General features: G+C 67.6%; 39 protein-coding genes and 3 tRNA genes. 23 read left to right on the plus strand and 19 right to left on the minus strand.

The window, feature by feature from the left end:
* Nucleotides 1–80 precede the first annotated feature (80 nt).
* Nucleotides 81–785, plus strand: coding sequence for a LysR substrate-binding domain-containing protein (locus GGQ61_RS20835; RefSeq protein WP_281372769.1), 705 nt, complete (start codon nt 81–83; stop codon nt 783–785).
* 93 nt (nt 786–878) lie between these two features.
* Nucleotides 879–3296, plus strand: coding sequence for an ATP-binding protein (locus GGQ61_RS20840; RefSeq protein ID WP_183776993.1), 2418 nt, complete (start codon nt 879–881; stop codon nt 3294–3296).
* A gap of 63 nt (nt 3297–3359) precedes the next feature.
* Here GGQ61_RS20840 and GGQ61_RS20845 read toward each other — a convergent pair whose 3' ends face one another.
* Entirely contained in the window at nt 3360–4817 is a 1458-nt protein-coding gene (locus GGQ61_RS20845) for a flavin-containing monooxygenase (RefSeq protein WP_183776994.1), read from the minus strand.
* A gap of 202 nt (nt 4818–5019) precedes the next feature.
* Here GGQ61_RS20845 and GGQ61_RS20850 point away from each other — a divergent pair, with 202 nt between their 5' ends.
* From GGQ61_RS20850 to GGQ61_RS20860, 3 genes are all read left to right on the plus strand, one after another.
* Nucleotides 5020–5610: a TetR/AcrR family transcriptional regulator gene (locus tag GGQ61_RS20850; protein ID WP_183776995.1), complete on the plus strand. Its 591-nt coding sequence runs from the start codon at nt 5020–5022 to the stop codon at nt 5608–5610.
* A 235-nt stretch (nt 5611–5845) separates the two neighbouring features.
* Nucleotides 5846–6883, plus strand: coding sequence for an NAD(P)/FAD-dependent oxidoreductase (locus GGQ61_RS20855; RefSeq protein ID WP_183776996.1), 1038 nt, complete (start codon nt 5846–5848; stop codon nt 6881–6883).
* A 10-nt stretch (nt 6884–6893) separates the two neighbouring features.
* The gene (locus GGQ61_RS20860; RefSeq protein ID WP_183776997.1) at nt 6894–8063 is read left to right on the plus strand and encodes an acyl-CoA dehydrogenase family protein; all 1170 of its coding nucleotides are present in this window, start codon (nt 6894–6896) and stop codon (nt 8061–8063) included.
* Between the two features lie 16 nt (nt 8064–8079).
* Here the strand turns inward: GGQ61_RS20860 and GGQ61_RS20865 are convergent, their stop codons facing one another.
* Nucleotides 8080–8760 (minus strand): energy transducer TonB, encoded by a 681-nt coding sequence (locus tag GGQ61_RS20865; RefSeq protein WP_183776998.1) that lies wholly within the window; start codon nt 8758–8760, stop codon nt 8080–8082.
* A 130-nt stretch (nt 8761–8890) separates the two neighbouring features.
* Nucleotides 8891–9712 (minus strand): aldo/keto reductase, encoded by an 822-nt coding sequence (locus GGQ61_RS20870; protein WP_183776999.1) that lies wholly within the window; start codon nt 9710–9712, stop codon nt 8891–8893.
* A gap of 119 nt (nt 9713–9831) precedes the next feature.
* Here GGQ61_RS20870 and GGQ61_RS20875 point away from each other — a divergent pair, with 119 nt between their 5' ends.
* Entirely contained in the window at nt 9832–10656 is an 825-nt protein-coding gene (locus GGQ61_RS20875) for a transglycosylase SLT domain-containing protein (protein ID WP_183777000.1), read from the plus strand.
* Here the strand turns inward: GGQ61_RS20875 and GGQ61_RS20880 are convergent.
* A complete protein-coding gene (locus tag GGQ61_RS20880) occupies nt 10653–11849 on the minus strand; it encodes a CaiB/BaiF CoA transferase family protein (RefSeq protein WP_343056245.1) in 1197 nt (398 codons plus the stop codon). The two genes, GGQ61_RS20875 and GGQ61_RS20880, sit on opposite strands and share 4 nt — an antisense overlap.
* A gap of 90 nt (nt 11850–11939) precedes the next feature.
* Nucleotides 11940–13745, minus strand: coding sequence for a hybrid sensor histidine kinase/response regulator (locus tag GGQ61_RS20885; protein ID WP_183777001.1), 1806 nt, complete (start codon nt 13743–13745; stop codon nt 11940–11942).
* Nucleotides 13746–13905: 160 nt separating this feature from the next.
* On the opposite strand from GGQ61_RS20885, the gene spbR reads away from it, so the two are divergent.
* Together spbR and GGQ61_RS20895 are read left to right on the plus strand one after the other, a co-directional pair.
* Nucleotides 13906–15069, plus strand: a complete 1164-nt coding sequence (gene spbR / locus GGQ61_RS20890) for a SpbR family protein (protein WP_183777002.1) — start codon at nt 13906–13908, stop codon at nt 15067–15069.
* 46 nt (nt 15070–15115) lie between these two features.
* Nucleotides 15116–15898, plus strand: coding sequence for an NUDIX hydrolase (locus tag GGQ61_RS20895; protein WP_425501027.1), 783 nt, complete (start codon nt 15116–15118; stop codon nt 15896–15898).
* A 3-nt stretch (nt 15899–15901) separates the two neighbouring features.
* Here the strand turns inward: GGQ61_RS20895 and GGQ61_RS20900 are convergent, their stop codons facing one another.
* The 3 genes from GGQ61_RS20900 to GGQ61_RS20910 all read right to left on the minus strand — a co-directional run bounded on the left by GGQ61_RS20900 (nt 15902) and on the right by GGQ61_RS20910 (nt 18383).
* Nucleotides 15902–16372 (minus strand): Hpt domain-containing protein, encoded by a 471-nt coding sequence (locus tag GGQ61_RS20900; RefSeq protein ID WP_183777004.1) that lies wholly within the window; start codon nt 16370–16372, stop codon nt 15902–15904.
* Between the two features lie 76 nt (nt 16373–16448).
* The gene (locus tag GGQ61_RS20905; RefSeq protein ID WP_183777005.1) at nt 16449–17231 is read right to left on the minus strand and encodes an NAD kinase; all 783 of its coding nucleotides are present in this window, start codon (nt 17229–17231) and stop codon (nt 16449–16451) included.
* Nucleotides 17232–17264: 33 nt separating this feature from the next.
* Nucleotides 17265–18383, minus strand: coding sequence for a DUF2336 domain-containing protein (locus GGQ61_RS20910; RefSeq protein ID WP_343056246.1), 1119 nt, complete (start codon nt 18381–18383; stop codon nt 17265–17267).
* A gap of 113 nt (nt 18384–18496) precedes the next feature.
* Between GGQ61_RS20910 and glpK the strand changes: the two genes are divergently transcribed.
* Complete coding sequence (gene glpK, locus GGQ61_RS20915) at nt 18497–19996, plus strand: glycerol kinase GlpK (protein ID WP_183777028.1); 1500 nt, start codon at nt 18497–18499, stop codon at nt 19994–19996.
* A gap of 4 nt (nt 19997–20000) precedes the next feature.
* Here the strand turns inward: glpK and GGQ61_RS20920 are convergent, their stop codons facing one another.
* Nucleotides 20001–20555, minus strand: coding sequence for a CHRD domain-containing protein (locus GGQ61_RS20920; RefSeq protein ID WP_183777006.1), 555 nt, complete (start codon nt 20553–20555; stop codon nt 20001–20003).
* A 263-nt stretch (nt 20556–20818) separates the two neighbouring features.
* Here GGQ61_RS20920 and GGQ61_RS20925 point away from each other — a divergent pair, with 263 nt between their 5' ends.
* The 3 genes from GGQ61_RS20925 to GGQ61_RS20935 all read left to right on the plus strand — a co-directional run bounded on the left by GGQ61_RS20925 (nt 20819) and on the right by GGQ61_RS20935 (nt 26176).
* Nucleotides 20819–21589 carry a class II aldolase/adducin family protein gene (locus tag GGQ61_RS20925; RefSeq protein WP_183777007.1) on the plus strand — a complete coding sequence of 257 codons (771 nt, stop codon included), beginning with the start codon at nt 20819–20821 and terminating at the stop codon, nt 21587–21589.
* Between the two features lie 253 nt (nt 21590–21842).
* Entirely contained in the window at nt 21843–23021 is a 1179-nt protein-coding gene (locus GGQ61_RS20930) for an efflux RND transporter periplasmic adaptor subunit (RefSeq protein WP_246371148.1), read from the plus strand.
* On the plus strand, nt 23021–26176 hold the full coding sequence (locus GGQ61_RS20935; protein WP_183777029.1) for an efflux RND transporter permease subunit: 3156 nt from the start codon (nt 23021–23023) through the stop codon (nt 26174–26176). Before GGQ61_RS20930 ends, GGQ61_RS20935 begins: the two co-directional genes overlap by 1 nt.
* Before the next feature lie 206 nt (nt 26177–26382).
* Here GGQ61_RS20935 and GGQ61_RS20940 read toward each other — a convergent pair whose 3' ends face one another.
* Together GGQ61_RS20940 and GGQ61_RS20945 are read right to left on the minus strand one after the other, a co-directional pair.
* Nucleotides 26383–26877, minus strand: a complete 495-nt coding sequence (locus tag GGQ61_RS20940; protein WP_183777009.1) for a c-type cytochrome — start codon at nt 26875–26877, stop codon at nt 26383–26385.
* Between the two features lie 38 nt (nt 26878–26915).
* Nucleotides 26916–27401 (minus strand): YaiI/YqxD family protein, encoded by a 486-nt coding sequence (locus tag GGQ61_RS20945; protein ID WP_183777010.1) that lies wholly within the window; start codon nt 27399–27401, stop codon nt 26916–26918.
* A gap of 169 nt (nt 27402–27570) precedes the next feature.
* Here GGQ61_RS20945 and GGQ61_RS20950 point away from each other — a divergent pair.
* The 5 genes from GGQ61_RS20950 (at nt 27571) to GGQ61_RS20970 (ending at nt 31576) form a co-directional block, all read left to right on the plus strand.
* Nucleotides 27571–27646, plus strand: a tRNA-Thr gene (locus GGQ61_RS20950).
* Between the two features lie 129 nt (nt 27647–27775).
* Nucleotides 27776–28096, plus strand: a complete 321-nt coding sequence (sugE, locus tag GGQ61_RS20955) for a quaternary ammonium compound efflux SMR transporter SugE (RefSeq protein ID WP_183777011.1) — start codon at nt 27776–27778, stop codon at nt 28094–28096.
* A 118-nt stretch (nt 28097–28214) separates the two neighbouring features.
* On the plus strand, nt 28215–29507 hold the full coding sequence (locus GGQ61_RS20960; protein ID WP_183777012.1) for an MFS transporter: 1293 nt from the start codon (nt 28215–28217) through the stop codon (nt 29505–29507).
* A gap of 57 nt (nt 29508–29564) precedes the next feature.
* Complete coding sequence (locus GGQ61_RS20965) at nt 29565–30089, plus strand: hemerythrin domain-containing protein (protein WP_183777013.1); 525 nt, start codon at nt 29565–29567, stop codon at nt 30087–30089.
* A gap of 74 nt (nt 30090–30163) precedes the next feature.
* Nucleotides 30164–31576, plus strand: a complete 1413-nt coding sequence (locus GGQ61_RS20970) for an amidase (RefSeq protein WP_183777014.1) — start codon at nt 30164–30166, stop codon at nt 31574–31576.
* A gap of 143 nt (nt 31577–31719) precedes the next feature.
* On the opposite strand, the gene GGQ61_RS20975 is transcribed toward GGQ61_RS20970, so the two are convergent.
* The 4 genes from GGQ61_RS20975 to GGQ61_RS20990 are packed head-to-tail and all read right to left on the minus strand — an operon-like array spanning nt 31720 to nt 35682.
* Nucleotides 31720–32508 (minus strand): ABC transporter permease, encoded by a 789-nt coding sequence (locus tag GGQ61_RS20975; protein WP_183777015.1) that lies wholly within the window; start codon nt 32506–32508, stop codon nt 31720–31722.
* On the minus strand, nt 32505–33404 hold the full coding sequence (locus GGQ61_RS20980; RefSeq protein WP_343056250.1) for an ABC transporter permease: 900 nt from the start codon (nt 33402–33404) through the stop codon (nt 32505–32507). Before GGQ61_RS20980 ends, GGQ61_RS20975 begins: the two co-directional genes overlap by 4 nt.
* A complete protein-coding gene (locus tag GGQ61_RS20985; RefSeq protein WP_183777016.1) occupies nt 33401–34564 on the minus strand; it encodes an ABC transporter ATP-binding protein in 1164 nt (387 codons plus the stop codon). Before GGQ61_RS20985 ends, GGQ61_RS20980 begins: the two co-directional genes overlap by 4 nt.
* A gap of 11 nt (nt 34565–34575) precedes the next feature.
* Nucleotides 34576–35682, minus strand: a complete 1107-nt coding sequence (locus tag GGQ61_RS20990; protein WP_183777017.1) for a polyamine ABC transporter substrate-binding protein — start codon at nt 35680–35682, stop codon at nt 34576–34578.
* Between the two features lie 83 nt (nt 35683–35765).
* On the opposite strand from GGQ61_RS20990, the gene GGQ61_RS20995 reads away from it, so the two are divergent.
* Both GGQ61_RS20995 and metG read left to right on the plus strand, forming a co-directional pair.
* The gene (locus GGQ61_RS20995; RefSeq protein ID WP_183777018.1) at nt 35766–36119 is read left to right on the plus strand and encodes a DMT family protein; all 354 of its coding nucleotides are present in this window, start codon (nt 35766–35768) and stop codon (nt 36117–36119) included.
* Nucleotides 36120–36181: 62 nt separating this feature from the next.
* On the plus strand, nt 36182–37996 hold the full coding sequence (metG, locus tag GGQ61_RS21000; protein ID WP_183777019.1) for a methionine--tRNA ligase: 1815 nt from the start codon (nt 36182–36184) through the stop codon (nt 37994–37996).
* A gap of 4 nt (nt 37997–38000) precedes the next feature.
* Here the strand turns inward: metG and GGQ61_RS21005 are convergent, their stop codons facing one another.
* Both GGQ61_RS21005 and GGQ61_RS21010 read right to left on the minus strand, forming a co-directional pair.
* On the minus strand, nt 38001–38918 hold the full coding sequence (locus tag GGQ61_RS21005) for a DMT family transporter (RefSeq protein WP_183777020.1): 918 nt from the start codon (nt 38916–38918) through the stop codon (nt 38001–38003).
* Complete coding sequence (locus GGQ61_RS21010; RefSeq protein WP_183777021.1) at nt 38918–39784, minus strand: PhzF family phenazine biosynthesis protein; 867 nt, start codon at nt 39782–39784, stop codon at nt 38918–38920. The genes GGQ61_RS21005 and GGQ61_RS21010 overlap by 1 nt, the downstream gene beginning before the upstream one ends.
* A 66-nt stretch (nt 39785–39850) precedes the next feature.
* Here GGQ61_RS21010 and GGQ61_RS21015 point away from each other — a divergent pair, with 66 nt between their 5' ends.
* On the plus strand, nt 39851–40153 hold the full coding sequence (locus tag GGQ61_RS21015; protein WP_183777022.1) for an ArsR/SmtB family transcription factor: 303 nt from the start codon (nt 39851–39853) through the stop codon (nt 40151–40153).
* 63 nt (nt 40154–40216) lie between these two features.
* Here the strand turns inward: GGQ61_RS21015 and GGQ61_RS21020 are convergent, their stop codons facing one another.
* Both GGQ61_RS21020 and rlmB read right to left on the minus strand, forming a co-directional pair.
* Nucleotides 40217–40945, minus strand: coding sequence for a TerC family protein (locus GGQ61_RS21020; protein WP_183777023.1), 729 nt, complete (start codon nt 40943–40945; stop codon nt 40217–40219).
* A gap of 82 nt (nt 40946–41027) precedes the next feature.
* On the minus strand, nt 41028–41825 hold the full coding sequence (gene rlmB, locus GGQ61_RS21025) for a 23S rRNA (guanosine(2251)-2'-O)-methyltransferase RlmB (RefSeq protein WP_183777024.1): 798 nt from the start codon (nt 41823–41825) through the stop codon (nt 41028–41030).
* Nucleotides 41826–41915: 90 nt separating this feature from the next.
* Here rlmB and GGQ61_RS21030 point away from each other — a divergent pair.
* The 3 genes from GGQ61_RS21030 to GGQ61_RS21040 all read left to right on the plus strand — a co-directional run.
* Nucleotides 41916–42001, plus strand: a tRNA-Tyr gene (locus GGQ61_RS21030).
* A 55-nt stretch (nt 42002–42056) separates the two neighbouring features.
* Nucleotides 42057–42130, plus strand: a tRNA-Gly gene (locus tag GGQ61_RS21035).
* Nucleotides 42131–42162: 32 nt separating this feature from the next.
* The coding region (locus GGQ61_RS21040; RefSeq protein WP_183777025.1) for a GTP-binding protein at nt 42163–42266 on the plus strand (104 nt) is incomplete at its 3' end.

The following is a 42266-nucleotide window of genomic DNA, read 5'->3' on the forward strand; positions in this document are numbered from 1 at the left end:
CTCTCCAATCCGCCGCCTCCTCACACCAAGGAGACGCCTGCAGAGTCCGCTTCGAACTAAAATTTCGACTCCACCGCCATATGCGATTCCCCTGCGACGCGGGGGAGGTGACGGTGGCCATGCCCGAGGGCATCGGCGGCTACGTGACCGGCCTGGAGGTCGCCGATTTCGTCCGCGAGAACCCCAGCATCAAGCTTGGCCTGGACTGCGGATTCTATCCTGAGAACCCTGTCGACAGTCAGGTCGACCTCTCGATTCAGCTTATGGACGCCAGCGGCGTGCCGGAATTGACCGCTTCTCCCCTGGCGACGCTGCATTATGCGCTGTTCGCTTCGCGTGAGTATCTCGACACGTATGGGGCCCCCACGCGGATCGAGGCGGCGGTGGGCCACAGGTTCATCTATCACTCCGCCCAGGTCAGCAAACGTGGGCGCTGGGGGGCGAAAACCTCCGCATTCATGGAGCTCGCCGAGCCGGCGATGGTCGTTAATTCATCGACTGTGATGCTGCACGCCATTCAGCGCGGCGCAGGCATCGGGGCCATTCCGACCGCGATCGTGGCGGTGGCGCCGGACCTGGTGATGCTGGACATCCCTCCGCTGGCCAGTTCCACGGTCTGGCTCTGCCATCACCGCGAGGCGGCCAAGACCGGGCGCGTAGCGCGGGTCGCCGAATGGCTGGGCTCGATCTTCGACGCCCGCGAACGCCCCTGGTTCCGCCCCGAGTTCATCCATCCGCGTGAGTTTCGCGACTGGGCTTGGCCGGCGGCGACCGCGCGCGGTTGAGCACCGCTCTCGCCACAACCTCTTCAATCGAGCCTTAACTTTAGTCGCTCACGCTCATCCCGCTGATATCAAAAATGAAACGGGGGGATCAGCATGGCGGACGGCACGGCCGAGTCGCGTCCGTTTGGCCTGGAGATCTCCCAGGCTGTGTGCGACCGCGCCACGCGGCTCGCCAAAACCATGTTCTGCGCGCTCGAAGCGCAGATCATCTTCCTGAGGGACGGCGAGGTCTGGCGCAGCCGCGACCCTGACTCCAAAATCGTGCGTCAGCGCGACAAGGCCGCCGAACTGGTGCAGGCCAGCGGCGAGCTGCTGTGGATCGAAGACGCGCACCTTGATCCTCGCTTTGCCGACAGCCCGTCCGTCGTCGGTCCGCCTTATCTGAGATCCTATGTCGGCGTTCCGATCCGGTTGGCCGACGGCTCGACGCCCGGCGTGCTGGCGGTGTTCGGCGACTCCCCGCGCACCTTCGACAGCGCCCTGGCCGGGCGGCTCGGTGATCTGGCCGAATTCGTCGCCGACGAATGGGTGCGCGCCCAGGCCAGCCGTGCCCGCGAGCAGAGCCGCCGAGAGCGCGACGCGATGCAATCGACTCTGGCCGCGATCGTCGAGGCGATGCCGGTCGCCCTGGTGCTGACCGACCGCGAGATGCGGGTGATCGGGGCCAGCCCGCGCTGGATCCGCACGCTCGAACTTCACCAGCAGATCGTGTACGGCCGCACCGTCCAGGAACTGGCTCCGCACATTTATGTGCGCTGGCAGGAAGCCTACGACCGCGTGCTTTGCGGCGAGAGCATCAAGGCCGACCGTCTCCAGGTGATAGAGCCTAGCGGCGCGGTTCGCTGGCATCGGGCCGAGCTGGCGCCGTGGTACGCGGCCGACGGCGGAGTCGGGGGGCTTATCATCGCGAGCTACGACATCACCGATATGGTCGAGGCGCTGGAGGCGACCGAGCGCTCCGAGCAACGGCTGATGCTGGCGATGGAGATCGCCGACATCCACGTCTTCGAGATGGATTACCAGCGCCGCGAGCTGATCAAGGCCGGCGCCGAGGACACCTTCTTCACCGAGCCGAAGACCTACGACGAACTACATCGCGACATCTTCGGCACCATCGACCCGCGCGACCGAGTGCGTGTCGAAGAGGCGTGGCGCGAGCACCTGCGCACCGGAGAACCCTACAGCCCCGAGTACCGGCTCGTCCGCCACGACGACCGTGAGGTCTGGGCGATGGGTTCGACACGGCTGATCTCGGACGAGCGCGGCCGGCCGCTGCGGGTGATCGGGGCGCTTCAGAATATCAGCGAACGCAAGGCCGCCGAGCGCGCACTGGTCCAGGCCAAGGAAGACGCGGAGGCCGCGAACCGAGCCAAGTCGACCTTCCTGGCGACCATGAGCCATGAGATTCGCACGCCGCTCAACGGGGTGCTGGGCATGGCCCAGGCGATGGCCGCCGAGAATGGGCTGTCGGAGATACAGCGCGAGCGGCTGGACGTGATCCGCCAGTCGGGCGAGACGCTGCTGGCGATCCTCAACGACGTGCTCGATCTATCGAAGATCGAGGCCGGCAAACTGGAGCTGGAGGAGGCGGACTTCGACGTCGCCGCCCTGGCGCGTGGGGCGCATGCTGCGTTCACGGCCATCGCCAACAAAAAGGGCCTGTCATTCGCCCTGAGCATCGAGCCGGCGGCGCTGGGCGTCTATCGCGGGGATTCCACCCGCGTGCGCCAGATCCTCTACAATCTCGTCTCCAACGCTCTGAAGTTCACCGAGCAGGGGGAGGTGCGGGTCACCGTCGATCGAGACGCCGAGGGCTTGCGGCTCAGTGTATCCGACACTGGGATCGGCATTCCGGCGCATCGCCTGACGGCGTTGTTCCAGAAGTTCGAGCAGGCTGACGCCTCGACCACCCGTCGCTATGGCGGCACGGGCCTGGGCCTAGCCATCTGCCGCGAGCTGGCCGGGCTGATGGGCGGGGCCATCGAGGCGCGCAGCGAGGTCGGGGCGGGAACGACCTTCCTGGTGACGCTGCCGCTGATATGGGTGGGGGCCAGCGCAGCGCTGCCGACGCCGCCGAGCGCAGAGGCCCAGCAGATAGAATCCTGCGCCTGTTCGGCACTGCGGGTGCTGGCTGCCGAGGACAACACTGTAAATCAACTGGTCCTGAAGACTCTGCTGCATCAGATCGGCGTCGATCCCCACATCGTCGAGAACGGCGTGGAAGCGGTGCGGGCCTGGGAAAGCGGCGAGTGGGACGTAATCCTGATGGATGTGCAGATGCCGGTCATGGACGGACCGAGCGCCTGCGCCCTGATCCGCGGCCGCGAGGCCCTGGAGGGGCGCGAGCGAACCCCGATCATCGCCCTGACCGCCAACGCCATGGCCCATCAGGTCGCCGAGTACATGGCCGCCGGCATGGACGGGTTCGTCCCCAAGCCGATCGAGGTGGGCCGGCTGTTCGAGGCCCTGCAGAGGGTGCTGGACGACGCCGCGGCGGTCCGCGCGGCCTGACCAGTTACGCGGCTGGCGGGGCCAAGTCGGCGTTAAGCGCGGCCGACGTCGTCTTCGGCTGACCTATTCGGCCGGCTCGGCGGCGCGGGCGGGTTCGTAGGCGGCCGCGTCGAAACGGCCGACCGCCTCGGCGTAGGCCTGGGCCGAGCCTGGCCAGTTGTTGAGGATCTTGCCTTCTGGGGTCTTGTACCAGCTGGTGCAGCTTCCAGCCCACGGGGTGCGGGCGAGCTCGGCCTGGATCTGCTCGTTGTAGGCGCTCTGCGCCGCGGGGCGGACGGCAAGCGGGCGAGCCTGCGCCAGGGCTTCCAGCACATAGCCGACCTGAGCCTCGATCATGTAGATGATCGAGTTGTGGCCGAGGTTCGTGTTCGGTCCGTAAAGCATGAAAAGAATGGGAAAGCCGGCGACTGTGATGCCGAGATAGGCCTCGGGGCCCGATTTCCACGCCTGGGCCAGGGTGACGCCGCCGAGCCCGCTGATCGCCGTCTCGCCGGCGAACGACTTGGTCTCGAAGCCGGTGGCGTAGATCACCACGTCGGCCTCGTGAAGGCGGCCGGTGGCGTCGACGACGCCCTGCGGCGTCATGCGGGCGATGGCGTCGACGACCAGTTCGACGTTCGGGCGGGTCAGGGCCGGGTAGAAATCATTGGAGATCAGCACCCGCTTGCAGCCGACCTCGTAGTCCGGCGTCAGCTTGGCGCGCAACTCCGGATCGGCGACCTGGGCGTGCAGGTGGGCGAGCGGGATCGGAACCTCTTCGACCGGCGCGGTCCCGTTGCGTCTGGCGATCAAGCGGTCCTCGGCCATGTGGAAGATCTCGTGCCGAACCATTTGCATAAGCTCTGGCCGGGCGCGGAATTGGGCCTTCTCCTCGTGGCTGTAGGGCCGGTTCATTCGCGGCACGATCCAGTTCGGCGAGCGCTGGAAGAGAGTCAGCCGGCCGGCGACCTTGGCCACTTCCGGCACGAACTGGATGGCGCTCGCGCCATTGCCGATCACCGCCACCCGCTTGCCGGCCAGATCGACCGCGGCGTCCCAGCGCGCAGAATGGAAGGCCGGGCCCGCAAAGCTGTCGCGCCCCTCGATCGGCGGCAGCTTCGGGCGATTGAGCTGGCCCCAGGCGGTGACGAAGGCGTCAGCCGTCAGGCTCGAGCCGTCGGCAAGTGCGATCGACCAGAGGCCGGCGGCCTCATTCCACGCCGCGCCCGTCACCTCGGCGCCAAACCGGATGTGCGGGGCCAACCGGTGGCGGTCAACCACGCCCTCGATGTAGCCGAGAATGTCGGGTTGGGCGGAGTAGACTTCGGGCCAATCGGGGTTCGGCGCAAAGGAGTAGGAATAGAGATGGCTGGGGATGTCGCAGCCGGCGCCCGGATAGACGTTTTCCCGCCATGTGCCGCCGACCCGATCCGCCTTTTCGAGGATTAGGAATGACGACTCGCCCTGCGCCTTGAGCCGCAGGCCCATGCAGAGTCCGGCGAAGCCAGCGCCCAGAACCGCGACCTTCACGTCGGCGGACATCGTCTACTCCCCACGAAAATTCTTGTATGCGTGACGCTAGCGGGGGGCGGCTGGGTGATCAACGCTCACTTTGTCGCCCGCACGCCAACCGCGGCCTCGACAAGCCGGGACGGGCTTGAGAACATCGTTTGGATAGGGAGAACGCCATGCCACGCCGCGCCAGCGCGCATTCGACTTCTTACGCCGGTACGGGAGCGGCGTGATGGCCTGGACCGATCAAGGCGTCCGCCGCCGTCCGTACCACGTCGGCAACCTGCGCACGCTGCTGCTGGACGAAGCGCGCGCGCTGCTGGAGGCCGGCGGCCGCTCGGAGCTGAACCTGCGGGCGCTTGCGGGCCGCGCGGGGATCGCTGCGGGCTCCGTCTATCACCACTATGCTTCCAAGGCCGCGCTGCTGGCCGGCTTGGCGGCGATGGGTTTCCGCGAACTGGAAGCGAGCCTGCGCGAAGCCGGGGCCCATGCCGAGACGACGCCGATCCGCACGACGGCGTTGGCCTATTTCGACTTCGCCCGAGCCCAGCCGGCGCTCTACGAGCTGATGTTCGACGCGACGCTGATCGCCGAAGGCGATGTGGCGGAGGCCCGCGACAGCGCCTTCGCCGTACTGGAAGAGGTGATCGCCGGCGCGCCCAGCCAGCAGGGCGTCGATCCGGCCATCATCCACAAGGTCGCGCTGGCGGTCTGGGCTTGCGGCCATGGAGCGGCCTCGCTGACCCAGGCGGACGGGAACGGGGAGTCGCCGCTGATGGAGGACGTGATCCAAGGCCTCGAGGCGCTGTTCCGTCCACGTTAGTTGCGCTGCGCGAAAGCTACCCCGGATCGATCCACCAAGGGCTGGTGAAGGTCGCGGCCTACACGATCCTGCTGGCGGCATGCGGGTGCTGGCGCCGGCGAGATGCTGCGTGGTCGGCTCGGCGCTGGGCTACGGCGCCTTGGCGGCGGGCCTGTTCCACCTCGGTCTGCGGCGCTATCGGCGCGGCGCGTCGCCCGGGACTTGATTTTGGACGCGAAGCCCGCTCGTTAGGCCCATGAGCAATGGCCCCAAGATCACCGTGGCCGGGGCCGGCGCGCTGGGCCTGACCACCGCCCTGGCGCTGGCGGACGCAGGGGCGCGCGTCACCGTGTTCGATCCCACCCAGCCGAGCGACAACGCCTCGGGCGTTGCCGCGGGGATGCTGGCGCCGGCGTTCGAGGCCGTCCTCGACGCTAGCGCCACCGCGCACTTTCCGCTGCTGATGGCGGCCCGCAACCTGTGGCCGGCGCTGGAGGCGCGCATCGGCGTGACCGCCGACCGGGCCGGGGCCGTGGCGGTCGGCGACGAGGATTTTTTGGCGCGCATCGACGCCTCGCTGCGTGGCCTTGGCCTGCATCCGACCGACCTGGAGCGTGGGGGGCTGGCGGACATGGCCCCCGACCTTGACGAGAGCTGGCGGCGCGGGCTGCTGGTCCGCGAGGACTGGCGGATCGAGGCGGGCACGGCGCTGGCGGCGCTGCGGCGGGCGGCGGTCGATGTTGGCGTGGAGTTTCGCCAGCAGGCGGCGAGCGGCTTCGAGGGCGGCGAACGGCTAGTGATCGCCACCGGGGCCGGCCACGACTTGGCGGTTGTGGCGCCCGAGCTGGCGCACCTGTCTCCCATCAAGGGGCATATCCTGCGCACCCGAGAGCGGGCTTATCGCGGCGTGGTGGTGCGCGGGCAGGGGGCCTATGTCACCGGCGCGCCGGGCGGGCTGACGATCGGGGCGACGATGGAGGCGGGCCTGGGCGACAGGGCGGTGGAGCCGGCCAAGGTCGAGCCGCTGAAGGCGGCGGGCGTTCGGCTGTTCCCGCATCTGGCCGGCGCCCGCTTCGAGGCCGAGACCGGGGTGCGCGGGGCGACGCCCGACGGCCTGCCGATGGTCGGGCGCGGCCGGCATCAGGACGTGCTGCTGGCGGTGGGCGCGCGGCGCAACGGATGGCTGCTGGCGCCGCTGGTCGCCCGGCTGATCGTGGCTTGCGTGACGGAAGGGGAAGCTGGTCCCTTTGCCGAAGCCATGAGTCCGGCGAGGTTCGACGCGTCGGCGAAGTAGGGAGAGATCGATGAGCGGCTTCTGGTTGAACGAGGAACAGGAAGCCATCGTCGAAAGCGTAAGCCGGCTGTGCGCTCAGTTCGACGCCGACTACTGGCGCAGGACAGACGAAACCGGCGACTTCCCTGAGGAATTCGTGGCCGCGATGGCCGCGGGCGGCTGGCTGGGGACGGCGATGCCGGCCGAGCTGGGCGGGGCGGGCCTGGGGCTGATCGAGGCGGCGCTGGTTATGCAGGCGGTGACGCAGTCCGGCGCGGGCTTTTCCGGCGCCAGCGCCATGCACCTGAACATATTCGGACCCATGCCTATCGTCAGGTATGGCAGCGAGGATCTCAGGAACCGGGCGATACCGCGGTTGATGTCGGGCGAGGACAAGATCTGCATCGGCATCACCGAGCCGGATTCCGGCCTCGACACCACCAGCCTGACCACGCGGGCGACACGCACCAACGACGGCTATGTCATCTCGGGTCGCAAGGTCTGGACCACCATGGCCCAGCGCGCCAACAAGATGCTGATCATCGCGCGGACCACGCCCAAGGATCAGGTGAACAAGGCGACCGAGGGCCTCAGCCTGTTCTACACCGACTTCGACCGGGCGAAGATCAGCGCCACCGTGATCCCCAAGATGGGCCGCAAGGCGGTCGAGTCGAACAGCGTCTTCATCGACAATCTGGAGGTTCCGGCCGGCGACCTGATCGGCGAGGAGGGACGCGGGTTCTACTACCTGCTCGACGGCCTCAATCCCGAACGGGTCCTGTTCGCGGCCGAGGCCGTGGGGCTGGGCCGCGCGGCGCTGGCGCGGGCGGCGACCTACGCCAAGGAGCGGGTCGTGTTCGGCCGGCCGATCGGCCAGAACCAGGGCGTCGCCCATCCGCTGGCCAAGTCCTGGGCCGAGTTGGAGGCCGCCAACCTGATGGCGTTCAAGGCCGCGGCGCTGTTCGATGCCGGCCGCGAGTGCGGGGCCGAGGCCAACGCCGCCAAGTATTTGGGCGGCGAGGCGGGCTTCCATGCCTGCGAGGCCGCGGTGCTGGTCCATGGCGGCATGGGCTACGCCAAGGAGTTCGACGTCGAGCGCTACTTCCGCGAGGCGATGATCGCCCGCATCGCGCCGATCAGCCGGGAAATGGTGATGAACTACATCGCCGAGCGGGTGCTCGGCCTGCCCAAGAGCTACTGAGCAGGCCGAGGCCTGATCAGCCGAGGTTGAAGCGGATCGGGATCTGCACCGTGCCGCCTTCGACCGGCTGGCCGTCGCGGGTCATCGGACTCATCCGGAAGTAGGGGGCGAGCTTGAGAGCCGCGCGCCCGAAGCCTTCGTCGGCCGGACTTTCGCGGACCACTGAACAGCCACTAAGCGAGCCGGCGGCGCTCACCTGGCAGGAGATCGTCGCCGTTCCGCCCACGCCGCGCCGCTGGGCGGAGTCCGGATAGAAGCGGGCGAATTCGGAAGCCCCGGGTCGCTTGAGCCAGTTTGGAGCCACGATCACGGCGGGGGCGGGCGTCGGCGGCGACGGCGGGGCGAGGGTCGTGACCGGTTCGGTCGGCGGGGGCGCCGGGGTCGGGGGCATCGGGATCGGAGCCGGCGTCGTGAAGGGCAGGTCGAGGGTCACCGGCGGACGCGGCGAGGCGGCGCGCTCGGGTTGTGTCGCCATCGGCTTGGGCGGCGGCGGCGGCGTCCAGGTCTGGACGTTGATGATCGGACCTTCCGGCAGAGCTTCCGGCTCGGGCGGCGTCCAGGTCTTGACGGCGAGATAGGCGGCCAGGCCGCCGTGGACGATGACTGACAGGGCGATGGCCGCCGTAACGGCCGGAGATCGGCCGGAACGAGGCTTCGACGGGCCGAGCACGACCGGCATGAACTGACGGATGACCATTGGCGACCTCCCTTTGTTTTTCGTCGCTGAAACAAAGGGTCGCGCCGCGATCGTGACCGAAGCTTGGCCGTGGAGAAGCGCAACGGTGGCGGGGCGGTGACCAAGTGGCGCCGCCCCGCTGCAGCCCGCGTCAGCCGAACTTCAGAGGGTCCGGACCGATGCGGCCGTCCGGGCTGTCGAGGGTGGCGAAAGCGGCCATGTCCTCGGCGTCGAGGGCGAAGTCGAAGACGTCGAAGTTCTGACGCAGGCGGCCGGGATTGGCCGACTTCGGGATCACCAAGAAGCCGCTGTCGAGGTGCCAGCGAATGATCGTCTGGGCCGGGGTCTTGCCGTGCTTGGCGGCGATCTTGCCGATCACCGGATCCTCCAGGACCTTGCCCTGGCCGAGCGGGCTCCAGCACTCGGTGACGACGCCCAGTTCCTGGTGGGCGGTGCGCAGGGCGGCCTGCTGGAAGCGGGGGTGCAGCTCGATCTGGTTGACGGCCGGCGCGACGCCGGTCTCGCCGACGATGCGGCGCAGATTGTCGGCGGTGAAGTTTGAGACGCCGATCGACTTCGTGCGGCCTTCTTCCTTCAGGCGGACCAGCGCCTTCCAGCTTTCGACATAGAGGTCCTGGGTCGGGCAGGGCCAGTGGATCAGGTAGAGGTCGACGCTGTCGCGGCCGAGGCGCTGGAGCGACTTGTCAAACGCCTTGAGGGCGCGGTCGTAGCCCTGGCTCTCGTTCCATAGCTTGGTGGTCAGCGCCACCTCGCCGCCGGCCGCGGCGCGCTTGAGGCCTTCGCCTACGCCCTTTTCGTTCTGGTAGATGGCGGCGGTGTCGACGTGGCGGTAGCCAGCGTCCACCGCGGCCTGGACGATGACGGCCGCTTCGTCGTCGGGCACCTGCCAAACGCCAAGACCGAGTTGGGGCAGGGCCGCCCCGTCGTTGAAGGTGAGCAGCGGCTGGGTCATCGGCGGTCCTCGCGAAGATGGGAAGCGCAAGATCGGGAGCCGCATGGCCTGACACAAGCGCTCCCGGCCAAAGAACATGGTTAGCGGCGCGTTAACCATGTCGGGGCACATCTGGCCCCATGGCGATCGAGGGAATCAGAGGAGTTGTGGAGGCCGCGATCCAGCGCGCCTCGAACGCCACTGGCGTCGACTTCACGTTCCTTATGAAGACCGCCGCTCGCGAGAGCGGTTACAACCCACGCGCCAAGGCCCCGACGTCGTCGGCGGCCGGCCTGTTCCAGTTCGTCGAGCAGACCTGGCTGGCTACTCTCAAGCAGCACGGGGCCAAATACGGCTACGCCCGCTATTCGGAGCTGATCTCCAAGGGGGCGGACGGCCGCTATCGGGTGGCGGGGGCCGAGGCGCGCAAGGCGGTGATGGACCTACGAATGGATCCGCACGCGGCCTCGCTGATGGCCGGGGAACTGACCTCCGATCACGCCTCCTACCTGAAGGGCAGGGTCGGTCGCGCGCCGACCGCCGGCGAACTCTACGCCGCGCATTTCCTGGGGCCGCAGGGCTCAGCGCGGTTGATCGAGGCGGTGCGCACGCAGCCGGGCGCGAGCGCGGCGGCCATGTTTCCCGATGCGGCCGGCGCCAACCGCTCGATCTTCTATCGCGACGGCCGCCCGGCGACGGTGTCCGAAGTCTATGCGAACCTGACCAAGGGCGCGCACGGCCCGGCCCCGACCAGCCCGCGCCAGGCCGCGCCCGACACCAATTTCGTGCAGTACGCCTCGGCGCGTCAGCAGCAGCTGCAGGCGAGCCAGGACGCGATGGTCGACCTGATCCTGCGCGGGACCAAGTCCGACGACGACGCCAGCGCCGGCCAGCGGATGACCGGGTCGCTGTTCACCAGCGAAATGCTGCGGGTGCTGTCCGAGGCCCGCGACAAGGCCAGCTAGGCTGCAGCGCCGGCGCTGAGCATGGCGTCGATCTGCGCACCGGAATAGCCGAGCTCGGCGAGGACCTCGCGGGTGTGCTGTCCCAAGCCCGGAGCCGGCGGGCGGCGGTCGAGATCTGCTCCCGGGAAGCGGGCCGGCGCGGCGGGCGAGCGATAGGTCCCGCCCTGACCATCCTCCAGATCGATGAAGGCCCCGGCGGCCGCGGCCTGCGGATCGGCGGCGACCTCAGCAGGCGTCTGCACAGGCGCCCAGACCAGGTCGGCTGCGTCGAGGCGGCGGGCGATCTCCTCGAAGTCGAGCTGGCTGAAGGCGGCGTCGAACTGCTCGACCAGCGCGGCGCTGTTCTGGCGGCGCACGCGGCCGGAGGCGAAGCGTTCGTCGGTCGGGAGATCAGGCCGATCGAAGGTCTTGCAGAGCAGCTGCCAGTCGTTGCTGGCCCCGCGGGGGTTGAGCACGAACCAGTGGCCGTCGCGGCTGCGGTAGAAGTTGGCCAGCGGGTCGAACGGCGCGCTGCGCGGACGGTTGGAGGCGAGCTTGCCGAACGCCAGCTGGACGGCGAGGTCCGAGCTGACGGCGTAGATGCCCGTGGCCAGCAGCGAGGTCTGGACGACGCGTCCGACGCCGGTGCGCTGGCGCTCGACGACCGCCGCCAGGATTGCCGAAACGGTGGCCAGCGAGGTCATGTGGTCGCCGACGCCGGTGCGAAGGATGAACGGATCTGTGCCCTTGGGCGCGTGCATGTGGGCGACGCCCGCGCGCGACCAGAAGGCGGTGACGTCGAAGCCCGGCTTGGCCGCGTCGGGGCCTTCCAAGCCGTAGCCGGTGACCATGGTGTAAATCAGCCGCGGATTGCTCTCCCGCAGCGTGGCCTCGTCGAGGCCGGCGCGCTTGAGGGCGGCGGGACGGACATTGGTCAAGAAGACGTCGGCCTGGGCGGCCAGACGTGCGAGCGCGTCCCGCCCCTCGGGCTTGGAGATGTCCAGCACCACGGCGCGCTTGCCGCGGTTGTCGAGGCCGAAGGTCGGATTGCCCGAAATGTCGCTCTTGGCGTCGCCGAACACGTGGCGCATCGGGTCGCCCTCGGGGCGCTCGACCTTGATCACCTCCGCGCCCCAGTCGGCGAGAATGCCGGCGGCGCCGGGGGCGGCGATATAGGAGGCGAACTCGACGACCTTCAGACCCTGCAGCAGCACGCGCGCCTCCCTTGTTGTTGGGGGCATCTTGGCGGGGGGCGGGCTCAGTCTCAAGGGGCGCCCAGGCGTCACCCCGGAGCGCTCGACGCGCTAGGCGACGGACCGTGCGGGTTGTGAGACGCGGTCTATGGAGACGGCGTCGGCCACGGCGCGGGCCACCGCCGCGACGCTGACCGGCTTGCGCAACACGACGTCGGCGCCGGCCTGCGAGCATTCCTGCGCCTCGTCGGCGTCGCCGCCGATGACTGCGACGATCGGCGTCCCGGCATTGTGGCCCTGAAGCTCGCGGATCGCGGAGATCGCTGCGGGCCCGTCGAGGTTGGGCATGCGGCCGTCGATCATCAGCAGGTCGAACTCGCAGACCCGCGCCAGGTCGAGGGCCCGCTGACCGTCGACGGCGTGGACGACCTGGTGGCCGAGTTGCTCGATCACTGCGCGAAGCATGGCGGCATTGAGGGCGTCGTCCTCGGCGATGAGCACGCGCATCCTTTGGCGGGCCTCGGGCAGGACGGCGGCCAGCTCAACCGGCGCTTCCAGCTCGCGCTCAGGCAGGGCGCTGGCGTCGAACGGCAGCTCAAGGCGGAAGCAGGAGCCGACGCCGACGGCGCTGTGGGCCGACAGCTCGCCCCCCATCAGGCGGGCGAGCTGGCGCGAGAGCGAGAGGCCGAGCCCGGCGCCCGAGGTGCCGGCGCTGGTGCGGGCGATGCGATTGAATGGCTCGAAAGCCTGTTCGAGCTCTTCCTTGGCCAAGCCCGGGCCGGTGTCGGCGATCTCGATCGAGAGGCGTCCGGGGCCGGCGAGCTCGACGCGGGCCTCGACGCGGCCACGGACCGTGAATTTCAGGGCGTTGCCGAGCAGGTTGGCGAGGATCTGGCGGGCGCGGTGAGCGTCGGCGACGGTGGCGCCGCTCTCCATTCCCGCGAGGTCGGAGGCGACGTGCAGCGACAGTTCCAGACCGCGGGCTGCGGCGTTGGGACGGTTGAGGATCACCAGATCGCGGATCAGAGCCACCGCGTCGAAGGCGTGGGTGTCGACTTCCAGGCGGCCGGCCTCCGCGGTCTCGGAATCGAGCGTGGTGTTGAGCACCGAGATCAAATCGTTGGCGGCGTCGAGGGCCGCCGACAGCTGCTCGCGCGACGGCGCGCTGCGACCATTTTGGCCAACGGCCGAGGCGAGCACGTGGGCCACGCCGGTCAGGCCGTTGCGGATCTCGTGGCTGAGGGTCGCGACGAGGTCGGATTTCGACTGGGCGAGCTGGCGGGCCTGGTCCATGCGCAGGTCGCGGTCTTCGATCAGGACTTCGCGCTCTGCGGCCAGCGCGAACTGGCGGCGCAGGATGCGGTTGAGGATCAGCGCCAGCGCCAGGGCGAGGGCGATCCCGCCCCAGGCCAGGTTCGCCATCGTGCGGTCGGCCGGATCGCGCAGAAGAAAGTAGAGCGGTCCGGCGGCGGTGGCCGAGCCTACGATCAACAGGCTGGGCAGCCACGGCGCGGTGAAGAAGATCACGATGACGGCGGCGGCCACCGAGATGAGCATCAGTTCGCCGCGAACCGGCCCGGCGCCGTCGCCGAACGCGGCCATCTGGGCCACGGCGGCGGCCCAGATCAGGCCGCAGAAGATATGAATCTGCCCGCGTTTGCGCAGGTCGTTAAGCGCCTGCGGCTCTTTCAGCCAATTCACGGCGGCGTAGAACACGCCCCAGGCGATGGCGAAGATCGCGAAGGTGCCGGTCATCCAGACTGCGTTGCTGGCATAGGAGCCGGCCCACACCAGCAGCGGCAGGCTGACCGCGAACACGGCCAGGGCGTAGGGCAGAAGGGATGTCTGGGTTTCGAGGGCCTGCTGGGTGACCGATGACCCGCCTCGGGTCTTGGTTTTATCGGTCTCGACCAGCATGGATCAGGTTCCTCGGCGACAGGTGGAAACCATATCGCCGCAGGGTTCGCGATCAGTTACGGGGCAGGGTAAATCCACAGCCAGGCGGGCAACAGTTCGTTAAGCTTAACCTTAGATTATCCTTTTGGCGGGGGCCAAGGCCTCCATCGGGGGCAGGGTTATGGCGACGACGCGGGCGGCGCTGACGGACGAAGACATCCGCACGCTGATTAAGGGCGCGACGCCGGACGAGCGCGCTTTTGCAGCCCGCAAAATCTGCCGCCGGCTCGACGTGGCGGTGCTTAGCGACGAAGATCGCGCGCACGCCCAGGAAATCCTGCGGGTGATGGCGCATGACGCCGCCGAGATGGTGCGCGAGGCGTTGTCGGTCACCTTAAAGAGTTCGCCGCTTGTGCCTCATGACGTGGCCGTGCAGCTGGCGCAGGACGTGGAGCGGATCTGCGTGCCGATCCTGGGCGCCTCGCCGGTGTTCACGGACGCCGACCTGGTTGAGATCGTGCGGATCGGCGGGCCGCTGCGACAGGTGGTGGTGGCCAAGCGGCCACAGGTGTCGAAGGCTGTGACCAGGGCGATCGTCGAGCATGGCGAGGAGGAGGCGGTCGAGGCCGCCTGCGCCAACGACAACGCCGAGTTCGCCGACGAGACGCTGGACGCTGCGGTGACCCGCTTCGAGCGCTCTGAACGGGTGTTAGCGGCGATGGTCTATCGCGACGCCCTGCCGTTGGCGGTCACCGAAAAGCTGGTCGGGCTGGTCGGCGAGCAGGTGCGCGATCGCCTGCTGAACCGGCACGAAATCTCGGCCGAACTGGCGCTCGAGATCGCCATGGGCGCTCAGGAGCGCGCGACGGTGGACCTCGTCGACCAGGCGGGCCGCACGAGCGACGTAAAGGCCTTTGTCAGTCATCTGCGCCAGCACGACCGGTTGACGGCATCGCTGTTGCTGCGGGCCCTGGCCCAGGGGCACATGACCTTCCTGGAATGGGGGCTGGCCGAACTGGCCAGCGTGCCGCATCACCGGACTTGGCTGATGATCCATGACGCCGGGCCGCTGGGGCTGAAGGCGATCTACGACAGGGCTGGACTGCCGGCGCGGCTCTACGGCGCGTTCCGGGCTGGCGTCGACACCTATCACTCGATGGAGTTCGACGGCGGCGCGCGCGATCGCGAACGCTTCCAGGAGCGGATGCTGCAGCGCTTCCTGACCCAGGTCGACATCGCCAGCCGCGAGGATTCCGACTACCTGCTCGACAAGATGGACAAGCTCTCGGCGGACGCCCGGGCGGCGTATCGCGCCGACGCGCACGCACGCCAGGCCAGCGCCTGAGGCTGCCCTAGGGTCACACTTGCACGCCGGGGGCGAGCCTCTCAAGCTGGCGTCCATGACATCGCCAGACATCAAGCCGGCCGCGACGATTCTGCTGCTGCGTGACGCGCCGACGTTCGAAGTGCTGATGGTCAAACGCCATCACCAGATCGATTTTGCGTCCGGAGCGCTGGTGTTTCCAGGCGGCAAGAGCCACGCCGGCGACCATGACGACGCCTGGGCCGAGCGGGCGCTGGGCTGGGGGGATTTCGACGCCGAACAGCGCGGGCTGCGCATCGCGGCCATCCGCGAGGTGTTCGAGGAGGCCGGCGTGCTGCTCGGCCGGCGGGCCGATGGCGCGCCGATCGGCGGGGAAGCCGCGCCGCTGGACGTGCGGCTGAAGGTGGATCGCGGGGAGTTGGCGTTTCTTGATGTCGTGCGTGAGCGAGACATCGTCATCGACTTGAACGCGTTAACGATTTTCGCGCGCTGGATCACGCCGCCGCTCACTCCGAAGCGGTTCGACACCTGGTTCTATGTGGTGGATGCGCCGGACGACCAAGTGGCCGCCTGCGACGGGCGCGAGACGGTGGACGCCGAGTGGATCGCGCCGAGCGAGGTGTTGCGGCTGGCTCAGGCCGGCGAGCGCAAGGTGATCTTCCCGACCCGCATGAACGTGCAGCTGCTGGCCGAGGCCTCGAGCGCCGAGGACTGCGTGGCGCGGGCCAAGGGGCGGAGCCTCGTGACGGTCGAGCCGCAGATCCAAGACCGCCCGGGCGGCAAGGTGCTGGTGTTGCCGCCGGACGCCGGCTACGGCGTGGTCGAGGAGCCGCTGGCGAACGTGATGTAGCGCTTAGGCCGCCGCGGCGACCTTGCGTTCCAACTCCTCAATCAGGATGCGGCCGACGGGATGGTCGTCGGTCTTGATGCTGTCGCGGACCGCGGCCTTGATGGCGTCGATGTGAGCGTCGACGAGCGGCAGCGAGACGGTCAGACGCTTGTCCTTGTCGTCGATCAGTCGGCACAGCGAGGCGCCGATGCGGGTGATCAGGGGGAACTCATAGGTGGCGCCCAGGCCTTTGAGGTCATGGGCGCGCAGGTAGAGCGTCTCCATGGTCTCGGCGGTGACGCCGTCGTCGTGGACGAGCTGGCGCGCGGCGTCGAGCTTGATGACCTCTTCCGAAAGCCACTGGGCGAAGTTGCCGGACAGGCTCTTCAGGGCCGCTTCGGCCTTGGCGATGGCGCTCGGATCGATCGCGCCGAACCGACCGCCGACCTTCAGACGAAGGCTGGGGGGTTGGATGACCGGGTTCTGCTGGCTCACTACGCGCCTCCTAGGACAACGTGCGCCACCCTAGAGGACAGGCGTTAACAACGGATGAGCCGGGAACCGGCGGTAATTACACGGAAAACTGTTCGGCGAGGACGCGTTCCTCGAGGCTGCGGCCGGCGTCGAACAGCATGCGCAGGGCGACGTCGCGGTTCTCGGCGATCTGGACGGCCACGACGTCTCGGACCTCGAAATTGTCGGCCACGGCGCTGACCGGGCGTTTGTCGGCCTCGAGGATCTCGAACGTGACCTGGGCGGTGTGCGGCAGCAGTGCGCCGCGCCAGCGCCGCGGGCGGAACGCGCTGATCGGCGTCAGGGCCAGAATCTTGGCGTCGAGCGGAATAATCGGGCCGTGGGCGGAGAGGTTGTAGGCGGTGGAGCCGGCGGGAGTGGCGACCAGGGCGCCGTCGCAGGAGAGCTCGCCCAGCCGCACCTTGCCGTCGATGGAGATGCGCAGCTTGGCGGTCTGGCGGGTCTGGCGCAGCAGCGAAACTTCGTTGATGGCCAGCGCCTCGTGGCGACGGCCGGCGGCGTCGATGGCGACCATGGACAGCGGATGGATGACAGCCCGCTCGGCGGCGTTGATCCGCTCCAGCAGCGCGTCTTCGCTGTACTCGTTCATCAGGAAACCGACTGAGCCGCGGTTCATTCCGTAGATCGGCCGGCCGTTCTTGAGGTTCTCGTGCAGGGTTTCGAGCATGAAGCCGTCGCCGCCCAGAGCGACGATGACCTGGGCGTCGTCGTCGCTCGCCTCGCCGTAGCGGGCGACCAGCGCGTTGCGCGCCTCCTGCGCCTCAGGGCGGTCGCTGGCCGCGAAGGCGAGACGGGTCACGAAGGGCTCAGGCTTGAACATGGCCCGGCAAAAGTCCGTGAAACGGGCGATCCGTCAACCGGGGTTCACCGCGCGGCGGAACGCAGCGCCGGCGATGTGGGCGTCGAACGGTCCGAAGGCGCCGCCTGCGCGGCGCGCGCCCTCCTGCCCGCCGCCGGGGAGGCCGCAGTTGAGGTCGCGGACCATCTCCAGGATGGTCGGAAAAACGCTGCGGTCGATGCCGACGGCGGCGCAGGCGAGGGCCAGCAGCTCGGGGCGGTCGGAGTTCACCGCGCGGCGCACGTGGTTCTGATCGAACCGGCCGAGGGTCGCCAGGCTGGCGAGGAACAGGGTGAGGCGTCGCTCTTTGAGGGCCCGGATCAGATAGCCCGGTCGCAACTGGCCGGCCGCATCGAGCTTGGCGACCAGCCGCCGCTCCATTTCTTCGCGTTCGCCGTCGCGCTCCGGCGGTGCGGGGGCGACGGGCGCTGCGCCGCCGTGGGCCTCGCGCACGGATGCGGCGAGGGCCGCGTCCAGTTCGGTCGCATCAAGGCGGAAGCGGTCGACCAGCGAATGACGCAGGGCCTGGCCGACCCAGACGTAGAGCTGACGGGCCAGGCCTCCGGTCAGGCCAGGGTGACGCGCCAAGGGTGAGCGCATGGCGGCGACGCGCTCGGCCGCCGTAACGAGGATGGCGAGTTCGTGCTCGCCTACGGCGGCGGTCGGATTGTCGGCAAGCGCTGTCAGCACGGCCGGCTCGCTCTGCTGCAGGATGGCGGCGACAACGGGCGGGCCGATGTTCGGGCGGCGAGCGACCTCGATCTGGTGTTCGATGGTCGCCTCGACGAGAAGGCGGACGAGGTCGTGGTCCTTCAGCACAGGGCTGCTGGCGATGACCGGGCGCGCGATCTCGATATCGCCGAGCGCCAGCACGTTGACCAGGGCCGAGGGCGCCCAGTCGGCCTGGGCCAGCTTCTCCGACAGACGGCGGCGGATGTCGCGCTCGGCCTCGACGACGAGGGACATGAAGATCGAATTGAGCAGCGCCTGGATCGGCTTGGAGGTCATCAACCCTGCGGCGCTCTCGCCGGCGTCGCAGAGCTCGACGATGGCCAGCAACAGGCGCTCGCGATCAGCCGGCGCACGGCTGCGGGCCAGATTCAGCAGTTCATCGGTCTTGGCGGCCACACTCACTCTGGCGTCCCCGGCGATCGCTTCGAATCTGCTCGGAGCGGATGAAAACATGGTTACAACCTGTTGACCATGCAGGCGGCGAATCGCCCGCCAGACGAGCAAAGGGCTGGATGATGCCGGAACCTCTGATCCTGGCGCTGGACCAGGGCACCACCTCGACGCGTGCCATCGTCTTCGACGCCAAGGGCGCGCCGCTTGCCGAAGCCGGCCGGCCGCTCGAGCAGTTCTATCCGAACGACGGCTGGGTCGAGCACGACGCCGAGGAGATCTTCGCCGCGTCTGTGGCGGTGCTGCGCGAGGCGCTGGCCAAGTCCGGTCGGGCGATCGAGGACGTCGCCGCCATCGGCATCACCAACCAACGCGAGACAGTGGTGATCTGGGACAAGGCGAGCGGCAAGCCGATCCACCGCGCCATCGTCTGGCAGGACCGTCGCACGGCCCCGACCTGCGAGCGGCTGCGGGCGGCGGGACGCGAAGCGCAGGTCACGGACATCACCGGACTGCTTCTCGATCCATACTTCTCGGGGACCAAGATCGCGTGGATCCTGGGACAGGTGGAGGGCGCGCGGGCGCGGGCCGAGGCCGGCGAACTTCTGGCCGGGACCATGGACAGCTGGGTCATCTGGAACCTGACCGGGGGCAAGGTTCACGCCACCGACGCGACCAACGCCTCGCGCACCATGCTGTTCGACCTCAAGGCCCAGGCCTGGTCGGACGAGATGCTTGAGATGCTGGACGTGCCGCGCGCGCTTTTGCCCACGGTGCTGGACTGCGCCGGCGACTACGGGCGGACCGCGCCTGAGCTGCTGGGCAGGGCGATTCCGATCCGCGGCGTGGCCGGGGATCAGCAGGCGGCGCTGATGGGGCAGGGCTGCATCCGCGCCGGCGAGATGAAGGCCACCTATGGCACCGGCTGCTTCATGCTGGTCAACACCGGCGAGCACTTGGCCCCGTCGCGCTCGCGGCTGCTGACGACTGTCGCGGCCCGGCTGGGCGGGCGGGCCACCTACGCGCTGGAGGGGTCGATCTTCATCGCGGGCGCGGCGCTGCAATGGGTCAACGAAGGCCTGGGCGTGCCCGGCGGTGGCGCGGGCGTGGAGAAGCTCGCACAGACCGCACGCGAAGATCACGGCGTGGTGCTGGTGCCGGCGTTCACCGGGCTCGGCGCGCCATGGTGGGACGCGAACGCCCGGGGCGGCCTGTTCGGCATGACCCGCGACACCGGCCTCGCGGAAATCGCTCACGCGGCGTTCGACGCCTGCGCGCTGCAGACCCGCGACCTCATCGAGGCGATGCGGGCCGATGCGCCGGGCGCCTTCGGCCGCGACGTCGAGCTGCGCATCGACGGGGGCATGTCGCGCAGCGCCTGGTTCAGCCAGCGGCTGGCCGATCTGACCGGCGTCGCGGTCGGGCGGGCGACCTACATGGAAACCACCGCGCTCGGCGCGGCGCTGTTCGCCGGCCTTGGGGCGGGCGTCTACGCCAGCGTCGAGGAGGCGGCGGCCGCGCGACCGTCGACCGAACGGATGGAGCCGGCCTTGTCGAGCCATGGGCGGGAGGCCGCCTACGCCCGATGGCTGGACGCCGTGGCGCGGGTGAAGACCACGGCCTGACCGATCAGGTTTTGAAAACCGAACGTCGCCAGCGGATCGCCGCGCCGGCGATGCCGAAGCCGGAGATCATCAGCGCCCAACTGGCCGGTTCCGGGATTAGCGCGACCTGCCCGCGGATCTCTCCGCCCCGCGCAAACGTCGTGTGGACGTTAAAGTAGGCTTGGCCGCCGTTCGCCGCTACGAACGCGGCGTTGTAGGCGGCGGGCGCATTGAGGTCGAAGCCCTGGTTGTAACTCCCGCTGGCGCCGCCGGTCGGAAAACCCGGGAAGCTGGGCGTCTGTGTGGCGACGCCTGCATTGGCCGGCGCGGCGGCGCAGCAGCGGCCGTGAGCGGCGGCGACATCGCCGATGAGGTTGCTGATCGTCGAGGCCGCGAGCAAATCGCCATCGATGGTGAGGAAGGCGACGCCGCCGCCTGGCGAGGCGACCGGCGGGTTCTCGTCGGCCCCGAGCAGGGTCGCCTTGTAGAACGAAGCAGCCGTCGCCGGGCCGTCGAGCGACGGGCCTGTCAAAGCCAAGCTTGCCGCGATCGCAGCAAGCTTGAACGTGGGGTAAGACACTACGACCTCCGCATCCGAGCTTTGGGACGTCGAATTTTACTAAGGGCCCGCCATCCCCAGCCTAGGAACATACGGGCCGACAAGCGTGGTTCGTGATGCGCGGGCAGATCTTGTCGTTAACAGATTCTTCCGCCCAACCGGTCGAGCTGTCAACGGCAGTTAGCCGAGCAGATTCAACGCCGCAGGCTATGCTTGACGCTTGCGGTCGACAGCGCGACTCTGCCGTTCAACGATCAGACAAAGACATGCACAGGGAGGCCGTTATGGCCGATGGTTCGATCTCGAGCGTGAGCTCGTTGAAGGGCAAGGTCAGCGCCGAGGAATGGCAGGCGCGCGTGGATCTGGCGGCCCTCTACCGGTTGGTCGCGCTCTATGGCTGGGACGATGCGATCTACACCCACATCTCGGCGCGGCTGCCCGGCCCCGATCACCAATTTCTGATCAATCCCTACGGGATGTACTTTGGCGAGATGACCGCGTCGGCGCTGGTCAAGATCGACCTCGACGGCAACATTCTCCAGGAGACCCCGTATTTCATCAATCCGGCGGGGTTCACGATCCACTCGGCCATCCACGCGGCTCGCGAGGATGCCCACTTCGTGATGCACCTTCATACGGACCAGGGGGTGGCGGTCGCTGCGCAGAAGGACGGTCTTCTTCCGCTGTCGCAGCACGCGCTGATCGTGCGCACCATGCTGGCCTATCACGACTATGAGGGGATTGCTCTCAATCTGGACGAGCGAGAGCGTCTTGTCGCCGACATCGGCGACAAGAAAATGATGCTGCTGCGCAATCACGGCACCCTGACGGTCGGGGAGACCGCCGCCGAGTGCTGGATCAACATGTTCTACCTGGAGCGGGCCTGTAAACAGCAGGTCATGGCGTTGTCGGCCGGCCGCGAAAACGTGCTGCTCGCGCCGCAGGCCGCGCAGGACGAAGTGAAAGCGCAGATGTCGCGCGGTCTGGGTGGAGGATTGGCCTGGCCGGGTGCGTTGCGCCTGCTCGATCGGTCGCTTCCGGGCTACGACGTCTAGAGGTCTTCCTCAGGACTGTTCAAGGCGGGCGTCCGATCTCGGGCGCCCGTTTTCTTTGCAGCGATGACCCCAATACGGAATTGTAAGCTTCAACCCGTGTCATGGCCGGGCATATCCATCTTGTATTTCAGAGCCGACACGCAAAGCCATCGTTCTGTCACTGGACGGCGCCCATATCGTCGCCATAAGACGCGCTTCGATTCAGTGTCATCCAATCTCATTTTTCGAGCCGTCCCGGAGATTCCGTAACTTGTTGCGACGCCACTTTTTCCTCGTCGGCGCGATTGTGATCCTCGGCCTTATGGTGGCCGCGGGCGGCTGGAAACTCACCCTGGGTAAGAAGGAGGGGCCGGGAGGCCCCGGTGGCGGCGCCATGGCCGCCCCGAAGGGCGGCGGCGGTCCTGGCGGCGGGGGCGGACGCGGCGGCGGCATGGGCGGCCCGTCGCCGGTCAAGGTGGTCGGGGCGGAGAACAAGACCTTCGTCGACGCCATCGACGTTATCGGCGTCGCCAAGGGCCGCCAGTCTGTGACCTTGACCGCAGCGGCGACCCAGTTGGTCGACAAGGTTCGCTTCAGCGATGGACAATCGGTTCCCAAGGGCGCGGTGCTGGTTGAACTAAAGGCCACCGAGCAGAGCGCCGGCATCGCCCAGGCGCAGGCGCGTATGGTCCAGGCGCAGCGCGATTTCGATCGCTGGAAACAGCTCGCGGCCCAGGGGTTCGCCTCAAAGGCCGCGCTCGACCAGCGGGAGGCCGCCTATCTCGCCGCCAAGGCCGACGTCGACGCCGCGCGGGCCCGCGAGGGCGACAGAATGATCCGAGCGCCGTTCGCCGGCGTCGTCGGGCTGTCGGACATCGCGCCCGGGGCGCTGGTCAATCCAGGCGCGGCGATCGTGACCCTGGACGATATCTCCAGCGTGCGCGTGGATTTCGAAGTGCCGGACCGCTATCTCGCCTCGATCCGCGAAGGCCAGCCGATCACGGCCCGTATTGACGCCTATCCCGGCCAGGTGATCCAGGGGCGGATTCAAAAGCTGGACACCCGCATCGACGAGCGCACCCGCGCCATCACCGCCCGTGCCGAGTTCCCGAACCCGGACCGAAAGCTTAAGCCCGGCATGATGCTGCGCGTGGCGATCGCGCAGGGGCAGCGCCAGGTCGTCGCCGCGCCGGAATCGGCGGTGTCGGTGCAAGGCGACTCGGCCTTCGTCTTCGTGGTCAGCAGGCAGGGCGACCAGGCGCGGACCGAACAGCGGCCGGTGCTGACCGGCATTCGACAGGACGGCTTCGTCGAGATCCGCGACGGGCTGCGCCCGGGCGAACAGATCGTCGCCGACGGCCTCAACAAGATCCAACCGGGCCAGCCGGTCCGCATCCTGGCGTCCCAGACGGGCGCAAAGCCTGGGGCGCGCGCGGCGCGGCCTGACGCATGATGCTGTCGGACATCTCGGTCCGCCGGCCCGTCTTCGCAGCGGTCGCGGCGATCATCCTCTGCGTCGTCGGCGTGGCGGCCTTCGCCTCGCTGACCGTTCGCGAACTGCCCAGCGTCGATCCGCCTGTGGTTTCGATCTCCACGACCTATCGCGGCGCGTCGGCCGAGGTGGTCGAGGAGCGGATCACCGAGGTCATCGAGCGGCAGATTTCCGGCATTCAGGGGATCGACCGCGTCAACTCTTCATCGCGTGACGGCCGTTCGAACATCAACATCTCATTCCGGCTCGACCGGAACCTCGACGATGCGGCCAACGATGTACGCGACGCTGTCAGCCGTGTGGCGTCCAACCTGCCTCTGCAGGCCGATCCGCCGCAGATCGCCAAGGCGACCGCCGACGGTTCGCCGATCATGTTCATCTCGTTCGCTTCGACGACGCTGAACCGACTGCAGCTGTCGGACTACGCCCAGCGGTATCTGGTCGAACGTTTTTCGACGGTGCCGGGCGTGGCCCAGGTGTTCGTCGGAGGCAGCCAGCTCTATTCGATGCGGATCTGGCTCGATCCCAACGCCATGGCGGCGCGCGGGGTGACTGTCGATGACGTCGAGAACGCGCTGAACAGCCAGAACCTCGAACTTCCGGCCGGCTCGCTCGAAGCGCCGGACAAGGATTTCACCATCCGGGTCGGCCGCGGTTACTCCACGCCGGAGCAGTTCGCCCAACTACCGGTGGTGGCGTCCGGCGCCCGGACCGCGGTGGCGACCGCCAACGCGACGCAGGACTACGTCACCCGCCTGGGCGATATCGCGCGCGTGGAGGAGGGGCCGGACGAGCGCCGCCGCAGCTTCCGCTCGAACGGCCGTGATCAGGTCGGCATCGGCATCACTCGTCAGTCCCAGGCCAACGATCTGGAGATCTCGCAGGGCGTCCGCGACCTGCTGCCGGAACTGAACAAGTCGTTGCCCAAGGGCACTGTGCTGGAGGTGGCGGTCGACTACACGGTCTTCACCAAGCATGCGCTTGAGGAAGTCTGGATCACGATGGGGATCTCCATGGCGCTGGTCGCCCTGGTCAACTTCATATTCCTGGGCACCTGGCGCGCGGCGCTGATCCCGTCTGTCGTGGCGCCGATCTGCATCCTTTCGACCTTCATTGTCCTGGCGCCGCTAGGCTTCTCGCTCAACCTGCTGACGCTGCTGGCCTTGGTGCTGGCCATCGGTCTGGTCGTCGACGACGCCATCGTCGTGGTCGAGAATATCCAGCGGCGAATAGACGACGGCGAGCCGGCCATCGTGGCGGCGCAGCGCGGCGCGCGACAGGTGTTCTTCGCGGTCGTCGCAACGACCATCGTGCTGATCTCGGTGTTCGCGCCGCTGATGTTCCTGCCCGGCTATATCGGACGCTTGTTCGTCGAGCTGGCGGTGGCCATCGCCTCGGCCGTGGCCTTCTCTGCGCTGCTGGCGCTCAGCCTGTCGCCGATGCTGGCCTCCAAGCTGCTGCGCCCCGCGCACGGCGAGGGTTTCCTGGCCCGGCGCGTCGATGCGGCCATGGGCAAGCTGAAGTCGTCCTATCACGCCTCGCTGGAGGCGCTTCTGGGCGACCGTCGCGCGACCTTCGCCACCATCGGGCTGGTTGTCGTGCTGGCCGCCGGCGCCGGCGGACTGTTCTCGGTGCTGCCGCGTGAGTTGGTGCCGGAAGAAGACCGTGGTCGGGTCGACCTCAACATCGTCGCGCCGGAAGGCGCCGGCTTCGACTACACGATGAAGGCCGCGGCCCAGGTCGAGGCCCGGCTGCAGGAGTTGCTCAAGGACGGCGAGATCACCCGCTACATCCTGGGCGTCCCGCGCTTCGGCGGCACGCAGTTCAACAGCGGCTTCGGCAACGCCAACGTGACCGAAGGCTCGGGCGTCACGTCCAACGAGCTGGCCGCGAGCCTCAATCGCGAGCTGTCGTCGATCACGTCGGTGCGGGCGATCGCCTCGGTGCGGCCGGCCTTCCAGCGCGGCGGCGGGGGCGGCGGCAGCGGCGTCGACGTGATCGTCGCGGGCGACGACTACAATCAGATCGCGGCCTGGATCAAACCGCTGCTGGCGGCGGCCGAGGCCAATCCCGGCTTGGCGCGGGCGCGTCTCGACTACGAGCCGACCAGCCCGCGCGTGCTGGTCAACATCGACCGTGAGAAGGCGGCGGCGCTGGGGGTTTCGGCCCAGGCGGTCGGCCGCGCGTTGGAAAGCAACTTCGGCACCCGGCGGGTGACGACCTACATCAAGAACGGCCAGGAATACGACGTCCTGCTGCAGACCGACCGCGAGCAGCGCCAGACCGAGCGGGACATCGGCAACCTCTATGTGCGTTCGAGCTCGGGCCAACTGATCCCGCTGTCCACCGTGGTCACCACCGAAGTGCGGGGCGACACGCCCGACCGCTCGCGGGTCGACCGTCTGCGTTCGGTCACCCTGTCGGCGCAGCTGAACCCCGGCTATCCAGTCGGCGACGCGGTGAAGTTCTTCGAAGCCGAGATCGCCAAGCTGCCGCCGGGGCCGCAGATCAAGTGGGGCGGCATGGCCCGCGACTACCTGGAAGCCGGTAGCGCCGTGGGCCTGGCGTTCGGCATGGCCCTGCTGCTGGTGTTCCTGGTGCTGGCCGCGCAGTTCGAGAGCTGGATCCACCCGGGAGTGATCATGCTGACCGTGCCGGTGGCGGCGCTGGGAGGGCTGTTCGGCCTGCTGATCGCCGGCTCGACCATCAACACCTACAGTCAGATCGGCCTGATCATCCTGATCGGCATCGCCGCCAAGAACGGTATCCTGATCGTCGAGTTCGCCAACCAGCTGCGCGACGAGGGGCTGTCGATCCGCGAGGCGGTGATCGAGAGCGCTTCGCTGCGTCTGCGCCCGATCATCATGACTTCGATCGCCGCCGCGGCGGGCGCGATCCCGCTGATCATGTGGGGCGGCGCCGGCGGCGAGAGCCGCAAGACCATCGGTGTGGTGATCTTCTTCGGGGCGATCTTCGCGACCCTGCTCACCCTCTTCATCGTGCCGGTGTTCTACAATCTGCTGGCGCGCTTTACTAAGTCGCCGCAGACCACGGCCCGCCGGATCGAGGCCTTCGAAGAGGCCGAACAGGCGCGTGCGGCCAACGCCGCCGAATAGCCCCGTCAGGGGCGACTGCCATCCATAACGAAAAAGCCTCCCCCAGCGGGGGAGGCGAGTTGTCGGGGTGGCGCCGGCTGTGACAAGGGGGTGTCACAGGCGCCGGCGCAGGATCTCGGCTGACAGATGCAAGCGCAGCCTCGACGGCGTCGTGCTGCGACCGAATGCAATTCTCGTCAAGGTTGCTGTTTGGAAGTGCTACCGTCTCACGGCGCCTTATAGCCGGTTTCGACCTTCAGGAAGGCGATCAGATCGATGCGGTCCTTCTCGTCCTTAAGGCCGGCGAAGGTCATCTTGGTTCCGGGCAGGAAGGTGCGCGGCTCGGCCAGCCACTTGTCCAGATGCTCTGCGTCCCAGACGAAGCCAGCGTTCTTTACCGCCTCAGAATACTTGTAGTTATCAAGCGCGCCGGCCTTGCGCCCGAACACGCCGTGCAGGTTGGGTCCGGTCAGGTTTGCGCCGCCCTCGACGATCGTGTGGCACGAGCGGCACATGGCGAACTTGGCCTTGCCGTTGTCGATGTCGGCGGTGTTGTAGGGAGCGGGCAGGCTGGCCAGGACGGCGGCCTTTTCGGCGTCGGTGGGCTCATGCTCGGCCGCTGGAGCCGGGCCGGGTTCGGCAGACTTCTCGCCGCCGCCCTGGCCGCACCCACTGAGCAGGGCGCAGGAACCCAGGACGGACAGCATTAGCGCATGGCGCATGTTCGAAACCCCTTAGCCAAATCGTGACCGCAAGCTAGTCAAGCGCCGCCGCGTTGCAAGGCGCGTCGACGTCGCTCCTTCTGGATTGTCTCGTCCAGGGATTGCAGGAAGCGCGAGCGGTCGTTGCGGTCGAAGGGGCGTGGGCCGCCGAGCATTTCGCCTGTGGAACGCAATTGCTCCATCAGCGCCCGCTGGGCTATCGCCGAGCCGATCGAGTTTTCGGTGAAGGGGCGGCCGTTGGCGCCGAGCGCATAGCCGCCGGCCTTCAGCACCCGTTCGGCCAGCGGGATGTCGTTGGTGATCGCCACGTCGCCAGGAGAGATGTGTTCTGCGATCCAGTCGTCGGCGACGTCGGGGCCGGCGTCGACGATCATCCGCGCGATCAGCGGCGACGGCGGGATCTGCATGAAGGCGTTGGAGACGACCCAGGTCTTGAGCCCGTAGCGCTGGGCGACCTTGTAGGTTTCGTCCTTCACTGGGCAGGCGTCGGCGTCGATGAATATCTCGATCGGTTTCAGGTTCATGCAAGCCCGCCTGCAGAAAAAGGAACGCCGCCAGTCCCGGAGAATCTACGGGGGCCTTCATAGCGCTTGTTGTGGGACAGGCGAAGGCGACGGCCTGCCTGCGCCCTGCGGCGGCGGGGGCTTGGCAGCCGGGGCGGGGCGTGGCATCGGTCGGCGGCGCACGGACTGCGCCGGCTTAGCTCAGTTGGTAGAGCAGCGGTTTTGTAAACCGAAGGTCACGGGTTCGAATCCTGTAGCCGGCACCATCGCCCTTGCGAGGGCGATCTTGACCCTGGGCGACTGCGAACCTAGCTAGGGGCCGCGAGGAACGACCTCCCCCAAAATCATGGGCATCAATGTCCGGGACGGCCCGGCTCTTCGAAAGGAGGGCCGCCATGGCCTGGATTCTTCTGTTCATCGCCGGACTGCTCGAGGTGGTCTGGGCGTTCTCCATGAAACAGTCGCACGGGTTCACACGCCTCGTGCCGAGCGTCATCACCATCGGGACCATGATCGCCAGCTTTGGCCTGCTGTCAGTGGCGATGCGCACCCTGCCGCTTGGTACGGCCTATACGGTCTGGACGGGCATCGGCGCGGTCGGGGCGTTCCTGGTCGGCATCGCCGTGCTCGGCGAGCAGATCAGCACCATGCGTATCCTCGCGGCGGTGATGATCGTCGGCGGCCTGGTGATGATGAAACTGTCCAGCTCGCAATAGAGCGAGCAAACCGGGCCTAGGAAGAAACACGCGACCGGAAGTAGTCTCCGGACGTGACCGGCCGGCGCCGCAAGAGCGCCGGCCGCTTGTTTCTGATTTCCCCAGGGGGAGGGGCTCTATGGCCGACAGCGCAGCCGCCGACCGCCGTCATCGACTGAAGTCGATCATCGGCGGGTCCACGGGCAACCTGGTCGAGTGGTACGACTGGTACGTCTATTCCGCCTTCACTCTCTACTTCGCTCCGATCTTCTTTCCGGCCGGCGACCGCACCGCCCAGTTGCTGAACGCCGCGGCGGTGTTCGCCGTCGGCTTCCTGATGCGGCCGATCGGGGCCTGGATCATGGGGATCTATTCCGATCGCAAGGGCCGCAAGGCCGGCCTGACGCTGTCGGTCTCGCTGATGTGCGCCGGCTCGCTGCTGATCGCGGTGACGCCGGGCTACAATCAGATCGGCTGGATCGCGCCCGCCTTGCTCGTGCTCGCGCGGTTGATGCAGGGCCTGAGCGTCGGCGGCGAGTATGGGGCCAGCGCCACTTATCTCAGCGAGATGGCCGGCAAGAAGCGGCGCGGCTTCTTCTCGTCCTTCCAGTACGTGACGCTGATCTCGGGTCAGCTGCTGGCCCTGCTGGTGCTGCTGCTGTTGCAGGCGATCCTGCCGGAGCCGGACCTCGAGGCCTGGGGTTGGCGGATTCCGTTCGTGATCGGCGGAGCGCTAGCGGTGGTGGTGTTCTATCTGCGCCGCGGCTTGGCCGAGACGGAGTCGTTCAAGAACGCCCAGTCGAGCGATGCGCCAAAGTCGAGCGGGTTTGCGCTGTTCAAACACTATCCCCGCCAAGCCTTCACGGTCATCGCGCTGACCGCCGGCGGCACGCTCGCCTTCTATGCGTACTCGACCTACATGCAGAAATTCCTTGTCAACACCTCGGGCTTCAGCCGCGAGACAGCGACGGCGATCAGCGCGGCGGCGCTGTTCGTCTACATGCTGATCCAGCCGGCCGCCGGAGCGCTGTCGGACAAGATCGGGCGCAAGCCGCTGATGATCGCATTCGGCGTGCTGGGCGTGGCCTTCACCTATCTGATCTTCACGACGCTCTCGAAGACCAGCGACCCCTATGTCGCCTTCGCCATCGTGCTCGGCGCTCTGGTCATCGTCACCGGCTACACCTCGATCAACGCGGTCGTGAAGGCCGAGCTGTTCCCGGCCCACATCCGGGCGCTGGGGGTGGCGCTGCCCTATGCGCTGGCCAACACCATCTTCGGCGGCACCGCGGAGTACGTGGCCCTGTGGTTCAAGGCCCAAGGGATGGAAAGCGGCTTCTACTGGTACGTCACCGGCATGATTGGCGTCTCGCTCATCACGTACTTGCGGATGCGCGACACCCAGAAGCACAGCGAGATCGCCGAGGACTGACGGAACGGCGGGGGCCGGCGCGAGGTTGATCCTGGAAACAAAGCAAGGAGAGACCTCATGGCCGCCCCCGACGCCATCGCTCTGCTCAAGGCCGACCATCGCGCAGTCGAGGCCTTGTTCGAAGACTTCAAGAAGGCGCGCGGCGCGGCGCGAAAGGCCGCCATCGTCCACCAGATCTGCGTCGATCTGACGGTCCATACGATGATCGAGGAGGAGATCTTCTATCCGGCCTGTCGCGGCAAGATCGAGGACAGCACGCTGGACGAGGCCTATGTCGAGCACGACGGGGCCAAGCTGATGATCGCCGAGCTGTCGGACGCGGCGCCGAACGAGGCGTTCTACGACGCCAAGGTCAAGGTGCTGTCCGAAGAGATCCGCCATCACGTCCACGAGGAGGAGATGCGCTCGGAGGGCATGTTCGCCCAGGCGCGGCAGGCGGGCCTCGACATGGATGAACTCGGTGAGCGGTTGATGGCCCGCAAGACGCAGCTGAAGACGCAATTCGGGACGACGGGATTGCCGATCCAGCAAACCCATTCGATGCGTGGCGCCGTGATCGAGCACGTCGGCATGCGCCACTAGCGACATGCCCCGTCACCTGAGGTTGGAATAGACGCGCGCCTATGGTCACCTGCGGCCAAAGCAGGGAGCGCGCCATGAACTTCGAAGAGTACCGCAAGCAGGATGCCGTGGGGCTGGCCGCAATGGTGTCGAAGGGCGATGTGAGCCCTTCGGAACTGCTGGAGACGGCCGTCGCGCGAATGGTCGCGGTCAATCCGAAGATTAACGCGGTGACCATGGATCTCACCGAATGGGGCCGCCAGGACGTCAAGCGCGACATCTGGGGCGGGCCCATGGCTGGGGTGCCGTTCCTTTTGAAGGACCTGGGCGCGCAACTCGCCGGCTCACCGACGACGGCGGGCTCGGCAGTCTTCCGCGACGCGACCGCAGCCGCCGACAGCGCCATCACCACCGCCTACAAGGACGCCGGCCTGGTGTTGTTCGGCAAGACCAACACCCCTGAGTTCGGTCTTATGCCGGTGACCGAGCCGGCCTTGCTCGGCGTCTGCCGCAATCCTTGGGACACCGGTCGCACGCCCGGAGGGTCTTCCGGCGGGGCCGCCGCCGCAGTGGCGGCAGGGATCGTGCCGGCCGCCCATGCGAGTGATGGCGGCGGATCGATCCGCACCCCGGCCTCAGCTTGCGGCCTGTTCGGCATGAAGCCCTCGCGCGGACGGGTGTCGTTCGCGCCTATGGGCGAGGGATGGGGCGGCGCCTCGATCCAGCACGCGGTGACACGCTCGGTGCGCGACAGCGCCGCGCTGCTCGACGCCGTGTGTCAACCCCAGCCTGGCGATCCCTACTTCCTGGCGCCGCCGGAGCGGCCGTACGCCGAGGAAGTGCGTCGCGACCCCGGCAAGCTGGCGATCGGCTTCACCACCGCCGCGCTGGCCTCCGATAGCCTGGACCCGGAGTGCGCGGCTGCGGTGCTGGACGCCGCCAAGTTGTGCGAGGGGCTCGGCCATATGGTCGAGGAGGTGCGCGTGCCCGGCGATCTTGCGGCCATGCAGCAGGGGGCCGGCGACGTGATCGCCGCCAGCATCGCTGCGACCCTCGACGCCGAGGGCGAGCGCCGCGGCCGCCCGGTGACCGACGGCGACGTCGAGATGCTGACCTGGCTGATGTACCAGCGCGGCAAACAGATCAGCGGCGCGGCCTATGTGCGGGGCCTGGCCGCGATCCACGCCTATGGCAGGGCCATGGCGGGCCTGTTCCAACAGTACGACGTGCTGCTGCTGTCCACGCTGGGCAGCCCGGCGATTCCGGTCGGCCACCTGACCGAGGATCCGCGTGAGTACACGAAGCGGCTGTTCAAATTCATGCCGAACACCCAGGCGTTCAACAACACCGGCCAGCCGGCGATGACCGTGCCCCTGGCCTGGAGCCAGGGCGGGCTGCCGATCGGCATCCAGTTCGTCGGCCGGATGGGCGACGAGGCGCTGCTGTTCCGACTGGCCGGGCAACTGGAGCAGACGCGGCCTTGGTTCGATCGCGTGGCGCCGCTCTAGAGGCGCGGGCGCGTACGCGGCCGGCAGGGACCTGGGGTCGGAGTCGGCGGGGGGCGGCATCGTCTGCTCGGAGCGCCACGGCTCCGACCTGGGCGGCGAGGTCGTCGACGCCGAGGCGTTCCAAGCGCCGATGCGGATGCCGACTAGTCGTCGGCCTTGCGGCGCAACTGCAAGAGGTAGACAGCGATGACGCCGGTGGCGACCAGGCCGATCAGCAGGCTCGAGACGGCGTTGATCTCCGGGCTCACCCCCAGGCGCACCTGACTGTAGATCCGCATCGGAAGGGTGGTGGCGCCTGGCCCGGAGGTGAAGCTTGCGATCACCAGGTCGTCGAGCGAGAGGGTGAAGGCGAGCATCCAAGCCGCCGCCACGGCAGGCCCGATGTTGGGCAGGGTGACCAGGAAGAACGACTTGATCGGCGGGCAGCCGAGGTCCTGCGCGGCTTCTTCGAGCTGCTGGTCGAAGGCGGCTAGACGCGCCTGGATGACCACGCACGCGTAGCACATGGTGATGGTCGCGTGGCTGACGGTGACGGTCCAGAAGCCGCGCGGCAGGCCCAGCGAGACGAACAGCAACAGGAGCGACAGGCCGAGGATCACCTCTGGCATGACCAGCGGCGCAAACACCATGCCCGAGAAGAGCGTGCGTCCGCGGAAATGTCTGGCGCGGACCAGGGCGATGGCCGCCAGCGTACCGAGGATGGTGGCGATGGTCGCGGAGATCAGTCCGACCCTGAAGGTGACCCAGATTGCGTCGAGCAGTTGTTCGTTGCGGAACAGCGAGGCGTACCAGCGGGTGGAGAACCCGCCCCAGACGGTGACCAGCCGGCTGGCGTTGAACGAGTAGACGACGAGCAGGACGATCGGCAGGTAGAGGAACCCGAAGCCGACGACCAGGGCGGCGATGTTGAAGCCGGTGAGGCCGCGCTTCATCGCCCGAGCTCCGTCAGCTTGGCTTGCTGGCGCTGGTAGAGCACGATCGGGATCACCAGGGTGAACAGCAGCACGATCGCTACCGCCGAGGCGGCCGGCCAGTCGCGGTTGGCGAAGAACTCGGTCCAGATGGTCTTGCCGAGCATCAGGGTCGAGGAGCCGCCGAGCAGGTCGGGGATCACGAACTCACCGACCATTGGGATGAAACAGAGCAGGGAGCCGGCGGCGACGCCGGGCAGCGACAGCGGGAAGGTCACCCGCCAGAACGCTTCAAGCGGCGTGCAGCCGAGGTCGGCGGCGGCTTCGAGGAGGTCGTGCTGCTGGCGTTCGAGCACCGCATAGAGAGGCAGGACCATGAACGGCAGATAGGCGTAGACCAGGCCGATGTAGATCGCGGTGTCGGTGTTGAGCAGCGAGACGGGCCCGAGGCCGAAGGCGCGCAGGGCGACGTTCAGCAGGCCCTCGGGCTTGAGGATGCCGATCAACGCGTAGACCCGGATCAGGAAGCTGGTCCAGAACGGCAGGATCATCGCCATCAGCAACGCCTTGCGCACCGACGGTGTGCAGCGTGCCATGGCGTAGGCCAAGGGGTAGCCAAACAGTAGCAGGATGAAGGTGGCGACGCCCGCGAACTTCAGGCTGGAAAGATAGGCGACGACATAGAGCCGGTCGGTCGGCAGCCGGGCGTAGGTTTCGAAGTCGAGGCCGGCAAGGAAGGTCTTCAGCCCGGCCAGACCCTGTGACCAATCCAGGCGCGGGGCGTAGGGCGGCATCGCCAGGGCCGTTTCCGACAGCGACAGCTTGGCCACCAGAAGGAAGGGAAACAGGAAGAACAGGCCCAGCCACAGGAACGGCGCGAGCGCCGCCAGGCTCGTGCGGTCGCCGCGCGCCTTCACTGGGTCAGCACCACGCCCGCGTCGCGGGCGAAGGTCAGCCAGACCTGATCGTCCCAGTCGACCGGGCGGTCCACGAAGCGGGTGGCGTTTGCGCGGGCGGCTCGGATGGTGCGGCCGCTCTCCAGCTCGACCAGATAGGTGGTCCAGTCGCCGAGATAGCCGATGTCGGCGACTTTGCCGGCCATGCGGTTGGGACCGGGCGGCGGCTCGTCCAGATGGACCTGCATTTTCTCCGGCCGCACGGCGAGCCAGGCGGTCGAGCCAACCGGGATGCGGTCGTCCTCGACAACGTCGAAGCCCTTGGGAGAGTCGACGCTGGCCATGCGGACGGTGAGGCCGTCGGCGTGCTCGGCGACGCCCTCGAAGATGTTCACGTCGCCGATGAAATCGGCCACGTAACGGGAGTTGGGCGCCTCATAGACGTCGGCTGGGCGGCCCATCTGAACGATCTGGCCGGCGCGCATGACTGCGATGCGGTCGGCGGTGACCATGGCCTCTTCCTGGTCGTGGGTGACAATCAGGAACGTCATGCCAAGCTGCTGCTGGAGGGCCATCAATTCCCACTGGGTCTCCTCGCGCAGCTTTTTGTCGAGCGCGGCGAGCGGCTCGTCGAGCAGCAGCATCTTTGGCCGCGGAGCGATGGCGCGGGCCAGGGCGACGCGCTGGCGTTGGCCGCCGGACAGTTGGTGCGGCTTGCGCCGGGCCAGGCCCTCAAGGCGCACGAGCGAGAGCATCTCGGCCACGCGGGCGGCGACTTCGTCCTTGGGCATGCCCTGCTGCTTCAGGCCAAAGGCGATGTTCTTCTCCACGCTGAGGTGGGGGAACAGTGCGTAGGACTGGAACATCATGTTGACCGGCCGCTCGTGCGGCCGCTTGCCGGCCAGGTCCTCGCCGGCCAGCAGCACGCGGCCCTCATCGGGCGTCTCGAAGCCGGCCAGCAGGCGCATGAGCGTGGTCTTGCCGCAGCCCGACGGCCCAAGCAGCGCGAAGAACTCGCCAGGATAGATGTCGAGCGAGACGCCGTTGACGGCCGTCTCGCCGTCGAACCGCTTCACCACCTTCTCGAAACGCACCAGCGGCTTGGCCGTGGGGTCGGTCCACGGCGCAAAGGTCGAACGGACCGCGCCGATGTTCAGGCGCGGGCGGCTGCGTTCGGTCATCTAACCGCTTCCTACTGGCCGGTCTGCACGCGGGTCCACATGCGCGTGACCTCGCGCAGCAGGGCCTGGTCCTTGGTGGTGGTCACAAAGAGACGCTTGAACAGGTCCGGCGTCGGATAGACGTTCGGATCGCCGCGCACCGAGGCGTCGACCATGGGCGTCGCCGGCAGATTGGCGTTGGCGTACTGGGTGTAGTTCGACGCCTTCGCGATGACTTCGGGCCGCAGCATGTAGTCGAGGAACTTGTAGGCGGCGTCCGGATTGGGCGCGTCGGCGGGGATGGCGAACACGTCGAACCAGACCTGGCTGCCCTCCTTGGGGATGACGTAGGCGAGTTCCACGCCGTTCTTCGCTTCTTCCGCGCGAGCCTTGGCCTGCAGGATGTCGCCCGAGTAGCCGACCGCCACGCAGATGTCGCCGTTGGCCAGCGCCTCGACGTACTCAGAGGAGTGGAACTTGCGGATGAACGGCCGGGCCTTGACCATCATCTCGGTCGCGGACTGGTAGTCGGCGACGTTCTTGGAATTGGGATCCTTGCCCAGATAGTTGAGGGCGACGGCGTACATGTCCTCGGAGGCGTCGAGATAGTAGACGCCGCAATCCTTGAGCTTGGCGAGGTTGGCCGGATCGAACACCACCGACCAGCTGTCGATGTTCACGCCTGGCAGGCGCTTGGCCACTTGCTTGACGTTGTAGCCGATGCCGATGGTGCCCCACATGTAGGGGACGGTGTATTTCTGACCCGGATCGAAGGGCTCCATGTGGCTCATGATGTCAGGCCACAGGTTCTTGTTGTTCGGCAGCTTAGACTTGTCGAGCTGGGCGATCGCGCCGGCGGTGATGTAGCGCGGCACGTTGTGGTTCGACGGCGCGACGATGTCGTAGCCCGTGTTGCCCTGCAGGACCTTGGTCTCGAGGATTTCGTTGGAGTCGAAGGTGTCGTATTGGACCTTGATCCCCGTTTCCTGGGTGAAATCGGCGAGGATCTGGGGGTCGATATAGTCCGACCAGTTGTAGATCTTCAGAGTCTGGTCCTTGGCAGCGCCGCCTTGGCCGCAGGCGGCCAGGGTCATGCTCATAACCAGGACAGCAGCCGTGCCCAGCGCCTTAGTCCACATGCCCACTCTCCAACTTGCCCGAAGGGCAGCTTATAGGGCCAAGCCGACAGATTTTAAGTGCTAATGCGCAAGGAGCGCTTCCGATGCCCACCTCCATGGCGATGATCGCCCCGGTCCTGCTGCTCGTCGCCTCCAACATCTTCATGACCTTCGCCTGGTACGGGCACTTGAAGGTCGAGCACCGGCCCATCTGGCTCCTGGTGCTGGTCAGCTGGGGGGTCGCCTTCTTCGAATACTGCCTCGCGGTGCCGGCCAATCGGATCGGGCGCGAGTTCTACTCACCGGCCGAGCTCAAGACGATGCAGGAGGTCATCACTCTGGCCGTCTTCGCGGTGTTCTCGATCACCTATCTGGGCGAGCGGTTCACGCTGAACCATATGATCGGCTTCGCACTGATAGCGGCGGGCGCCGTCTTCATCTTCAAGGGGCCGCTCTAGCGCTTTGCCGAACCGACCCTGCGCCCTATAAGCCGCGCTCCCTCCTCATTACGAGAGAAGCCATGTCCCGCATTCTCATCACCTCGGCCTTGCCCTACATCAACGGGATCAAGCACTTGGGGACGCTTGCGGGCTCCATGCTGCCGGCCGACGTCTATGCGCGTTTCCAGCGCGCGCGCGGCCGTGAGACGCTCTACATCTGCGCCACCGACGAGCACGGCACACCGACCGAGCTGGCGGCCGCCGAGGCCGGCCTCGATCCGGCGACCTTCTGTGCCCAGCAGCACGATGTTCAGCACGACCTGGGCCGCAGGTTCGGCCTGTCGTGGGACCACTTCGGCCGCTCGTCCTCGCCGCAGAACCACAGGCTGACCCAGCGCTTCGCCCAGCAGTTGTGGGAGGCGGGTTTCATCGAGGAGCGCGTCACCCAGCAGGTCTACTCGAACGCCGACAAGCGATTTCTGCCGGACCGCTACGTGATCGGCACCTGCCCGCACTGCGGCTACACCGCCGCGCGCGGCGACCAGTGCGAGAACTGCACGCGGGTGCTGGACCCGGCCGACCTGATCAAGCCGCGCTCGGCCGTGTCGGGCTCGGAAGACATCGAGATCCGCGATTCCAAGCATCTGTTCCTGCGCCAGAGCCTGTTCTCGGACAAGCTGCGCAGCTGGATCGACAGCAAGAAGGGCGAGTGGCCGCTGCTGGTCACGTCCATCGCCCTGAAGTGGCTGGACGAAGGGCTGCAGGACCGCGGCATCACCCGCGACTTGGAATGGGGCGTGCCGGTCAACGCCTTCGAGTGGGGCGCCAATCCGCAAGGCCAGACGCCGGATGTCGAGGGCTTGGCGGGCAAAGTTTTCTACGTCTGGTTCGACGCACCGATCGAGTACATCGCCGCGACCTGGGAATGGGCCGACGCCCGCGCGGCGGAGGCCGGCCGCGGTCCGGCCGCCGACGCCGAGTGGGAACGCTGGTGGCGCGGGGCCGAGGCCGCCGACGTGACTTATGTGGAATTCATGGGCAAGGACAATGTGCCGTTCCACACCGTCGGGTTCCCCTGCACGCTGATCGGGATCAACGAGACGCAGGAAGCGGACGGTTCCTGGAAGGTCGTGAACAACGCCCCCTGGAAGCTGGTTGATCAGCTCAAGGGCTTCAATTGGCTGGACTATTACGGCGGCAAGTTCTCGACCTCGCAGAAGCGCGGGGTGTTCATGGACCATGCGCTGGAGCTGCTGCCGGCCGACTACTGGCGCTGGTGGGTGACGGCGAACACGCCGGAGACCTCGGACTCGACCTTCACCTGGGAACAGTTCCAGGCGCAGGTCAACGCCGACCTGGCCGACGTGCTGGGCAATTTCGTCAATCGAATCCTCAAGTTCACCGAGGCGCGCTTCGAGGGCGTAGTCCCGGCCGGCGGCGAGCCCAGCGAGCTGGAGACCAAGCTCTACGCCGACGTGAACGCCAAGCTCGCCGAGTTGGCCGAGTTCATGGAAGCGCGCGAGTTCCGCAAATCGACGACCGCCCTTCGGCAGCTTTGGGTGCTGGGCAACCAGTATCTTACCGAAGCGGCCCCCTGGACGGCGATCAAGACCGACGTCGAGCGCGCGGCGGTGGTGGTGCGCACGGGCCTGAACCTGGTGGCTTTGTTCGCCAAGGTGTCGGAGCCGTTCATCCCGTTCGCCTGCGAGAAGATCGCAATCGCGGTGGGCGAGGACTATCCGGCGCAGTGGCCGAGCGCGCAGGGCGCGGCGGTCCTCGACATCCTGCCGGCCGGACGCAAGGTCGCCGCGCCGGAGGTTCTGTTCAAGAAGGTCGAGAACGAGCAGGTGGCCGAGTGGCTGGAGCGCTTCGGCGGTCCGGAAGCGGCGGCCTGACGACCTAGACGGCTGCGCGGCCGAAGCGGTCGCGCAGCAGTTCGGCCCCGCTGACCAGGCTGATCCCGGCCAGGACCAGCAGCGCGCCGGCGACGAAGGCCGGCTCCAGCGGCTCGTGCAGCACCACGACGCTGAAGACGACGCCGAACAGCGGCGTCAGGAACGACAGGATCGACAGCCGCGAGGCCAGGTACTTCCGCAGCAGCCAGAACCAGATCACGTAGCTGATCAGGGTGATGACGATGGTCTGGAAGCCGAGGTTCAGGGCGACGGTCGGGGTCAGGTTGACCCCGGTCTCGCCGCGCAGGGCAGCGATTCCCAGCAGCATCACGCCGGCGAAGGCGACCTGATAGAACAGGGTCTTAACGGCCGGAGCGTCGGAGAGGCGCGAGCCGCGGATGGCCACGGTGGTCAGGCCCCAGGCGAGGCCCGCCAGCAGCCCCATCGCATCGCCGATCAGCATGTCTCCGCTGACCTGGTCGCCCGCGCCGAGGAACGAGACGGCGATGCCGCCGAAGGCGACGGCGACGCCGCCCCACTGCAGCAGCTTCAGCCGCTCCTCGCGGAAGCGTAGATGCAGGCCGAGCGCCGAGAAGATCGGGGCGCTGTAGAGGAAGACGACCATGTGCGAGGCGCTGGTCAGCACCAGGCCCTGGGCGATGAACAGGAACTCCAGCCCAAACAGCAGCCCGACCAGCAGGCCGGCGGGCAGGGTGCCGTCGGCGAAGGCGCGGGGGCCTTCGTTGCGGAAGGTGACGGCGCCGAGCACGACGGCGGCCATGCCCGATCGCAGCGCCATCTGCATCACCGGCGTGACGTCGGCGGCGATCAGCTTCACGGCGATCTGCTGAAAGCCCCAGCATAGGCAGAGCGCGACCATGACGCTGAAGGCGAACAGGTCGAGGGGCTTGCGCGGAGCCATCAGACGCTGGCTTGGCCGTTCAGCACCGGCACGCAGCCGCCGCCGATTGTGGCGCGCACGCCGTCGGCGGCCCGCCGGGCGGTGGCGCGCAGGCGTGAAGGACGGCCCATCTCGACGCCTTGGACGATGTCCCAGGCGCCTTCGGGCGCGTCGGAGAGCGAGAGCAGCAGGGCGGCCAGGGTGGCGTTGGCGCTGCCGGTGGCGGGGTCTTCAACCGTGCCGGAATTGGGCGCGAACATCCGCGCACGCAGTTTCCCGGGGGCGTCCTCGACGTAGAGGTGCAGCGACAGGCGGTCGCCGAACTCCGGGAAGTCGAGCGCGGCCTGGCGGAACGCCGGGAGGTCGGGAGCCGCGCGGCTGAGGGCCTCGGGCGTGACCTGGGCGATGACGAAGGTGACGCCCACGCTGGCCTCGATCGGCCGATGGGCAGCGACGACGATGTCGTCAGGCGCCAAGCCGGCGCAGGCGGCGATCTTCTCGACCGGCAGTTCCACGCCCAGCGACAAGGCTTGCGGCGCGGCGATGACGCCGCCGCCGTCCTCGATGCTCACCTCGACAATGCCGGCGGGGACCTCGAGGCGCAGGGCCTGACCCCGGCCCATCTGCGAGAGCACCCAGCCAGTTCCGACCGACGGGTGGCCGGCGAAAGGCATTTCGGCGGTGCGGTTGAAGATGCGCACGCGGGCGGTGTTGGCCGGGTCCTGCGGCGGCAGGATGAACGTCGTCTCGGAAAGGTTCATCTCGGCGGCCAGCGACTGCATCTGACCGTCGGTCAGGCCGCGGGCGTCGGTGAATACGGCGAGCGGATTGCCGCCGAACCGGGTGTCGGTGAACACATCTAGGGTGACGAAGGGATAGTCGGCCATGTTGCGCGTCCAGGCGGGGGAGGGGCTATGACTTGACATAAGTTAGTCGATTGGCAAAGTACCGAAATGGAAATCGCAGACCTGCTTCGCGCCCTGGCCAACGAGCGCCGGCTGCAAATCCTTGATTGGCTGAAGGATCCGACAGCGCACTTTCCGCCCCAGGTGCATGGCGACTTGGTGGAGGACGGCGTCTGCGGCGCGTTCATCGCCGACAAGCTTGGCGTCAGCGCCCCGACCTTGAGCGAGCACATGCGCCTGCTGGTTCAGGCCAAGCTGGTGGTCCCCAAGCGCATCAAGCAGTGGACGTTCTATCGCCGGGACGAGGCGGTGATCGCGCAGGCGACGCGCCGCATCGCCAAAACGGTCTAGGCTGAAAACGAAAACGCCGCCGAACCCAGGGCTCGGCGGCGACGTCGTTCGAAAATCCCGAATCTAGTGCGCGGGGGCCGGGGCCTTCGGCTTGATGTCGAGGAAGTCGGGCATGGTCGCGTTGTAGGCGGGCGTGTAGCCAAGGTCGCGGACGATGTCCTGGTGGCCTTGCCACATCATATGAAGGGCGACGTAGAGCACGATGGCCAGGCCGATGTAGCCGATCCAGCGGTACTTGTGCAGCAGACGCGCGATGTAGCTGGCGGCCACGCCCATCAGAGCAATCGAAAGCAGCAGGCCGAACACCAGGATGGCCGGATGCTCGCGGGCCGCGCCGGCGACCGCCAGGACGTTGTCCAGCGACATCGACAGGTCGGCGATCAGAATCTGGATGAAGGCGGCGCGGAAGGTCTTCGGTTGGCGGGCCACCGCCTCGGCCGACGGTTCAGTGCTGGGGTCGTCGTCCATGACTGCGCCGGCGATGGCTTCCTCATGGGTGGCCTGTTCGCGTAGTTCGCGCCACATCTTCCAGCAGACCCAGAGCAGCAGCAGCCCGCCGGCGAACAGCAGGCCGACGATGCCGAGCAACTGAGCGGTGATCAGAGCAAAGCCGATCCGCATTGTAACGGCGGCGGCCAAGCCCCAGAGGATCGCCTTGCGCCGCTGCTCGGGCGGCAGACCGGCGGCGGCCAGCCCCACGGCCACGGCGTTGTCGCCGGCCAGCACCAGGTCGATCATCAAGACGGAAAAGAGGGCGGCGAGGGCGCCTGGGGCGAAGAGACTTTCGATCATCGAGCCTTGAATGCGTCAGCCGCCGCGCGTCCGCAACCGGTTAGCTGCGTGGGCGGCCACTTTCGCGACCAATGCGCGTTTTCTAGGGTCGGGTTCGGCTGGCCTCATAAAGCGCGACGGCTGCGGCGGCGGACACGTTCAGGCTCTCAAATCCGCCAGGCATGGGGATTTTGGCCAGTTCGTCGCAGTGTTCGGCCACCAAGCGGCGCAGGCCCTCACCCTCGGAACCTAGGACCAGCACCGTCGGCCCGCCGTCAAGCGCCTGGTCCAGATAGGTATCGGTATGGCCATCGAGACCCACGGCGCGCCAGCCGAGGTCGGCGAGCGTCTCGAGCGCACGTGAAAGATTAACGACGTGGGCGGTGGGAATCTTATCGACCGCGCCGACCGCGGCCTTGGCCAAGGCGCCCGTGAGCTTGGGTGCGTGGCGGTCCTGCAGAATGACCCCGGCGGCGCCGAACGCCGCGGCGGACCGCAGGATCGCGCCGACGTTCTGGGGATCGGTGACCTGGTCGAGCATCAGCAGCACTGCGCCGCGCTTGGTCTCGAAGTCCTCAAGCGCGACGGACTCGAGCGGCGGGATGCGCAGGGCGATCCCCTGGTGCACGGCGCCCTGGGGCAGAATCTGGCTGATGGCCGCCGACTCGACGACCTCGAGCGCCTTGGGGCGGCCGAATCGAGATTCGAGCTCCTTGGCCCGGTCCGGCGTCGCCAAGAGCCGCTGCGGCGCGCCTCTTTTCCTGTTGGAAAGTGCGGCGAAAACAGCGTGCCAGCCCCACAGCCACTCGTCGAAACCGTTATCTGGCTTGCGGTTGAAGGGTCTCGGGCCCGATTTTCTCGGACCTTTCGAGTGCGCGTTGCGTTCGCGAGGGGAGGACACTATAAGACGCGCTCCAAATCGGGGGCCGGACAGGTTCTTCGCTCAGGCGGGGAGCAGTGTCCAGGCATCCGATCTGGCTCTGAGCGCGCTGGGGGAATGTCCCGAGCGGCAAAGGGGGCGGACTGTAAATCCGCTGGCGTACGCCTTCGCAGGTTCGAGTCCTGCTTCCCCCACCACGCGCTCGGAGCGTGACTTTAAGGAGACTGGCGCGACCCCGCGCATCCTTCAGCGGCGGGTATAGCACAATGGTAGTGCAGCAGCCTTCCAAGCTGAGGATGCGGGTTCGATTCCCGCTACCCGCTCCAACTTCTGAATTTCAACCGCCGGCAGGATCCCGATGGCCAAGGAAAAGTTCGAACGCACTAAGCCGCACTGCAACATCGGCACGATTGGTCACGTTGACCATGGCAAGACGACGCTGACGGCTGCGATCACCCTGAC

Origin of the sequence: Phenylobacterium haematophilum, from assembly GCF_014196295.1 — a bacterium.
Lineage (GTDB): Bacteria > Pseudomonadota > Alphaproteobacteria > Caulobacterales > Caulobacteraceae > Phenylobacterium > Phenylobacterium haematophilum.

Coding starts and splice junctions, on each gene's coding strand:
- GGQ61_RS21010 (WP_183777021.1), bottom strand. CDS start 39,784: ATGGCCGACTATCCCTTCGTCACCCTAGATGTGTTCACCGACACCCGG.
- spbR (WP_183777002.1), top strand. CDS start 13,906: ATGGCGACGACGCGGGCGGCGCTGACGGACGAAGACATCCGCACGCTG.
- GGQ61_RS20935 (WP_183777029.1), top strand. CDS start 23,021: ATGCTGTCGGACATCTCGGTCCGCCGGCCCGTCTTCGCAGCGGTCGCG.
- GGQ61_RS20840 (WP_183776993.1), top strand. CDS start 879: ATGGCGGACGGCACGGCCGAGTCGCGTCCGTTTGGCCTGGAGATCTCC.
- GGQ61_RS20835 (WP_281372769.1), top strand. CDS start 81: ATGCGATTCCCCTGCGACGCGGGGGAGGTGACGGTGGCCATGCCCGAG.
- GGQ61_RS20925 (WP_183777007.1), top strand. CDS start 20,819: ATGGCCGATGGTTCGATCTCGAGCGTGAGCTCGTTGAAGGGCAAGGTC.
- GGQ61_RS20875 (WP_183777000.1), top strand. CDS start 9,832: ATGGCGATCGAGGGAATCAGAGGAGTTGTGGAGGCCGCGATCCAGCGC.
- GGQ61_RS20945 (WP_183777010.1), bottom strand. CDS start 27,401: ATGAACCTGAAACCGATCGAGATATTCATCGACGCCGACGCCTGCCCA.
- GGQ61_RS20965 (WP_183777013.1), top strand. CDS start 29,565: ATGGCCGCCCCCGACGCCATCGCTCTGCTCAAGGCCGACCATCGCGCA.
- GGQ61_RS20860 (WP_183776997.1), top strand. CDS start 6,894: ATGAGCGGCTTCTGGTTGAACGAGGAACAGGAAGCCATCGTCGAAAGC.
- GGQ61_RS20885 (WP_183777001.1), bottom strand. CDS start 13,745: ATGCTGGTCGAGACCGATAAAACCAAGACCCGAGGCGGGTCATCGGTC.
- GGQ61_RS20850 (WP_183776995.1), top strand. CDS start 5,020: ATGGCCTGGACCGATCAAGGCGTCCGCCGCCGTCCGTACCACGTCGGC.
- GGQ61_RS20990 (WP_183777017.1), bottom strand. CDS start 35,682: ATGTGGACTAAGGCGCTGGGCACGGCTGCTGTCCTGGTTATGAGCATG.
- GGQ61_RS20940 (WP_183777009.1), bottom strand. CDS start 26,877: ATGCGCCATGCGCTAATGCTGTCCGTCCTGGGTTCCTGCGCCCTGCTC.
- glpK (WP_183777028.1), top strand. CDS start 18,497: ATGCCGGAACCTCTGATCCTGGCGCTGGACCAGGGCACCACCTCGACG.
- GGQ61_RS20970 (WP_183777014.1), top strand. CDS start 30,164: ATGAACTTCGAAGAGTACCGCAAGCAGGATGCCGTGGGGCTGGCCGCA.
- GGQ61_RS20870 (WP_183776999.1), bottom strand. CDS start 9,712: ATGACCCAGCCGCTGCTCACCTTCAACGACGGGGCGGCCCTGCCCCAA.
- GGQ61_RS21005 (WP_183777020.1), bottom strand. CDS start 38,918: ATGGCTCCGCGCAAGCCCCTCGACCTGTTCGCCTTCAGCGTCATGGTC.
- GGQ61_RS20975 (WP_183777015.1), bottom strand. CDS start 32,508: ATGAAGCGCGGCCTCACCGGCTTCAACATCGCCGCCCTGGTCGTCGGC.
- GGQ61_RS20855 (WP_183776996.1), top strand. CDS start 5,846: ATGAGCAATGGCCCCAAGATCACCGTGGCCGGGGCCGGCGCGCTGGGC.
- sugE (WP_183777011.1), top strand. CDS start 27,776: ATGGCCTGGATTCTTCTGTTCATCGCCGGACTGCTCGAGGTGGTCTGG.
- GGQ61_RS21020 (WP_183777023.1), bottom strand. CDS start 40,945: ATGATCGAAAGTCTCTTCGCCCCAGGCGCCCTCGCCGCCCTCTTTTCC.
- GGQ61_RS20845 (WP_183776994.1), bottom strand. CDS start 4,817: ATGTCCGCCGACGTGAAGGTCGCGGTTCTGGGCGCTGGCTTCGCCGGA.
- GGQ61_RS21015 (WP_183777022.1), top strand. CDS start 39,851: ATGGAAATCGCAGACCTGCTTCGCGCCCTGGCCAACGAGCGCCGGCTG.
- GGQ61_RS20985 (WP_183777016.1), bottom strand. CDS start 34,564: ATGACCGAACGCAGCCGCCCGCGCCTGAACATCGGCGCGGTCCGTTCG.
- GGQ61_RS20995 (WP_183777018.1), top strand. CDS start 35,766: ATGCCCACCTCCATGGCGATGATCGCCCCGGTCCTGCTGCTCGTCGCC.
- GGQ61_RS20905 (WP_183777005.1), bottom strand. CDS start 17,231: ATGTTCAAGCCTGAGCCCTTCGTGACCCGTCTCGCCTTCGCGGCCAGC.
- GGQ61_RS20865 (WP_183776998.1), bottom strand. CDS start 8,760: ATGGTCATCCGTCAGTTCATGCCGGTCGTGCTCGGCCCGTCGAAGCCT.
- GGQ61_RS20960 (WP_183777012.1), top strand. CDS start 28,215: ATGGCCGACAGCGCAGCCGCCGACCGCCGTCATCGACTGAAGTCGATC.
- metG (WP_183777019.1), top strand. CDS start 36,182: ATGTCCCGCATTCTCATCACCTCGGCCTTGCCCTACATCAACGGGATC.